The organism is Lacrimispora sp. 210928-DFI.3.58 (genome assembly GCF_020554865.1).
Classification (GTDB): Bacteria; Bacillota; Clostridia; order Lachnospirales; family Lachnospiraceae; genus Enterocloster.
In genome coordinates this window covers 1-41,647 of record NZ_JAJCIC010000037.1, presented here as the reverse complement: position 1 = coordinate 41,647, position 41,647 = coordinate 1, and the positions used below count along the sequence as shown (strand labels likewise).

General features: G+C 50.3%; 41 protein-coding genes, 1 tRNA gene and 1 pseudogene. 11 read left to right on the top strand and 32 right to left on the bottom strand.

Going from position 1 to position 41,647, the window contains the following annotated elements; all coding sequences use genetic code 11:
* Positions 1-271: 271 nt before the first annotated feature.
* The 7 genes from LIZ87_RS18335 to LIZ87_RS18305 form a co-directional block, all read right to left on the bottom strand.
* Complete coding sequence (locus LIZ87_RS18335) at positions 272-913, bottom strand: helix-turn-helix transcriptional regulator (RefSeq protein WP_227148741.1); 642 nt, start codon at positions 911-913, stop codon at positions 272-274.
* Positions 914-1,034: 121 nt separating this feature from the next.
* The gene (rpmF, locus tag LIZ87_RS18330) at positions 1,035-1,217 is read right to left on the bottom strand and encodes a 50S ribosomal protein L32 (RefSeq protein WP_002564324.1); all 183 of its coding nucleotides are present in this window, start codon (positions 1,215-1,217) and stop codon (positions 1,035-1,037) included.
* A 3-nt stretch (positions 1,218-1,220) separates the two neighbouring features.
* Complete coding sequence (locus LIZ87_RS18325) at positions 1,221-1,748, bottom strand: YceD family protein (RefSeq protein ID WP_178314799.1); 528 nt, start codon at positions 1,746-1,748, stop codon at positions 1,221-1,223.
* Between the two features lie 129 nt (positions 1,749-1,877).
* Positions 1,878-3,074: an acetate/propionate family kinase gene (locus LIZ87_RS18320; RefSeq protein WP_178314801.1), complete on the bottom strand. Its 1,197-nt coding sequence runs from the start codon at positions 3,072-3,074 to the stop codon at positions 1,878-1,880.
* 59 nt (positions 3,075-3,133) lie between these two features.
* Positions 3,134-4,129, bottom strand: a complete 996-nt coding sequence (gene pta, locus LIZ87_RS18315) for a phosphate acetyltransferase (protein ID WP_178314803.1) — start codon at positions 4,127-4,129, stop codon at positions 3,134-3,136.
* A 196-nt stretch (positions 4,130-4,325) separates the two neighbouring features.
* Positions 4,326-4,658 (bottom strand): cyclic-di-AMP receptor, encoded by a 333-nt coding sequence (locus LIZ87_RS18310; protein WP_178314805.1) that lies wholly within the window; start codon positions 4,656-4,658, stop codon positions 4,326-4,328.
* Between the two features lie 143 nt (positions 4,659-4,801).
* Complete coding sequence (locus tag LIZ87_RS18305; protein ID WP_227148740.1) at positions 4,802-6,274, bottom strand: S1C family serine protease; 1,473 nt, start codon at positions 6,272-6,274, stop codon at positions 4,802-4,804.
* Positions 6,275-6,749: 475 nt separating this feature from the next.
* Here LIZ87_RS18305 and LIZ87_RS18300 point away from each other — a divergent pair, with 475 nt between their 5' ends.
* Both LIZ87_RS18300 and LIZ87_RS18295 read left to right on the top strand, forming a co-directional pair.
* Positions 6,750-8,000: a tRNA(Met) cytidine acetate ligase gene (locus LIZ87_RS18300; RefSeq protein ID WP_178315521.1), complete on the top strand. Its 1,251-nt coding sequence runs from the start codon at positions 6,750-6,752 to the stop codon at positions 7,998-8,000.
* Positions 8,001-8,149: 149 nt separating this feature from the next.
* A complete protein-coding gene (locus LIZ87_RS18295; protein ID WP_227148739.1) occupies positions 8,150-8,743 on the top strand; it encodes a biotin transporter BioY in 594 nt (197 codons plus the stop codon).
* A 68-nt stretch (positions 8,744-8,811) separates the two neighbouring features.
* On the opposite strand, the gene LIZ87_RS18290 is transcribed toward LIZ87_RS18295, so the two are convergent.
* The 11 genes from LIZ87_RS18290 to cysK form a co-directional block, all read right to left on the bottom strand.
* On the bottom strand, positions 8,812-10,452 hold the full coding sequence (locus LIZ87_RS18290) for a glycoside hydrolase family 13 protein (RefSeq protein WP_178317203.1): 1,641 nt from the start codon (positions 10,450-10,452) through the stop codon (positions 8,812-8,814).
* Positions 10,449-11,372 (bottom strand): HAD family hydrolase, encoded by a 924-nt coding sequence (locus LIZ87_RS18285; protein ID WP_178317204.1) that lies wholly within the window; start codon positions 11,370-11,372, stop codon positions 10,449-10,451. Before LIZ87_RS18285 ends, LIZ87_RS18290 begins: the two co-directional genes overlap by 4 nt.
* 2 nt (positions 11,373-11,374) lie before the next feature.
* Positions 11,375-12,097, bottom strand: a complete 723-nt coding sequence (deoD, locus tag LIZ87_RS18280; RefSeq protein WP_178317205.1) for a purine-nucleoside phosphorylase — start codon at positions 12,095-12,097, stop codon at positions 11,375-11,377.
* 15 nt (positions 12,098-12,112) lie between these two features.
* A complete protein-coding gene (locus tag LIZ87_RS18275) occupies positions 12,113-12,427 on the bottom strand; it encodes a PTS lactose/cellobiose transporter subunit IIA (protein ID WP_178317206.1) in 315 nt (104 codons plus the stop codon).
* Between the two features lie 6 nt (positions 12,428-12,433).
* Positions 12,434-12,730, bottom strand: a complete 297-nt coding sequence (locus LIZ87_RS18270) for a PTS sugar transporter subunit IIB (protein WP_178317207.1) — start codon at positions 12,728-12,730, stop codon at positions 12,434-12,436.
* A 47-nt stretch (positions 12,731-12,777) separates the two neighbouring features.
* The gene (locus LIZ87_RS18265; protein WP_227148738.1) at positions 12,778-14,790 is read right to left on the bottom strand and encodes an HTH domain-containing protein; all 2,013 of its coding nucleotides are present in this window, start codon (positions 14,788-14,790) and stop codon (positions 12,778-12,780) included.
* A gap of 61 nt (positions 14,791-14,851) precedes the next feature.
* Positions 14,852-16,105 (bottom strand): PTS sugar transporter subunit IIC, encoded by a 1,254-nt coding sequence (locus LIZ87_RS18260; RefSeq protein WP_178317209.1) that lies wholly within the window; start codon positions 16,103-16,105, stop codon positions 14,852-14,854.
* Positions 16,106-16,283: 178 nt separating this feature from the next.
* Positions 16,284-17,468, bottom strand: coding sequence for a class I SAM-dependent methyltransferase (locus LIZ87_RS18255; RefSeq protein ID WP_227148737.1), 1,185 nt, complete (start codon positions 17,466-17,468; stop codon positions 16,284-16,286).
* A 72-nt stretch (positions 17,469-17,540) separates the two neighbouring features.
* Positions 17,541-18,455 carry an XdhC family protein gene (locus LIZ87_RS18250; RefSeq protein WP_227148736.1) on the bottom strand — a complete coding sequence of 305 codons (915 nt, stop codon included), beginning with the start codon at positions 18,453-18,455 and terminating at the stop codon, positions 17,541-17,543.
* A 4-nt stretch (positions 18,456-18,459) separates the two neighbouring features.
* Positions 18,460-19,167, bottom strand: a complete 708-nt coding sequence (locus tag LIZ87_RS18245; RefSeq protein ID WP_178314154.1) for a DUF1847 domain-containing protein — start codon at positions 19,165-19,167, stop codon at positions 18,460-18,462.
* A 107-nt stretch (positions 19,168-19,274) separates the two neighbouring features.
* A complete protein-coding gene (gene cysK, locus LIZ87_RS18240) occupies positions 19,275-20,207 on the bottom strand; it encodes a cysteine synthase A (protein WP_227148735.1) in 933 nt (310 codons plus the stop codon).
* Between the two features lie 264 nt (positions 20,208-20,471).
* Here cysK and LIZ87_RS18235 point away from each other — a divergent pair, with 264 nt between their 5' ends.
* Entirely contained in the window at positions 20,472-20,903 is a 432-nt protein-coding gene (locus tag LIZ87_RS18235) for an RrF2 family transcriptional regulator (protein WP_178314319.1), read from the top strand.
* 92 nt (positions 20,904-20,995) lie between these two features.
* On the opposite strand, the gene LIZ87_RS18230 is transcribed toward LIZ87_RS18235, so the two are convergent.
* The 5 genes from LIZ87_RS18230 to LIZ87_RS18210 are packed head-to-tail and all read right to left on the bottom strand — an operon-like array spanning position 20,996 to position 25,106.
* Positions 20,996-21,223 (bottom strand): RDAC family protein, encoded by a 228-nt coding sequence (locus LIZ87_RS18230; protein ID WP_178314317.1) that lies wholly within the window; start codon positions 21,221-21,223, stop codon positions 20,996-20,998.
* A 4-nt stretch (positions 21,224-21,227) separates the two neighbouring features.
* On the bottom strand, positions 21,228-22,385 hold the full coding sequence (locus LIZ87_RS18225) for an ATP-binding protein (RefSeq protein WP_227148734.1): 1,158 nt from the start codon (positions 22,383-22,385) through the stop codon (positions 21,228-21,230).
* Positions 22,386-22,418: 33 nt separating this feature from the next.
* On the bottom strand, positions 22,419-23,039 hold the full coding sequence (locus LIZ87_RS18220; protein ID WP_227148733.1) for a peptidase C39: 621 nt from the start codon (positions 23,037-23,039) through the stop codon (positions 22,419-22,421).
* 2 nt (positions 23,040-23,041) lie between these two features.
* Positions 23,042-23,884 (bottom strand): ATP-dependent sacrificial sulfur transferase LarE, encoded by an 843-nt coding sequence (larE, locus tag LIZ87_RS18215; RefSeq protein ID WP_178314311.1) that lies wholly within the window; start codon positions 23,882-23,884, stop codon positions 23,042-23,044.
* A 28-nt stretch (positions 23,885-23,912) separates the two neighbouring features.
* Complete coding sequence (locus LIZ87_RS18210) at positions 23,913-25,106, bottom strand: trans-sulfuration enzyme family protein (RefSeq protein ID WP_178314309.1); 1,194 nt, start codon at positions 25,104-25,106, stop codon at positions 23,913-23,915.
* 169 nt (positions 25,107-25,275) lie between these two features.
* Between LIZ87_RS18210 and LIZ87_RS18205 the strand changes: the two genes are divergently transcribed.
* The 6 genes and pseudogenes from LIZ87_RS18205 to hydE form a co-directional block, all read left to right on the top strand.
* Entirely contained in the window at positions 25,276-27,261 is a 1,986-nt protein-coding gene (locus LIZ87_RS18205; protein WP_227148732.1) for an urease accessory protein UreH domain-containing protein, read from the top strand.
* A gap of 181 nt (positions 27,262-27,442) precedes the next feature.
* Entirely contained in the window at positions 27,443-28,156 is a 714-nt protein-coding gene (locus LIZ87_RS18200) for a response regulator transcription factor (RefSeq protein ID WP_178315228.1), read from the top strand.
* Positions 28,153-29,565 carry a sensor histidine kinase gene (locus LIZ87_RS18195; RefSeq protein ID WP_227148731.1) on the top strand — a complete coding sequence of 471 codons (1,413 nt, stop codon included), beginning with the start codon at positions 28,153-28,155 and terminating at the stop codon, positions 29,563-29,565. The genes LIZ87_RS18200 and LIZ87_RS18195 overlap by 4 nt, the downstream gene beginning before the upstream one ends.
* Before the next feature lie 354 nt (positions 29,566-29,919).
* Entirely contained in the window at positions 29,920-30,861 is a 942-nt protein-coding gene (locus tag LIZ87_RS18190; RefSeq protein WP_178313586.1) for a serine O-acetyltransferase, read from the top strand.
* A gap of 20 nt (positions 30,862-30,881) precedes the next feature.
* Entirely contained in the window at positions 30,882-31,010 is a 129-nt protein-coding gene (locus tag LIZ87_RS22455) for a hypothetical protein (RefSeq protein WP_264468059.1), read from the top strand.
* Positions 30,995-31,516, top strand: a pseudogene (gene hydE, locus LIZ87_RS18185) ([FeFe] hydrogenase H-cluster radical SAM maturase HydE); the annotation flags it as partial. The gene LIZ87_RS22455 and the pseudogene hydE, both read left to right, overlap by 16 nt.
* On the opposite strand, the gene LIZ87_RS18180 reads toward hydE, so the two are convergent.
* From LIZ87_RS18180 to LIZ87_RS18140, 9 genes are all read right to left on the bottom strand, one after another.
* Positions 31,517-32,737 (bottom strand): dicarboxylate/amino acid:cation symporter, encoded by a 1,221-nt coding sequence (locus LIZ87_RS18180; RefSeq protein ID WP_227148729.1) that lies wholly within the window; start codon positions 32,735-32,737, stop codon positions 31,517-31,519.
* A gap of 267 nt (positions 32,738-33,004) precedes the next feature.
* Positions 33,005-33,643 (bottom strand): HAD family hydrolase, encoded by a 639-nt coding sequence (locus tag LIZ87_RS18175; protein ID WP_178316012.1) that lies wholly within the window; start codon positions 33,641-33,643, stop codon positions 33,005-33,007.
* 18 nt (positions 33,644-33,661) lie between these two features.
* Positions 33,662-34,303, bottom strand: a complete 642-nt coding sequence (locus LIZ87_RS18170) for a histidine phosphatase family protein (RefSeq protein WP_178316011.1) — start codon at positions 34,301-34,303, stop codon at positions 33,662-33,664.
* Positions 34,304-34,331: 28 nt separating this feature from the next.
* Positions 34,332-35,696 carry a PFL family protein gene (locus tag LIZ87_RS18165; RefSeq protein ID WP_178316010.1) on the bottom strand — a complete coding sequence of 455 codons (1,365 nt, stop codon included), beginning with the start codon at positions 35,694-35,696 and terminating at the stop codon, positions 34,332-34,334.
* 43 nt (positions 35,697-35,739) lie between these two features.
* Positions 35,740-36,012: an ACT domain-containing protein gene (locus LIZ87_RS18160; RefSeq protein ID WP_178316009.1), complete on the bottom strand. Its 273-nt coding sequence runs from the start codon at positions 36,010-36,012 to the stop codon at positions 35,740-35,742.
* A gap of 138 nt (positions 36,013-36,150) precedes the next feature.
* Positions 36,151-36,948, bottom strand: coding sequence for an MBL fold metallo-hydrolase (locus tag LIZ87_RS18155; protein ID WP_178316008.1), 798 nt, complete (start codon positions 36,946-36,948; stop codon positions 36,151-36,153).
* Between the two features lie 10 nt (positions 36,949-36,958).
* Complete coding sequence (coaE, locus tag LIZ87_RS18150) at positions 36,959-37,609, bottom strand: dephospho-CoA kinase (RefSeq protein WP_178316007.1); 651 nt, start codon at positions 37,607-37,609, stop codon at positions 36,959-36,961.
* 19 nt (positions 37,610-37,628) lie between these two features.
* Positions 37,629-40,364, bottom strand: coding sequence for a DNA polymerase I (gene polA, locus LIZ87_RS18145; RefSeq protein WP_227148728.1), 2,736 nt, complete (start codon positions 40,362-40,364; stop codon positions 37,629-37,631).
* Between the two features lie 163 nt (positions 40,365-40,527).
* Positions 40,528-40,872: an anti-sigma factor family protein gene (locus LIZ87_RS18140; protein WP_178316005.1), complete on the bottom strand. Its 345-nt coding sequence runs from the start codon at positions 40,870-40,872 to the stop codon at positions 40,528-40,530.
* Between the two features lie 132 nt (positions 40,873-41,004).
* Here LIZ87_RS18140 and LIZ87_RS18135 point away from each other — a divergent pair.
* Together LIZ87_RS18135 and LIZ87_RS18130 are read left to right on the top strand one after the other, a co-directional pair.
* Positions 41,005-41,087: transfer RNA gene (locus tag LIZ87_RS18135), tRNA-Leu, on the top strand.
* A gap of 228 nt (positions 41,088-41,315) precedes the next feature.
* Positions 41,316-41,647: hypothetical protein (locus LIZ87_RS18130; protein WP_227148727.1), on the top strand; the 332-nt coding region annotated here is incomplete at its 3' end.

The window sequence follows — 41,647 nt, the reverse complement described above, 5'->3', positions numbered from 1 at the left end:
CTGCCAGCTGCTGAACGGCAGGAATTAAATTTGCGAAAAACTATTGACACTATCTATATCTTATAGAAGTGATATGTCAATCAGTTTGTAAGCATAACTAATAGTTTGTTTTTATCGAATAAAAAAGCCGGCAAGGTTCAATCATAACCTTCACCGGCATTTTTTATTACGCTCGTTCCTCGCTTCATAAAAACTTACGGGAAACGCCAACTCCGCTTCGCTTCGTTTGCGTAGCAAATAGTTTCGCGCTCTAGCGCTCAACTATTTTTTATCAATTTCTGGATTCCTCTAAATAGCTGTAAAGTGTATATTTTGAAATATGAAAGGCCTCACAAAGAGAAACGCTGGCTTTTGCAATTTTGAAAACTCCCTTTTGATCCAAATACCGAAGAGCCTGCACCTTTTCCGCTTTGCTCATCAATCCCATAGGCTTACCGATCATTCGTTCTACTTCATTCATATAATACTGAAGCAATTCATCTACGTTACGGACAAGCACCTCCGAATTCTCAACGGCAGGAGCAGAAGGAGTATAATTAATAAACGCTTTCAAGGCATTTTCCGCCAAAAGGAGATCTGTAATATCCATATTCACACAAACAGAGCCAATAATGTGATTATCATTATCTTTAATATATGTGGTAGCTGATTTGATAATCTTCCCCTTTTCGCAATTCGTAAAATAAACCAGTTCATTATCTGCACCATCTAAATTGCTGGAAAGCTTTTCTACTACAGACTTACTGGGACATCCGCCAACACTGCGTCCAGTCACCTGGCCATTAACGATATCAATAATTGTATGATCCAGCCCATTTCTATAGTCATGAACAACGATTTCGCATTTGTCGCCGAAAAGCTCTCCTAAATTTCGGATAAGTCTCTGAAGAAAATCATAATTAATGTCAATCATTTCTGACCTTTCTGACCCTGCCCTCCTTTTTGCAGACAGGCATTCTCTTTTTTGGATGTTTTGCTTAAAAACAAAGGCTTCTGGAACCTTCCCCAGAAGCCTTGTTTCACTTCATTTTACATTAATCCTCTACAGAAACGATCTCACGCTTGTTGTAGCTTCCGCAAGCCTTGCACACTCTGTGAGGCATCATAAGAGCTCCGCACTTGCTGCACTTTACCAGGTTGGGAGCGCTCATCTTCCAGTTAGCCCTGCGGCTGTCTCTTCTAGCTTTAGAAGATTTATTCTTTGGACAGATAGACATGGTTTACACCTCCTTCAACTGTTTAAAAATATCCTGGATAACTGACATTCTTGGGTCCAGTGACCTGTTATCGCAGTCACAAGTCCCACGGTTGAGATTTGTGCCACATCTATTGCAAATTCCCTTACAGTCATCACTGCAGAGAACTCTCATAGGCAGGTTCAGGGTTAATTCATTACCAACCAGCTGGTCTACATCCAGATTATAACCATTAACGTAGAACTGCTCATCGAAATCTACTTCCCGCTCCTCAGCTGTCCGGTTCATATCCAATTCCTCGTCGATCTCCAGACGGAAAGGAACGATCACAGGCTCCAGGCATCTGGCACAAGGCATGGCAAGACTCAGCACTGCCGTTCCTGTCACAGACATCACCCGGTTTCCCTTGTTGGTGATCGTCAGGGAAACTGGCTCCTTTTCCACAATCTCGTAAACGCTTCCGCCCTCACGAAACTGCGTCAGCTCAATCGGAACAGTATAGACTTTTGATTTCCCCTCCACAGGGAACAGTTCTGATAGATTAATCAGCATATCCTACTCCTTGATACGCACCTATGCTATTATACATAGGTGCGCCGGGTTTGTCAATAAAAAGTTTCCAGATATACGCAAATTTTTGTCATTTTCGGACTTTTTATACCAGATGTATGGCAGCGCCTCTTATTCGGTCAGTCTCTTTGTCTCTCTTGCGATTGCCAGCTCCTCATTGGTGGGAAGCAGCATTACCTTTACTTTGGAATCAGCAGCGGAGATAACAGCGTTCTTGCCTCTCACATCATTTGCCTCATCATCGATCTTAACGCCCAGATAGCCCAGATATTCGCATACAGCCTTTCTGGTTGCCTTGTCGTTCTCGCCTACGCCAGCGGTGAATGCGATGGCGTCAACGCCGTTCATAGCTGCGGTGTAAGCGCCGATGTACTTTGCTACGCGGTAGATGAAGGCCTCAAGAGCTACCTCTGCTAAGTGGTTGCCCTCCTTCTTCGCTGCCTCGATATCACGGAAGTCGCTGGAGATGCCGCCGCTCATGCCCAGGATACCAGACTTCTTGTTCAGGATGTTCAGAACCTCGTTCACATCCTTGCCTTCCTTGTTGCAGATGAACTGTACAACAGCAGGATCAATGTCGCCGCTTCTGGTGCCCATGATCAGGCCCTCAAGAGGGGTAAGACCCATGCTGGTGTCCACGCACTTGCCGCCGATGGATGCGGAAATGCTTGCGCCGTTTCCTAAGTGGCATACGATCACCTTTGCCTTTTCCGGATCCAGACCGCCGAACTTGATAGCCTCGCCGGATACGAACATATGGCTGGTGCCGTGGAAGCCATAGCGGCGGATGCTGTATTTCTCATAATACTCATGAGGGATTGCGTACATATAAGCCTTCTCCGGCATAGCCATACCGAAGCCTGTATCCCATACAGCTACGTTTGGCTTGCCCGGCATAGCAGCCTCGCAGGCCTCGATGCCCATCAGGTTTGCAGGATTGTGCAGAGGTCCTAAGTCGAAGCACTCGCGGATCACGCGCTTTACATCCTCGTCCACTACGATGGACTCACTGTAAACCTTACCGCCGTGGAGTACGCGGTGGCCGATGGCAGAAATCTCGTCGGTGCTCTTTATCACGCCATGCTCCGGATCCTGGAGGGCATCCATTACCATCTTGATGGCAACGGTGTGGTCTGGCATTGGGTTCTCTACTACGAACTTGTCCTTGCCGGCTGGCTGATGGGTCAGCTTAGAGCCCTCAATGCCGATCCTCTCGCAAAGGCCCTTTGCAATAACGCTCTCGTCTGCCATATCGATTAACTGGTACTTAAGGGAAGAGCTTCCGCAGTTGACTACTAAAATTTTCATGTTCTGATATTCTCCTTACAAATTTTGATTCTTATGTGTGGCTGCGAAGTGCTTTCGCATCACTGGTTCTGGCACTGTACGGCTGTGATGGCAACTACGCCTACGATATCGTCAGCAGAGCAGCCTCTGGACAGGTCGTTCACCGGCTTTGCAATACCCTGGCACATTGGGCCGTAAGCTTCTGCCTTGCCCAGTCTCTGCACCAGCTTGTAGCCGATGTTGCCTGCATCCAGATCTGGGAATACCAGTACGTTGGCATGTCCTGCAACCTTGCTGTCAGGAGCCTTGGAGGCGCCGATCTCAGGAACGATCGCAGCGTCAAGCTGTAACTCTCCGTCCAGAGCCAGCTCAGGAGCCATCTCCTTTGCGATCTTAGTTGCCTCTACTACCTTGTCCACATCTGCATGGGATGCGCTTCCCTTGGAGGAATGGGACAGCATAGCCACTCTTGGCTCGTTGCCTGTCAGCATCTTGAAGCTCTCAGCGGAGGAAACGGCGATGGCTGCCAGCTCTTCCGGATTTGGATTCTGGTTCAGTCCGCAGTCAGCGAATACGAAGGTGCCATTATCACCGAACTGGCAGTCCGGCACTTCCATTAAGAAGAAAGCGGAAACCAGCTTTGTGCCCGGCTTTGTCTTGATCACCTGCAGGCAGGGTCTTAAGGTATTGGCTGTGGAGTGGCAGGCACCGGATACCATACCGTCTGCATCACCCTTCTTGATCATCAGGCAGCCATAGTAAGCATAGTCGCTTAAAATGGTCTCTCTTGCCTTCTCAGGCGTCATGCCCTTTGACTTTCTTAACTCTACAAATAAATCTATATACTCCTGTGTCTTTTCATAGGTCTGAGGATTGATGATGGTAGCGCCAGAAACATCCAGGCCCTGGCTGTGTTCACCGATGTCCTCCGGTGTGCCGATAATAACAAGATTTGCCAGATCCTCTTTTAAGATCTTCTCTGCAGCAACCCAGGTTCTGCGGTCCATAGACTCAGGAAGCACGATCGTCTTCTTATCTGCTCTCGCTTTTTCTTTAATTACATCAATAAATCCCATGGTTCTTACCCCTTTCGTTATTTTAAAGCATATAGCTTTATTATATACGGACTGGATATGGGAAACAAGTTGAATTTAGGAAAATTTTGCATTTTTTTTAATACGGAGCCATTTCTTTTGGCAAATTGCAGTAAACGCAAAGGAGCCGGCAGCGTGTCATCTTCCGTCTGCCGGCTCCTTTTATCTTGTTCTCCTGTTAAATTTTCTCGTAATGCTCCACATTGATCACAAAGATCGTTGCGCCGCCCACTTCTACGTTCATGGGCATGGTAGCGTAATTTACCATGCTGGTGCCGGAAATGTAAGGCATATTTACTGTGAGCTTCTGGTGCTGTCCGCACTCCTGCTTGATGAGGGAGATGACCTCATCCACCTTCTCATCTTCTGCGCCGATCATCAGTGTAGTATTGCCCTTCCGTAGAAAGCCTCCTGTGGTAGACAGTCTGGTCACGCTGTAGCGGTGCTGGGTCAACTGGCTTACGACATCATCCTCGTTGTCATTTCTCACAATTGCATACACTAATTTCATAAGCTGAGCCTCCTTGTCAGGTCCACAGGGCGGACATTGCTTTCCACCCATGTGTCCATATCATTTTCAAACAGTTTTAACCAGTATACCACATTTTCCGTAAAATAGGTGTGAATATTTCGTATATAGCAAATAAATTTTACTTACTGTTTGCTCTCAGCCGGTCTTGTACCCAGGGTGATCTCAACCTCATGCTCCACATAGGCACCATCCACAAGGGACTGCACCGTAAGGCTGACAGCAGAACCTCCCTCATAATAGGTGAGCATCTGCTTTAGCTCCTCCATGCTGGTAACAGACTGTCCGTCAAACTTCGTAATGATATCCTTTTCCTTCAGTCCGGAAGCGGCAGCTGCACCGCCGTCTAAGATCTTATATACATAGACACCAACAGGCATACCAAATTCTTTGGAGGCTGACGCGTCAATATTCGTTCCCTGGATGCCCAGATAGCCCTGGGCCTCTTCTGCCACTGCAATCCTGGTCTTCTTTGTCATCAGGGTGTTCAGGATCTCCTGGGCCTTGGAAATCGGAATTGCAAAGCCGATGCCCTCCACCTCTGTGGAAGCGGTCTTCGCTGCATTGATGCCGATCAGGTTTCCATTGATATCAAGAAGTGCGCCGCCGCTGTTGCCTGGGTTGATAGCTGCATCTGTCTGGATAAAGGTCCTTGCGACTCCGTCCTCATCCTTGATCTCACGGTCAAGGGCACTCACATAGCCTACTGTCAGTGACTGTCCATAGCCTAAGGCATTGCCGATAGCGATCACCTGCTGTCCTACCTTTAAGTCATCGGAATTTCCGATGGATGCCACTTTGATCTTGCTCATGGTATCTGCCGGGATATCGGAAAGCTGGACTGCAATAATAGCTAAGTCGGATGCAGAATCTGTTCCCTTTACAGCTGCCGCCACATCCTTGCCGTCATTAAATGTCACCTTCAGATCCTGAGCGCCCTGGACTACATGGTTGTTGGTGGCGATCAAAAGCTCGGTGTCATTCTGGCTGATGATAATGCCGGATCCGCTGCTCTGTGCCGTGTAGGTCTGGGGCATTCCAAAGAAGTCACGCTGCTGTACTGTCATGGTATCGTTAATGGCAACAATAGAGGGCATGGCTGCCTCTGCAATGGCTGATACATCGGTAACTGTTGATACAGGGGTCGTGGTCTGGCTGCCGGAATTTTGTGCATTCACAGCCGGGACAGCCTGTACTGACTGAGCCTGTGTCTGAGCCTCTGCAGCCTGGGTGGCTGCATTGTAGGTTCCTGTCAGTCTTGTGCCGATATAATTGACACCTGTCATGACACCGCCGGATACTGTTCCAAAGAGTACGGCTGCTGCGGTAATGCCTGCTGCTTTTCTTGCCAGACCGCCTCTTCTTTTTCTGTTTACAGGCTGTTCCGGTCCTCTCTGGTTCTGAGGTCCGTAACCCTGGTATGTCTGCTGCTCCCTGTAAGGTGCATTGCCTGGCTGGCTGCTGCTGTTCTGTGCAAAACGCCATCCTGTTTCCTGGTTGCCGCCCTGTCCTGCAGGTGTGGTCCAGTTCACGTTACTCTCCTGTGTTCCTTTTGCTTCCATATTTTCCCTGTTGTCTCTATTTTCGTTTTCGTACATAATAATGTCTCCTTTCATCCATGATTCTATATGAACTTTCTGTTTTCCTCTTGATAGCTCATACTATACTTTGGATTTATGGTGGATCTGTGACGCAAATGTGGAGAAATTGTGTCCTTCTTCTTATCAATTTATAAACAGGAGCTTGAGTTCCCGCATTTCGCGCTCCGGTTGCCAGGAGGGAGGCCGGAGCGACTTTGCAGGACATTAGAAGCACTTAGTCCGCTGGTTTTTCCGTTCAGAGAGGCATCAATGATTGTTTGAGCGCAGCGAGTTGCATTGATGCCTCTCTGGCTTTTAGGAAAAATCAGGGGGCTTAGTGCTTCTTATGTCCGAAACCGGAGCATCGGCCTCCCTCCTGGCAACCGGAGCGCAAAATGCGGGAACTCAAGAGACAGAATATCTGGACGCGGAACGTGTTTCCCGATATAATGGACATGATCCGTAAACAGAAGTCAGACAGGAGTGCAGAGAAATGAAGGTTGCCGGAATTGTAGCAGAATATAACCCGTTCCACAGCGGGCATCAGTATCATCTGGAGGAAACCAGGCGTATAACGGGAGCGGATTACTGTGTAGCAGTGATGAGCGGAGATTTTGTACAGCGGGGAGAGCCTGCATTTTTCAGCAAATATCTGCGCACCCGCATGGCTCTCTCCTGCGGCGCCGACCTGGTGCTTGAGATCCCTTCCATATTTGCAGTCAGCAGTGCGGAGGATTTCGCTGCATGCGCCGTGGCCCTCCTTGCAGGTCTGGGCGTTGTGGATGTGCTCTCCTTTGGAAGTGAAAACGGCGACATAAAGCCCATCAGGGCGGCTGCCTCTCTCCTTGCCCAGGAAGGGCCAAACCTTTCGGCTCTTTTACAGGCCGGACTCCGTGAGGGCCTTACCTGGCCCCAGGCGCGCAGCCAGGCACTTCTCTCCCTGGCAGAGTCCGAGGAGGACTTTCCGCTGGCAAAAAAAGAGCTTGACCAGATCCTGGCAAGTCCCAACAGCCTTTTGGGGATTGAATACTGCAAGGCCCTTAAGCGCCGTCACTGCAGCATACAGCCTGTCACTGTGCCCAGGAAGGGACAGGGCTATCACGATCTGGAGCTTGATGAAGGCCAGGCCTCCGCTTCCGCCCTCCGCAGGGCATTTGCAGATAAGACAATGGACAATGGGCACCTCTCCCATGTTCCGCCGGAAATCAGAGCTCTGTATATGGAAGGGAAGCCTCTTTTTGCCGGGGACTGCTCCGGCATACTCAATTACAGGCTGTTGGCCCTGTTTCAGGAGGGCTGTGCTTTTGACGATTATGCGGATGTCTCCGGGGATTTAGCCTCCCGTCTGAGACACCACCTGCTCCAGTTTGCGGACTGGGAAGGCCGTACACGGCAGCTTAAGACAAGGCAGTATACCTATACACGGATCAGCCGCGCCCTGACCCATCTGCTCCTCGGCATTACAAAGGAACAGACCGCCCAGGCCAGAGAGGCCGGATATGCCCCTTATGGGCGGGTGCTGGGCTTTCGCAGGGAGGCAGGACCTCTCATGGCTGCGATCAAGAAGCAGTCGTCGATCCCCCTGGTGGTAAAAACTGCCGCAGCGGACAGGATGTTAGAGGGAACAGCCCTTGCCATGTTCCGCCAGGATCTGCATGCAAGCCATGTGCGGCAGGTGCTGGAAAGGGAAAAATACGGATGCGTGGGAAAGAATGAATATAACCAGGAGATCTGCATCCTTTAGCTTATAAAAGAGGGTTCTGCCCGGAGGCTGCTGCCTTATCGGAGCGAATTGTTAACTTATTTTTTTATTTAAGTTGACAATTCGCTTTTTGCGTGGTATAGTCAACCTTGTTCTGTTACATATATCATAGCAAAGAAAGGATCATCCTTATGAACACTACTCCATCCTCTATCCATGCCTCTGCTGCAAAGAGGCGTATTTCCACCCAATCCATCGTCCTTGTAGGCATGTTTGCAGCTGTTCTGGCTGTCATCTCACAAATCTCTCTTCCCATGCCATCCGGCGTCCCCATCACCATACAGGTATTCGGGATCGCTCTGGTGGGGACGGTCCTGGGATGGAAAATGGGATTTTTTGCTACTGTCGTATATATTCTGCTGGGGGCTGTGGGCCTTCCGGTATTTGCCAACTTTAGGGGCGGCATCCAGGTCCTGGTTGGCATGAGCGGAGGTTATATCCTTGCCTGGCCGGTAATGGCAGTGCTCTCCGGGATACGTCCGAAGACAGAGAATAAGACCAGAAACCTGGCTGTTATGATCATCCTGTCCATCATCGGGCTTATGATCGTAGAGTTTGCCGGCGCCTTCCAGTGGTCCCGCCTCACCAGCGATATGAGTTTAAGCGCTATCATCGCCTACTCCTTTGTGGCCTTCATACCAAAGGATGTGATCATCACCGTGGTTGCCGTGGTGATCGGAAACCAGATGCGTAAACCCCTGATCCGGGGCGGATATCTGAAATAGGATCATTTCTGTATGGCAAAAAGCCGCATGTCCGGACAACATGCGGCTTTTTTTACTCCAAAACAGATTTATGAAAGCTTTACGATCACGGTCTCATAGGCGCGAAGAGGGATTTCTCCATCTCTCCCCTCCCGGCTGCTATAGTTGGACAGGATCACCTCGCTGTCCGCCCTCACTCCATCCCAGCAGAGCTTCTGCTCTTCTTCTGAAAAATTGTGGACAGCAAGCCAGGCAGTTCCCTCCAGGCTTCTGATGAAGGCGATCACCGGCCCCTCTGTCTCGGAAACCAGCTGGAAATCACCGTAGACCATGACCGGATTCTCCTTTCTCAGCCTTATAAGCTTCTGATAGAAATGGAAGATCGAATCCTCATCCTGCAGCTGCTGCTCCACATTGATCTCCCGGTAATTTGGATTCACCGGAAGCCAGGGCTCTGCCAGGGAAAAGCCTCCATGGACGGAGGAGTTCCACTGCATCGGCGTTCTGGCGTTGTCACGGCTGATGTTTTGGGATACCCTCAAGGCCTCCTCCTCAGAGGCACCCTCCTGAAGCATGGTCTTGTAGTAATTGCGTGTGTCAATATCATTATAGTCATCAATGGAAGGAAGCTTGATGTTCGTCATGCCGATCTCCTCTCCCTGGAATACAAAGGGAGAACCGGGAAGGGTGTGCAGGTAGGACGCCAGCATCTTAGCGGACTCCTTCCAATACGCTCCGTCATTGCCGTACAGTGACACCTGCCGCGGCTTGTCGTGATTGCTTAAGAATCTGGCCCACCATCCGTCCTTCTTCAACGTCTCGTAGGTCTCTGCAAGATTTTTTTTGAAATTCGTTGGAGACCAGGTCTCAATCTCCACAATGGGCGGAATAAAAGGGATCGCCATATTAAATTCCCCTCTGGATGCGCTGGTGTAATTCCATGCATCCTGGGGGGTATTCACGATGACCTCTCCCACTGTCATCAGATGGTCCGGCGCTATGGTCTTCGCCACCATTTCCTGGATGTACTGGTGGGTTCCCTCCAGATTTGCGCAGGAGGAGGTTCCAAATGCCTGGCTCATATCTGCCCTTCCGTCCAGCCCCTTGTCCAGATAGCTGATCGCATCGATCCGGTAGCCATCCACACCCTTTTTATTCCAGAACCGCACAATATCAAGGATCTTCTCCCTGGCCTCGTCATTGGCCCAGTTCAGATCCGGCTGCTGCCTGGCAAAAAAATGGAGGTAATACTGCCCCCTCTCCGGCACATATTCCCAGGCGCTTCCGCCGAATACGGACAGCCATCCGTTTGGCGCGCCCCCGTCCTCCGCCGGATCACGCCAGATATAATAATCACTGAATTTGTTGTCTCTGGACTTTTTGGACTCCTGGAACCAGGGGTGCAGGTCAGAGCTGTGGTTTAATACCAGGTCCATGATAATGGCGATGCCTCTCTCATGAGCGCCGTCCCGGAATGCCTCCCAGTCCTCCATTGTCCCAAATTCTTCCATAATGCGGTAATAATCGGAGATGTCGTATCCATTATCCACATTAGGAGAAGCATAGACAGGGGACATCCATACCGCGTTGATGCCCAGCTCCTTCAGATAATCCAGCCGTTCGGCCATGCCCTTTAAATCTCCGATCCCATCCCCATTTCCATCCTGGAAACTCCGTGGGTAAATCTGATAGATCACAAGCTCCTTAAACCAGTCTTTTTTATGCTTCATTGCTCTCTTCTCCTTCTGTTTGCCTCAAGCAGAGCATCTGCCGCCTCAGCAAAGCCATCCTCCTCATTGGACAGGGTGATCATATCTGCTGCTTTCTTTAAGCCTTCGCTGGCATTTCCCATGGCAACCGACCAGCCCAGAGGCAGAGAAAGCATCGTCCTGTCATTATCTCCATCGCCAAAGGCCATTACCTGATTCAGCGAACAGCCCAGAGACCGGATATAGTCCGTCAGTCCCTCTCCCTTACTGGCATATTTGTTGGTGATCTCCCAGTTCGTGGAAAAGGAGGCTGCGACACACACTTCTGGTATCTGCTTTAGCCTGCCCTCGATCTGGCGGATCAGGTCCACATCCTCGCTCAGCGTCACTGCTTTATAGCATTTCAGCTCCATACGGAAAAATGCTTCCGGCACGATCCGTCGGTAGGGCTTTAATATCAGGTCTTCTTCCTCCCTGGTACGGTCCTTTCCCGGAAACAGCCGTGTTAAAAAGAAATGGCGGAATACTTCCTCCTCCGCCACAATATACTCTCCCTGATCTGTCACCAGCTGGAGGATCAGCTCCTTCTGCCAATCCCTGACAGCCTGGAATACCGCGCGGACCTTGTCCATAGAAAGGAAATGCTCCCTTTTCAGCTTCCCGTCCTTTCCATAGATCGCTGCTCCATTCATGGCAATCATATCACAGGCAATGCCTGCCTCCTTCAAGGGAAGAGATGCCTCCCCAAAGGTCCTTCCCGTGCAGACGATAAAGCGGAGGCCTGCCTCCTGGAGCCGTTTTACCGCCTCCCTGTTGGCCTTGCTGACCTTGCCTGCTCCATTCAAAAAAGAACCATCCATATCACTGACTACCACACGGATCTTCTGGCTCCGCTCTGGATCTGAGGCGATCAGCGAAAGTGTGTGTTGGCTCTGTTCCATTCCTACTCTCCTGTCTCCTTTTTCGCCGCCATTAAGGCGATCTCTATCATATCCTCAAAGGTTCTCTGGCGTTCCTCTGCGGAAATCGCTTCGTGAGTAATGGAATGGTCGCTTACTGTCAGCAGGGCTGCCGCCTTTTTCCCTGCGGCCCTTGCCACATGAAACAGCGCAAAGCTTTCCATCTCCTCTGCCACACATCCGTACTTTTCACGGATCTTGAAATTCGCTTCCCGGTCCATCCGGTAAAAGCAGTCTGTCGAATGGATCTTTGCCAGCCTCACCTGCTTTCCCTGCTCCGCTGCCGCCCGCATGATGATTGCGTTCAATTCACCTGAAGGATACTCCCAGGAATCCTTATATCCGTCATATGTCTGGGCAAAGGTGGACTCGCTCCAGCTTTCCTCCACAAGAAGCACATCACCCATTGCTATCTGCTCCGAAAAAGCGCCGCAGGAGCCCACCCGTATAATGGTGTCCACATCATATTTGCGGTACAGCTCATGGGCATAGATCCCTGTAGAGGGGCCTCCCATACCGCCGCCCATCACGGATATCCTGGTTTTCTTGTACCATCCGGTATATCCCAGCATATTGCGGGTGCTGTTAAACTGGAATGCCTGCTCCAGATACTGCTCTGCGATCCCTTTTGCCCGCAAGGGATCCCCCGGCATTAAGACTACCGAAGCAATCTCATTCCGGGATGCCTGATTATGTATTGTTGCCATCGTCAACCATTCCTTTTATTGGTTTCCATAAATTTCCATCAGTTCTGTTACCAGCAGACGTATTGTCTCACATGACATCAGCTGATCCTCTCCATGGACGATCATCAGGCAGACCTGAGGCTCAAGGCTCTCTGCTTCCTTCTGGAGCAGCCCCATATGGCTCTCATGTGCCTGAGCCAGCATGGAATCGCCTTCCTTCAGAAGCTTTCCTGCCTCCTCTGTCTCATGCTTTTTGGCGCACTTTAACGCATTGATATAGCTGGATTTTGCCATCCCGGCATAGGTGACGATCCCCATGGCCTGCATCGTTAATGCTTCAATATCAACCATAGCCTCTTATTCTCCTAACAGTGCTTTTGCCTGAGCTAATGCGGCTTTTCCGTCTGCCATTGCATAGGTTCGCATCTCAACGGCTGCAGTGGGCACCTCCACAGCCTCCTGTATCTCATCTACTGCATGCATAAGCTGTGGGCCTACCAGACACACATCCCACTCGCCTGCCTCATCCTCTGCAGCTGCGCTGCTGACTGCCTTGATCTCCAGCGCTTCTCCCTGGGAAGCTGCGTACTCCTTCATCTTCTTTACCAGAATCGAACTGGACATACCTGCATTGCAAACAACCAAAACTCTCATCCCTGATTACCTCCTGAATATTCTTTCTCTTATATATTACCATGTTATCACTTTTGATCTTGGATCGCTTTCTCGATCAGGCCAAACACCTGCTCCTCATTGCCCGCCTTCCAAATTTTCTCTGCCTGCTCCTCTGACTGGAGCAGCCTCCAGAGCGCTTCGCAGACACCATCTCTGCCGATGTCCGATCCGGCTTCGTTTTCAGAAACCGTCCATGGCCGGAACGCGGCCATTGCCGCAACCCTCACAGGACCGTCTGATCCGTTTATCACACAAATGCTGATACCGTCAGAACAGGCTGTACGCTCTACAGGAAGAAAGAACCAGTATCCCTCTGTCCTCCGTCCAAAGCCTTCCTCTGCTGCCTGTAAAAGCCTTCTGCACTCCTCATCTTCCAAACCTTCTCCGGGAAAACATCCCATTTCTACAAGGGACTGCGAGCAGGAAACAGCAGCCTCTTTTAATGACAGCTCCTCCTCAAAAAAACGGATCTGAACACGTGAAAGGAGAAAATCTCTGGAATCCATAAGCTGCTTTTTCATCAGAAGCTCATCTAAAAAGCTCTTCATTCTGCGCTGCTCCGCCTCTGAAGGGGAACCTGAAAGCGTCAGCTGTGGGAGCTCCATCCTGACCTCCATAGGCTGGGCAGAGATCAATAAGTCCGGCTGTCTTTCACGGCAGGCCGTTTCAAGAAGATACTGAGGACATACCCCGCATATAAGCACCTTCTGCTGAAACTGCTCCGTGATCCAACGGCACACCTGATAATACCAGGCGGAAGCCGCTCCATACACAACCAGTGCCCGGACCGCCTTCCCCTTTCTGCTCTCACAGACCTGGAGATATTCTGTGATCTGCCAAAGCTCCCCAGCCCTTAAGTAAACTCCATACTGCTTATGGATCAGAATATTTAACAGCATTGCACCCCGGTATGCGGCTCCCGGCTGATCCATGGAATCCTTGGAAGATATTCCGCCGATCTGAATCTTCAGTTTCAGCCTGCGGATCAGGCAGACCAGATTCTGATAAAAACATTCACTGATCTGTGTTTTATCTAAAAAGGAAATACCATACTGATAGAATAGTTTTTCCTGAAAAATTTGAAATAATTCCTTTGCCTCTGCGGCATCCCTGTCATCCTGCAAGGACGTCCGTCCCTTCGGATATCCCAAACGCTCAAAGTTCCACGCTGACTGCGAACCATCTTCCGGAAAACCTGCAGCCTGAAGGAAGCGGTACATAAATTCCAGATCACATTCTTCCAGTTCCAGAAAGAAGGATCGGTTCATTTCCTTCAATAGATCTGCCAACTCATCATCATGCCGGAAATCCTCCTGGATCTCCAGAAAAAAGGTCTCCTCCCTTCTGACATTGGTATAAAATACCACCCAGGCGGCAATATAAAGAAGCTGATCTGATACAATGATCCCCTTCCTCCTGCAATACGCCTCCACATACTGGTAAAAGGTGTGGATCTCACGCAGATTGACGATCCCCCGCATCAGATTATACAGGCAGCTATCCATCAGCTGTCCGCTTTCCAAAATACAGTTCATGACCAGGCAGAGCACCATTCTGCGGATCTCGCTTTCCGGCGCATACATAGCGACCCTGCCGCCCTGCACCCAGAGACCATGGAAATCATACTCCTTTTTTAGTATCCTCTCCAGATAGGCAATGTCCTTGTAAAGGGTCTGCTCAGAAACGCACATACGTTCTGCCATTTGATAAATATTGATCCCCGGACGCCCCAGTACCCGGTCCATCACAGCAAAACGGCGCTCCCTGGGTGTCTGTGCCTCCTTACTCTGCTCTGGCTGATTTAAGCTTTCCAGGATCAAATTGACTTTATTTTTGTTTTCCTCTTCAATAAAATATCCGTTCTTCTGGGAAGCACTGATGCAACAGCCCAGCTCTTTCAGCCAGCGGTTAACAGCAGCCACATCATTGCGTATCGTTTTCCCACTGACCCGGAGCTGCTCAGACAGCTGCTTTCCCGAAATTCCTTCTGGATGCCCCACGATCGATTGAAGCATATTTTTCTGACGTATTGACAGCAAAAGCAACTCCTCCTTTTGCTGTCAAGTATAGCACAAGGCCTGTCCGAATTCCAGTAACTACTCAGCCATTTTCCTTCTTCAGTTCATCTGCCTCCATCATCTTAAAGAACGGATAGTACATGATGCCCATAAGGACCACATTCAGAACAGCCATCACTGCAGCCTTCCAATCCAGTGTCAGAAGGAAGGCCTGGAAGCCGGGAGGCAGGAAGCCAGGAGCCTCCCAAAGGGGAAGGCCTACAAAGCCCGAAGCCATAGCCAGGTAATCCAATGCGGCCACGATCACAGGTCCAATTACAAAGGGAAGCATTAAAAATGGATTCATGATAATGGGAACACCGAAAATGATTGGCTCGTTCACACCAAACAGAGAAGGGATAATACCCACCTTGCCAATGGTCCGTAAGGACTTTGCCTTAGAGAACATCATAAGTAATACCAGGCCCAGAGTCATACCGGAGCCGCTTACCTGTAAAAATCCATAATAGAAGCCGAATGTAAATACATGGGCAGGAGCCTGCCCTGCTGCAACAGCTGCTGCGTTTGCTGTTGCATTGGCGATTGCAAAAGGTGCCCACACACTGGAGGTGATAGCTGCACCGTGCAGGCCGAACACCCACAGAAGCTGTGTCAGGGAAACAACGATCATAACTGCCGGAAGAGAATCCATGGATGTGATCGCCGGAGCCAGGATATTCATAATCACCTGTGGGAATACGGTTCCTCCCACGCTCTGGCACAGAACGGAAACAGCCGTTGCTGCAACCACATCGATCACCAGAGGGATCAGAATGGAAAAGCTGTCAGCAACCATTGGAGGTACGCTGTCAGGCATTTTGATTGTCAGATGGTATTTGCTGCAGAGACGCATGACCTCAACCGCAAAGATTGCTGAAATGATGGCAGTAAAAAGTCCTTCTGCTGCCAGATAGGTCACTACCCAGCCGCCGTCCTCTCCTATGGTAACAGACAGGATCAAATGCACCAGGATCGCAGATGCACCTACCAGCACATTCTTGATCTTGTAGCGCTTTGCCAATGAATTGGCTATGTACAGCGCCGCATACAGGGACATGATGTTTGTGGTAAAATAGGTTGGCAGTGTAATGATACTGTTGTGGGCATTCACCCATTCTGACACTCCGCCGCCGATCAGGTTGCCGATACCCGTAGGTACAAGGCAGAAGGAACCAATGATGATGATCGGCACAATGCCTACAATGCCGTCCTTAATGGACTGGAGATGCTTCTGCTTTTCCAATACCTTTGCGATCGGCATCATCCACTTTTCAAGCCATTTCTGAAGCTTATTCATACTTTATGAGCCCTCCTTATGTGGAAATTGATATTGTTCTTATTATAAAATAGGAAATCCAACAGCTCAAATAATTAAATTCCTCATAGGTACGGTAATTTTTGATAAACTGTTCAAAAGTGCCTGCCAAACTTTTATGATGCGGCGGTGCGTCCGCTGCTGGGCGCATTCAGGTTTCCTAAGGAAGCATCTCAGGCGCCAGCAGCCTTACGATTGCGGGCTCTGCCTGGAGAAAGGCCAGAAGGTCTCTTATCTGCTCCTTATTGTCCTTTTCCTTTCCCTGATATACAGCGCGGATAAGGATATTCTTCGGCGTGTGCTCCATGTCGATAAATTCCAGTATCTGGGTACGGTAGCCTCTGTATTCCAGGACCTGGGCTCTGATCCCGTCTGTGTAGAGGGCGGCCATACGCTCCTTTAGAAGGCCGTACTGGAGCATCGGCTTCTGGAGATCACAGCTCATCTGACGGTTCAGCTCATGCTGGCAGCAGGGTACAGACAGGATGACCTTCGCTCCCCACTGCACTGCCTTTTCCAGGGCGTAATCCGTGGCTGTATCGCAGGCATGCAGGGTGACTACCATGTCCACATGGCTGACGCCCTCATAGGAAGCAATATCTCCATGGCAGAAGCTTAAGCTCTCATAGCCGTAAGCTCTGGCAAGACGGCTGCAGTTGTCGATGACATCCTGCTTTAGGTCCAGCCCGATGATGCGTACCGGATACCCCTTCAGTTCCTTTAAATAATGGTACATGGCAAAGGTGAGGTAGGATTTCCCGCATCCAAAGTCAATAATGGTGGTCTCCTCCTCCTGATTTAAATTGGGAAGGATATCCTCTATAAATTCCAGAAAGCGGTTGATCTGGCGGTACTTGTCATAGTGGCTGTTTACCACCTTTCCGTCCTTTGTCATCACGCCCAAGTCCACCAGGAAGGGCACCGGGCGTCCCTCCTCCAGGATGTAGCGCTTCCTGCGGTTGTGCTCCATCAGCTTTGAGGGGGCTATCATGGGACGGGGCGGGGTCTGCTCCATCTTTTTCTTCACGGTGACCTTTCCCTTTTTGCTCACAAGCACCTGGCCGCTCCCCAGCTCTGACTGTATCTCTGCCTGACGGAAGGCGTGTTCCAGTAAGTCTGTGACATAAGCCTTTGTCTCTGCCATATCCATATTCCGGTGGAAGGCCTGTTTTCCCACCTGTTCCTCCGCCTGGAACATGAGGCTGCCCTTTATGAGCAGGGGACGTAGCCTGGATTTGGAGAGCTTATCCGCTTCGCAGGGATTACTCAGTATAATGCGTGTCAAAGAAGGATTTAAAAAGGTATCCAGCAATGCTTCGATCTGTATGCGTTCTTCCTGGTTCATGTTTTTTCTCCTGCAGATTCCTGATTCACAGAGGTCCTTTCACGCACCTCTGCCAGACCAGTATAGCACAACCTATGCCATATCTGCAATCCAGACCTTCATCTGGCCGCCGCAGACCATTCCTTCCTCCCCCGCCACATCATTGCTCATATCGATGGTGACTGTACGGCTTTCTCCTGTGCCGATGAGCTTCCTGGCCTCATGGAGGACAGCGCTCTCACTGCAGCCGCCTCCTATAGAGCCCTTTGTCTGCATTTCTTCTGTGACCGCCATGTAGGCTCCTGATTTTACAGGTGTGGAGCCTCCTGTCTCATACACGATCAATACTGCCTTTGGCCTGGTATCCTCTGCCAGGAACCGGAGCAGCTCCAGATCGATCTCCTCGTTGGTGAGTATCCGGCTCTTTGACCGGCGGCTGGTCTCCCGCCTGCGGCACTGGATCAGCTCCGCCACAATGGAGATGGCGATCTCCTGTATGGTAAGCGCATTGATGGGAATGCCGATGGGCGTATGTATCCTATTCAGGAGTTCTTTTTCAAAGCCCTCTTCCCCCAGGAGCTTCAGCAGCTCTATGCCTCTCCGGCGCGAGCCGATCATCCCCAGGTACAGAGGCTCTGTCCCTCCCAGCACTGCCCGGAGGCAGTCTGCATCATACCGGTGGCCTCTTGTGATCACTGCCACATAATCGTTCTTCCGGATGTCCAGCGCCTTTATTGCATGTTGAAATTCATCACATACAACGGCTTTCGCCTCCGGGAAGCGGGGCGAGTTGGCAAAAGAGGGGCGGTCATCCACCACTGTGACCTCAAAGCCCAGGGCAGAAGCAAAGGCACATAAGGGCTGTGATATATGCCCTCCTCCCAACAATATAAGACGCTCTTTTGGACGGAAATTGCGCGTATAGAGGATACCCTCTGCCTCAAATTCCAGTGCTCCCGGCCTTCCCTCGCAGACCGCCTCAAACACACGCTGAAAACGTTCCTTCATACAGCTATTCCTCCCATATTTCCTTTTCCAGCAGACGCTTGTAATATGCCCTTGACTGGTAAAGCGCCCCTGCCGGGTTGTGTGCCAATACACGGTCCTTTGTGATCAGCGTGGTACACAGCGCCTTCGAATATTTGTAGAACAGGCTGTCATGTCCAACGCACAGGCCCACCACCACATTAAAATCCGTTTTTGCCTTGTTTAAAAGCTTTGCCTGTAAAATGGGATTGCACATGACAGGTCCTGTACGGCAGGTGTATTTCTCCTCTATACCGATAGTAACCTTATCTACAGAGCCTACTTTGCAGGCAGCGCCGTAGACATCAAATCCATTCAGCTTCAATATCCTGGCAAAAATGCGGCTTTCCTCGATCAGGCCTGCACAGGTGGCGATCCCGATCTTTTTCGCTCCGATCCTCCTTGCCACTGCCATGATCTCTTCTACACGTGTGTATTTTCCATAAAACTCCCCTTCCACCTCGGCTGACGCAATGGCGATCTTCCTGTTCTCTTTTTCATCCGTGTATAATTTCACCACCTTTGCGATCTCTTCCTCGCTCAGCTTGGCGGTCAGGCAAAAGTCCGGATATTTACTGTTCCTTTTGCCGCAATTGACTACTCCGCAGTCCGTACAGCTGTGGGGATAGGATGCAGCCGGCTGTTTCTCCTTTTTCTCTTTTTTCTTGCCTTTCTTTTCTTCCTTTTTTCCCATGATGTAATAACTCCTCCCTGTGATTTTCCATTTTGTTCCACAATTATATCAAAAAAACAGGCTGCCGTTAATCCCTCTTTGGATAAAAGCAGCCTGTTTTTTATGTGCTAATCTTCAAACAGCGGTGTGGAAAGATAACGGTCTCCGGTATCCGGCAGCAGTGCAACGATGGTCTTTCCCTTATTCTCAGGACGCTTTGCCAGCTCAATGGCAGCCCATACAGCGGCTCCTGAGGAAATACCTACCAGTACGCCCTCTGCCCGGCCGATCTTTTTGCCCGTATCAAAGGCATCCTTATTTTCCACGGCAATGACCTCATCGTAAACTCCGGTATTGAGCACATCCGGTACAAAGCCTGCGCCGATTCCCTGGATCTTATGGGAGCCGGAAACGCCTTTGCTCAGCACCGGGGAGCTGGCAGGCTCAACCGCCACTACCCTCACCTCCGGATTCCGGCTCTTTAAGTATTCTCCTACGCCTGTGACGGTTCCTCCGGTACCAACACCTGCCACAAAAATGTCCACCTTGCCGTCTGTATCCTCCCAGATCTCCGGGCCCGTGGTATTTCTGTGGACTTCAGGATTGGCCGGATTTACAAACTGGCCTGGGATGAAGCTGTCCGGGATCTCCTTTGCCAGCTCATCTGCCTTTGCGATCGCACCCTTCATGCCCTTTGCTCCTTCTGTCAGCACAAGCTCGGCCCCATAGGCTTTCATGAGCTGGCGGCGCTCCACACTCATGGTCTCCGGCATGACGATGATGATACGATAGCCCCTGGCAGCTGCCACCGATGCCAGCCCGATGCCCGTATTTCCTGAGGTTGGCTCAATAATGACGGATCCCGGCTTTAACTGTCCCTTTGCCTCCGCATCATCGATCATGGCCTTGGCAATACGGTCCTTTACGGAGCCAGCGGGATTAAAATATTCCAGCTTTCCCAAAAGGCGGGCCTCCAGTCCCTCTTCCTTTTCTATGTGTGTAAGCTCCAACAATGGGGTCTTCCCGATCAGCTGGTCAGCAGAAGTATAGATCTTGCTCATAATATTATCCTCCATTATCCATATTTTTATTATTATAATAACATTGTCATTGTGTTCCTCTGTTTTCCATCCAGGGCCAACATCGGAAACCTTTTCTATATCTCCTCATTTTATTACCTACCTTTTAAGTATGTTTATAGGGATTATATGCCTTTTTAAAAGAATTGTCAATGGTCTTTTATAAAATTTACATATTATTTTAAGTTGATTTCCCTATTTCTATTATTGTATAATAGGTTTAATAAGACAACAGGAGGAAAAAGCATGCTGGTTTCAACAAAGGGGCGCTATGCCCTGCGTATTATGATAGATCTGGCAGAACACCAATCGGAGGGCTATGTTCCCTTAAAGGAAACAGCCGCGCGCCAGGAAATATCCGAAAAGTACCTGGAGGGGATCCTAAAAATGCTTGTGCGCAGCAGGCTGCTCACCGGCCTGCGGGGCAAGGGAGGCGGCTACAAGCTGACAAAGGCTCCCGAGCAGTATACAGTGGGAAGCATCCTGCGGGTGACTGAGCTCTCTCTGGCCCCGGTATCCTGTCTTGATAATGGTCAAAAGCCCTGTCCCAGAATGTCCGGCTGCAGGACACTGCCCATGTGGCAGGGACTGGACAAGCTCATTAATGACTATCTGGACAGCATTACACTGGCAGACCTGATGCACACAGAGCGGCCAGGTGATGACTATGTTATTTGAGAAGTGGCTTTAAAAACTGGCAGGACAGCCTGATACACAGACTGCCCTGCCAGTTTTTTCTTGTAACACGGCTTATGGCCGCATAAGAAGCATCATCTGTCCTTTACCAGATAGAATCCGCAGCGGTCCTCCGTAAATACTGCCCGCAGCCGCTTTTCCTCTGCATAATCCGCGATCCACTGCCTAAGGCTCTCCTCTGCCGGTTCATCCAGCGAAAAATACTGGCCTCCGCAGCTGTCATGAAAATGCAGCTGTACGGAGAAGTTGTCTTTCAAAACCGCTTTCAGCTTTGCCGCCTCTGTCAGGCTGATAACTGTCATTTTTCTACCTCCTCTCTTCGTATTGTTCCAAAAAATGATAGCGCTTTCCCTGCTTCTTATATTCAATAACGGTATCTAGGTTCACATTTTCCACGCTTTTAAAAATATTCCCCTCCACAAAGGGATTGACCTTCTTCATCTCAGCGATCAGCTGCTTGACTTCCATCCGCTTTGAAATTCCGCTTCCATCAGGACGGCAGGTGGTACAGGTATCGGTAAAACGGCATGCACATTGGATAAACGTAAGCTCATTGTAGTCCCGCCATTTTTTGATATCCTCCTCCCGTATCAGGTACATAGGGCGGATCAGCTCCATCCCTTCAAAGTTGGTGCTGTGAAGCTTTGGCATCATGGTCTGTATCTGACCGCCGTACAGCATTCCCATAAGAATCGTCTCGATCACGTCATCATAGTGGTGTCCCAGGGCGATCTTATTGCACCCCAGCTCCTTCGCCTTGCTGTAGAGATGTCCCCTCCTCATGCGGGCGCACAGGTAACAGGGAGACTTCTCCACATCATAGACCGCCTCGAAGATATCTGATTCAAATATTGTAACAGGGATATTTAGCAGCCTGGCATTGTTCTCAATTACCAGACGGTTGGCCTCGCTGTACCCCGGATCCATCACAAGAAAGACCAGCTCAAAAGGTATTTTATCATGGCTCTTCAGCTCCTCAAACAGCTTTGCCATCAGCATGGAGTCCTTGCCGCCGGAGATACAGACTGCGATCCTGTCTCCTGCCCGGATCAGCTCATACTCCCTGACGGCTCGGGCAAATTTGGAAAGCAGTTCCCTGCGGAAACGCTTCTGTATACTCTTTTGAGCCTTCTCTGCCCTGGTCTGCCCATCTTCTGTTTTCTTCATACCAGCCAAAAGCCAGCCATTATAGCCTCCCTCCAGACTGTATGCGTCATAGCCCATGTCACGCAGCTCTTCTGCCGCATCACGGCTGAACATTCCCCGGGTACAGTAGAGAATAAGCTTCTTATCCTCCGGCAGCTCCTGAACGCGCTCCGAAAGCTCCTCCTGGGGAATGTTCACAGCCTCTGGGATCACGCCATAAGCCGCTGAAAACGCGCCTCGGATATCCACCAGCTGATAATCTCCCTCCTGAAGCTCCTCAAGATCCTGCCATGTGATCTCCAAACAGCCTTCATTCATAAAACAACTGATCCTTTCCTCTTTTTCTGTGAATTAAATAAAATATTCGATGGTCCTTTCCGGGGTCATCTTCGTCTTCTCATTAAAGAGCAGCACTGCCTCACGCCCCTCATATGGCCCCAGGGAATAGGTTTCCTTGGACTCCCGGTTAAAATAAGACGCAGGTACGATCCTGTTATAGGAACAGGGATGATCCTTTACAATGCGGATATCTGCCTCCTCATAAGACTCCTCCCAGTAATAGGGATCGAACATCAGTAGGACTCCATCCTGCTCTCCTGTCAGAAGCACATAATGCTCCACCTCGTAATACAGACGCACCACAGCCACTCCACGGCGCCTCAGGGCGTCATTGATCCTGCTTTCCTGTCCGAGAAATACGCTTTTTCCAGACAGGTACTGGCTGGAAATGTTCAGCCTTCCGATCTTTCCAAAACCGCACAGCCAGTTGCTGAGGAACATCATGGCTGCCATGGAGGTCCCGCATTTGCCCGGCACTCCCTCCGCATTATAGCAGTCCAGGCAGTACAGCATAATATTGCGGATCACCTCCGGAGGGATCTCTTCTCTCTCAAAGAGGTAGCTGATCCCGTTCAGCATGGAGGTGGGTCCGCAGTCATATTCTGACATCTGATAGCGAAGCGGATTCTTCATACCTATTTTCCCCCTGTTGGTTCCTGTTTTTTGGTAATATCTAATGTCTCATTCATGCTGCCTGTACGGTAGCCGCCCAGATCCAGCGTCACATAGGCAAAGCCCAGCTCCTTCAGCACCTGGTATATTTTCCCTCGGTTTTCTTCCTTCACCAATTCCTCAATATCTTCCGGCCTGACCTCAATGCGGGCCAGCTTATCATGGATGCGCACCCGGATCTGATGAAAGCCCATGTCCAAAAGCAGCTGCTCTGCCTTATCTACCATGCCCAGCTTCTCTTCACTTATGGTCTCCCCATAGACAAAACGGGAGGAAAGGCAGGCAAAGGACTGCTTATTCCATGTGGGAAGGCCCAGTTCCTTTGACAGCAGGCGGATTTCCTCCTTGTTAAGGCCTGCTTCCCTCAGGGGGCTTTTCACTCCCAGCTCCTTCACCGCTATAAGACCCGGACGGTAGTCTCCGTTGTCATCCAGATTGGAGCCCTCTGCCACTGCCCGGATGCCTCTCTCCCTGGCGATCTCCCATATTTTCTCAAAGAGCTCATGCTTGCAGAGATAGCAGCGGTTTACGGGGTTCTGGCGAAAGCCCTCTATATCCAGCTCCTCCGACCTGCAGACGATATGCGTGATTCCATTCTGCTCGCAAAAGGTCCTTGCCTCTTTTAATTCCCTCTCCGGGAAGGAGCAGGAGCTGGCTGTCACTGCGATGACCTTCTCCCCCAATGCTTCCGATGCAGCCTTCAAAAGAAAGGTGGAATCCACGCCTCCAGAAAAGGCTACAGCCACGCTTTGAAGGCCGGATAGATATTCCTTCAATGTCTGATACTTTTCCCTGATTGTCTTCATATGCTTTACCATCCCTTTCGCTCACAGGCTATAAAAGCCCGGTTTTCTCCATCGCCTGGCGCAGATCTCCAATAATGTCCTCGATATCCTCAATTCCTACGGAAAAGCGGAAAAAACCGTTGTGGAACTTCTCCGGGTACAGGTACTGCCTTTCATCCTCCTCTCCCAGAAATACGATCAGGCTCTCATCATGGCCAAGGGACACTGCAGAGGTGATGACCTTAAGCTGGCTGACAAAGCGGTTATGAGTATCATGGTCTGCCTTCAATCCAAAGGAGAGCACTCCTCCGAAGCCAGGAGCCATCTGGCTCAAGGCTGTCTCGTACCCATCGCTTCCGGGAAGCCCCGGATAGGCCACAAAGCTGACGCAGGGCTGGGCCTCAAGCCATTTTGCTGCTGCCAGGGCATTTTCATTGTGCTGGCGCATACGCAGTGGCAGGGTCACGCTTCCCCTCATGATCAGCCATGCATTAAAGGGACTGATGGTGCCGCCCAGATTGATCTGGGACTGTGCCCGTATAATGTCGAGATATTCCTTTTTTCCTGTAATAGAGCCTCCCATGGCATCACCATGGCCGTTAATGTACTTTGTCAGGCTTTCAATGGAAAAGTCCGCTCCAAGCTCAATAGGTCTCTGGTTAAAAGGGGAGGCAAAGGTATTGTCCACTGACAGCAGCACTCCATTTTCATGGGCAATCTCTGCAATGGCGCGGATGTCCGAAACCGTCAGCGTAGGATTTCCTGGCGTTTCTATGTGGATCAGCTTCGTGTTCGGACGCACAGCCTTTCTCACTGCCTCCAGATCAGAGGTATCTACAATCGTGGTCTCTACATGGAATTTATTGTTAAGCAGTTCATGAAGCAGCCGGTAAACGGCAATGTATGTCACGCTGGAAAAGATTACATGATCCCCGCTTTCTAAAAGGGCAAAAAACAGGCCTGAAAGAGCTGCCACCCCGCTTGAAAGCACGATGCAGTCCTCTCCGCCCTCTAAGGATGCAATCTTTTCCTGCAAATACTTCTGGTTAGAGCCTCCGTTGCGGGTATAGAGATTCCCGGCTGCACTTGACCAGTTCATGGCAGTGGGATCATAGGGCAGCTCATAGCTGTTTGCCATCGTGATGGGCCTCTTGATCGCACCGGTCTCCCCGTCCACATCATTTCCCGTATGTACTGCCCTTGTCTGAAAGCCGTATTCATTTCCGTAAGTCCGTTTTGTCATATCGTCTACCCTCATTTCTCTTTTTCAAATCTTTCCCTATACTCTACCGCCTTAAACCTATTTTGTCAATGTGGTTAATATGTTTAATTTTTGTAAAATGAGTATTCCACATAAAATCCACAAATTTTTCTGGTATCCTGTCCGGAAAAAGAACAAGGAGTGATTCATAATGGAATTGATCAAAAAGCAGCTCTCCATTGGTGGAATGACCTGTATCAACTGCCAAACGAAAATACAGAAGGCCTTGACTCATACTGCCGGTATTCATAAGGTGCAAGTGAGCTATAATAAAGGCACCGCAGATATCATCTATGATCCGGCATCTATTACCCTGGATGAGATCATCGCTGTCATTGAAGGACTGGATTATAAAATTTTAAAGGGACGATCTTCTTTTGCAGATATCCGCCGCACCCTGCGTTTCTCCGTTATGATCCTGTTTCTCTATGCCCTGCTTGAGGAATCCGGTGTGCTGAACCGCCTTGCCCCCGGCCAGCTGGCAGACAGCCGGATGGGCTATGGAATGCTTTTTCTCATCGGACTCATTACTTCCGTCCACTGCATCGCCATGTGCGGAGGCATCAATCTTTCCCAATGTATTCCACACGCCAACACAAGCAGCCAGGAAAGCTCGCTTTCTTCCCTCTGTCCGGCCTTTCTCTATAACCTGGGCCGTGTGATTTCTTACACCCTGATCGGCTTTCTCCTGGGAGCTGCAGGGATGACGATCAGAGGGGGCTTAGGAAACGGCCTTCCCATTCTGTTCCAGGGCATCTTAAAATTCATCGCAGGCATTTTCATGGTCATTATGGGCCTTACCATGCTGAACCTGTTTCCCTGGCTCCGACGGTTCAGCCTGAGAATACCCGGGCCTCTCGCCGCTGTGATCGGAACAAAGAAGCTGAAGGAAAAACGGCCCTTCATTATCGGCATATTAAACGGCCTCATGCCCTGCGGTCCCCTGCAGTCCATGCAGATCCTGGCACTGGCCTCCGGCAGCCCTCTTACAGGTGCCCTTTCCATGCTCATGTTCAGCCTTGGAACCGTACCTCTTATGCTGGGACTTGGGTCCATTGTATCACTTTTGGGCAGAAAATACACCAGACAGCTGATGGACATCGGAGCGCTTTTTGTGATCGTCCTTGGTCTTTCCATGCTCTCCCAGGGTGCCAGCCTTTCAGGCCTTTTCTCTCCCAAGCTTTTGCTGGTATTGATTGCCATGCTTACCATCCTTGGCGTGATCGCAAGCCTTCCCTTTGAGAGCTCCCTGCGCAGAGAGATCACTCTGGCTGCCCTTCTGCTCCTTGTGGGTTCGGGCTGCCTGATTTCCAGATATGTTTCCCCGGCAGCAGGCTCAGGGGCAGCCTCGCTGGAAGCGGAGGATCCGGAACTTGTGGACGGTACTCAGATCATAACCAGTACCCTTACCCCCGGCAGATACCCAGATATCACCGTGCAGGCGGGGATTCCTGTAAAATGGGTGATCAACGCCCCCGCCAAAAGCATTAACGGCTGCAACTACAAGATGATCCTCCCCTCCTACGGCATTACCCACGAATTTATAGAAGGGGAAAATGTGATCACCTTCACTCCAACACAGACAGGCACCCAGCAATACTCCTGCTGGATGGGAATGATACGGGGCAGCATCTTTGTGGTAGACGGAGATGCTGCCCCGTCAGAGGCTCCCAATGATCAGACTGCCGATATTCCTGTTCCGTCCGGTTACCAGATACCCTCTGATCAGTTTGCTGTTGCAGAGGCTTCTGTGGATGAAAATGGAGAAGACATCCAGACAGTCCGCATAGAACTGACAGAAGACGGCTTCAGTCCGGCAGTCATTGTGGCTCAAGCAGGCCTGCCCCTGATATGGGAGATTGATTTCTCCTCTGATGCGACGGCCTCCTCTGTGCTCCTGGCTCCGGCCTACTCCTCCAGGCTGAATCTCTCTCCTGGTGAAAATTTCCTCTCTCTCTATCCACAGGACAGCTTTGATGTCTCCACGGGAGACCACCGCTTTTATGCTTATGTCAAGGTGGTAGATGACATCAATGATTGGGATGAGGCCGCTGTCAGACAGGAGGTCAGCGGGTATGAGACCATGATCTATCCTGAGTCCGTTTTTGAAGTCCCAAAGAGAAGCTGCTGCTCCTAACGTATGTTTGAAAATCATTCCTGACATACGTTCAGGCAGTCCGTGAAGCGGTCCTGGGCTTTCTCTCTGGATGCGGTGCAAAATACGGGAACTTCTGAAGGCGGCTGGTTGACAATCCTTCCTTCTGCGTTTATCATAGTAACATCCGTAGAAATACCCACATCAAAGGTAGGTTTTATATATGATAAACTTGGACCAAAATACCACGATCCTGGTTGTTGATGATGAGGAGATGCTGCGTGAGGTCGTCTCCTCCTATCTCGAAAAAAAAGGTTTTCACGTCCTGACTGCCGCAACAGGAAAGGAAGCCCTGGAGCTGTTTGACCGAGCGCAGGTCAGCTTCCTGATTCTGGATCTGATGCTGCCTGATCTCTCAGGTGAAGAGCTCTGCTCTCTTATCCGCCAGAAATCCAGAGTACCTGTTATTATGCTCACAGCCAAAACCATGGAGGAGGATATGCTGAACGGCCTTCATATAGGCGCTGACGACTATATGACAAAGCCTTTCAGCTTAAAGGAGCTGTACGCCCGGATGGAAGCCATCTCCCGAAGGTCTGCCGGGGACTTGAAGCCTCTGGCCGAGAGGTTTCAGTGGAACGGCGGCGATCTCACAGCGGATCTGGAGCATAGGACCGTAAAAAAGCGCGGAACTGCCGTGTCTCTTACCCCCATTGAATGGAATATCCTCTCCTGCTTTCTGAAATATCCAAAAAAGATCTTTACCAGGGAGGAATTCATCCGTGATGCCTTTCACGAAGATTTCGACGGCTATGACAGGGTCATCGACACCCATATCAAGAACCTCCGCAAGAAGATCGAGGATGACCCCAAAAGGCCTGTCTATATCCAGACAGTCCACGGAGTCGGTTATAAATTTGGAGGCGAACCATCTTGAAACATACCCTTAGGACACAGCTCTCATTAGGCTTTTCGCTGATCGTCTTTGTTACCATCGGCCTCATCAGCCTGACTGCCAACCTTATGATCAACCGCCGTTTTGAAAAATATGTGGAGGCGCAGCAAAAGGCCTTTTCCGACAATCTTGCAGCAGGATTAGGCGACCAGTATAATACCTATACGGGAGAGTGGAACCTGGACTACATCCACGGCTTTGGAATGTATGCCTTAGAGGACGGCTATATCCTTACACTCTATGATAAGGAGGAACAGGTGATCTGGGATGCACAGAATCATGATATGACCCTCTGCCATCAGATCATGAACAGGATCTCCCTGCGGATGGAGGAGGAAAAGCCGGAAACGAAGGGAAACTTTGTGACCTTCCGCTATGAACTTAAGAAAATGGGAACCCTGATCGGCTATGCGGATATAAGCTATTACAGCCCTTATTATTTCAATGAAAATGATTTTCTGTTTATAGACTCCTTAAATCAGATTCTGCTCATCACCGGCATTCTCTCCCTTGCAGGCGCTGTTGCGGCCGGAACTCTTTTTGCCAAACGAATCACACGCCCGATTGCAAAGGCAACGGAGCTTGCCAGGAAGATATCGGAGGGAAATTACGGCATGGGCTTTGAATGCCGCGCCGGTTCAAGAGAGCTGCAGGAGCTGATACAGTCCTTAAGCCAGATGGAGACCTCACTGGAAAACCAGGAAAGGCTCCGCAGGCGGCTTACCACAGATATGGCCCATGAGCTCAGGACGCCCCTGGCAAACGTATCCTCCCATCTGGAGGCGATCCTGGAGGGTGTCTGGGAACCAACAGAGAAACGCCTCCAGGGCTGCTATGATGAACTCATGCGCATATCCGGAATCGTCACAGATCTGGAAAAGATGAGACAGATAGAGGGGGAAAATCTGATCTTTGACAAGGAGCCTGTGGACCTTTTCAAGCTGGTCCGGGCCGTACGGGGGGCCTTTGAGCCGGAGCTTCTGAAAAAGCGCCTGACCTGCAGCATATGCTGTACATCCGGCGATGTCCCTGTGCCTGTTCCGGGAAATGAAAAGCGGCTCCACCAGGTCGTCTTTAATCTCCTCTCCAATGCTGTTAAATATTCCAATGAAGACGGACATATCTTTATAAAGCTGGAGACCTCCCACAGCCATGTGCTTCTCACAGTGGAGGACCAGGGCACCGGCATTTCCAAAGAGGAACTGCCCTTTGTCTTTGAGCGCTTTTACCGGACAGACTCCTCCCGCACGAGAAAAACCGGCGGAGCCGGTATCGGGCTGGCAATAGCAAAATCCATCGTCCTTGCCCACGGAGGAAAAATATGGGCTGAGAGCGAGGAGGGAAAGGGAAGCAGGTTTTTCCTTTCTCTTCCGAGGGAGATCAATAAATAAACCTATTGACAAATTGTGTTTTCCATAGTATTATCCTATTAATTTTATAGGAATGATGGAGGAAAGAAAGCTGTTGACTGAAGTTCGCTATTCTGCAGAACAGAACTGCTGTTGTTGTACGGGCATGTGTAGACATATGTCCCTTTTCTGTTGTGCAAAATTTCAAACGACCGCTTTCCCAAAAGGCTCTTTTATTCCATAGCACTATAATGGCAGTCCGGCTTCAGGAGAACTGCATACAATAGGTGAGATATACGGAAAGCATTGTGCTTTCCGTCTTTTTATTTTGAAAACAAAAATCAAACAGGCTGTCCCGCTGCCCTGGAGAAGCAGCAGCCGGAAATGAGGGAGCAAATGGAAAAAGCGTTGAAATTGGAAGTACAGGAATTAGTGTCAGACATTCTGAAGGATTATACCAAAAATCGTGATATTGACAAGATGAACGACTTTTTTAATCAGCCAGACAAGGAGGTCATCATCGGCATTATCAACAAACTGATCCGCATCATGTTCCCCGGCTACTACCGCGACAAATCCTACCGCATTTACAATGCCACCAGCCAGCTGTCCATGCTGATCGAAGATGTGACCTACCATTTAAACAAGGAGATCGCCAAGGTGCTGAAATACAGCCCCAGGCACAAGGCCAGCGACGATGCTGCGATCCAGACGGAAGCAGAGAATATCACCATTGCATTTTTAAGGAAGATACCATCCATACGCGAATATTTAGAAACCGACCTCCAGGCGGCCTTTGACGGGGACCCGGCTGCGGACAGCAAAGAGGAGATCATACTCTCCTATCCCGGAATGTTCGCCATCACCATATACAGGATGGCCCATGAACTGTTTTTGCTCTCTGTCCCTCTGATCCCCAGAGCTATGACAGAGCATGCCCACAGCCTCACAGGGATCGACATCCATCCCGGCGCCTCCATTGGAAAATACTTCTTCATTGACCATGGAACGGGAATCGTAGTGGGCGAGACCACCATGATCGGCGAGCACGTCAAGGTCTACCAGGGTGTCACTTTGGGCGCACTGTCCACAAACGGCGGACAGAAGCTCAAAAGCGTCAAACGCCATCCCACTATAGAGGACAATGTCACCATTTATTCCGGCGCATCCATCCTGGGAGGACAAACTGTGATCGGGCGCAATACAGTGATCGGAGGCAACACCTTTATCACCTCCTCCATCTCCGCCAATACACGTGTAAGTGTCAAAAACCAGGAGCTGCAGCTAAAAAAGGGAAGCTCACATTTACAGGATGAATGCTGGTGCTATGAAATATAACAAAAAATGTGGAGGAATGGATGAACATTATGGAACGCTTCCTGCAGAGCCAGGAGCTGTCAAAAGAGGAATGGATCGAATTATTGGAGCAGCAGCGGGATTCCGCTGCTGTCTGTCAGCTGTCCCACGAGGCCATGAATATCCGATGAGCCTCTCTGCGCGCAAGCAGTGCCTGTATGATCTGAAAGAGCTGGGATATCAGGTGGGAGCCGGATTCATGGTAGGCTCTCCGGGACAGACCACCAGGGAGCTGGCCGAGGACATGCTTTTTTTACAGGAGCTTAAGCCACAGATGGTGGGGATCGGCCCCTTTATCCCCCACCACGATACCCCCTTTGCCGCAGAGCAGCCTGGCAGCGTAGAGCAGACCTTGTACCTCTTGTCCATCATACGGATCCTGCTTCCCAAGGTACTTCTCCCTGCTACAACAGCACTGGGAACGCTGGACCCGATCGGACGTGAAAAGGGCCTTATGGCCGGGGCCAATGTCGTAATGCCCAATCTGTCTCCTGCGAAGAATAGGAAGCAGTATGAACTGTACGACAACAAGATCTGTACTGGTGATGAAGCCGCTCAATGCATCGGCTGTATGGGAAGAAGAGTGGCTTCAGTCGGCTGCAGGCTGGCAGTGGAACGGGGCGATGCCCTGCAGTAGCTATCTGCTGCTGTGTTTTATGGTTCTCTTCATGGCAACGGAGCAGGCCAGATCCCCCAGGACATTGCAGCAGGTCGCTCCCATATCACAGAGGGTATTAATACTGATATATACGCCCATGATCCCCATCGGAAGGCCTGCTATGGATGCCAGTGCTGCAAAGGAAGCAATGGCTCCTCCCGGCACTCCGGGAGTCCCTATGCTTAAGAGCGTATTACTAAGCAACACGATGGCTAACAGCCCAAAGCTGATCTCTGAGCCGCAGGCATTGGCAAAGAACACGATCATGAATGACATGACAATGGAGACAGCATCCATGTTGATGGTGGCTCCCAGAGGCAGGGCAAAAGCTGAGATTTCGTTGGGCACCCCCAGCTTGTCTGCACATTGTTTGCTGATGGGCAGAGTCGCAGAGCTGGAGCAGGTACCAAAGGCGTTAAGGGCAGCCGGCATTACCTCGGCGAAAAATGTTCCCACACTACATTTTCCGATCACCTTCACAATGCCACCATAGATAAGCAGGATATACAGGAACATTGTTACATACAGGGCAGCAAGCACTGCCCCCAGTGCAGCCACTGTCTCGATCCCATTGGCATAGATTACCGCCGCAATGGAGCAGAATACGCCAATAGGGGTAAAATACATGACTACGGATACAATACGGATGGAAATATCATTTACCGCTTCCGCAAGCCTTACAAAGGGCTCCGCCTTCTTTCCCAAGGACAGGCATGCCGTACCCATTATGATCGCAAAGACCAGCACCTGGAGCATATTACCCTCCGCAAAGGCTGCTGCCGGATTGGCCGGGATCAGGTCCCTTACCGTGTCAAAAAGGCTGGTAAATGGCGTGGCTTCCACAGCAACCTCTGACATCTCGATCACTACTCCCCTGCCAAGGCCCAGCATTTTTGGCAGAAACAGCCCCAGCAGACTGGCAAACAGCGTAGTAGCTGTAAAATACAGAAGGGACTGGCCTCCTATCCTTCCTGTAGCCGACACGCTGCCGATCCCCTGGATACCTACTACCAATGAGCAGAATACCAACGGGAAGATCATCATTCGAAGAGCATTCATATAAATCCCCCCTGCCAGTTCGATCCACGGCAGTGCCCACTCATACCGACCAGGCATGAACAGCCCAAACAGGATTCCCAGAATCAGGCCTGCCAAAATCACTAGTGTAATCGGAAACGGTTTTTTCTTTGTCTTTTTCATACAGCATATCCCTCCTTTGTTATTCTGTTGTTTCACGGAAAACTATAGAAAAGTTTCCTGATGAAGCAACAAAACCCGCCTTCTATGTCAGAAGACGGGCTCTTTCCCATGATACTGCTCTTCCTGTGGCACAGGCACACAGCCTTAACTCACATTCCGGCATATCTTGCCTTTTCATGTGTAATTATACTCATATGATTCCCAATTGTCAATCACTTTCCTACTATGATAATATGTTTTGCAACTAATATTCCCGGCTCCGCTGATCTATCCCAAAAGCTTCTTTGCCAGACTCAGCAGATCTGCAAAGGAATTGATCGTCCCCACGGCCTCGTCCGCCCTCCCAAATCCATAGGAGGCAAAGACAAAGGGAATCCCTGCAAAGGCAGCCGCCTGACCGTCCATGGCCGTATCTCCCACGTAAAAGCACTCATCCAAATGGTTGCGGTCGATCACCATGCGGATATTGTCCCCTTTGGACAGGCCGGTGTTGCCGAAGCATTCGATATCGCGGATATATTCCTGAATGCCGCAGGCTCTCATCAGCATCTCGATATAGCCTCTCTGACAGTTGCTGACAATAAACAGATCATACTGCCAGTTCAGCTGGCGCAGGACCTCTCTCACCTCCGGATACAGAAGCCCCGGATGGTCCTCCAAATACCGGTTTTCGTAATCCATGCAGTCATCCAGCACCTTTCCCCGCAGATCCGGTGGCAGGAAAGGAAACAGCGTATCTCCAAATTCCTTCATGGTCTTACCCATATTGGCGTAGATCTCCTTGGATGAAATGATCTTATCCACCTGAGGATATTTCTCCCTGAGCACAAAGTTCCAGGCTTCTGCCACCTGAACTCCTGCATCCCACAATGTCCCGTCTACATCAAATATAATACCTTTTCTCATTCCCTAAACTCCCTGCTCCTAATTGGAAGCGTTTGTCCAGCTCCTTCTAAGCAGCTCAGGATATGGCTCCAGATGGGCGTAATCATTGAAACGCTCCACTGTAAAACGCTTCTGCTTTTCATTCCATAATAACTCTGTAATACTGCAGTTCTCCAGGTCCTTTCCCAAAAGCCGCCACTTTGCCGGAGGAATCCCCAGATAATGGGCTGTCATGGCACGGATGACGCCTCCATGAGTAACAACGGCAACACGCTCAAAGCCGCTAGCTGCCATCTCCATAAACACAGGCTCTGCACGCCTTATCACATCCCCGGCGCACTCTCCGCCTGGATAGGGGATGTCCTCTTCCATCCGGCTCTGCTCTGCCTTAAAGTCTGCGAAACGCCTGGCGATCTCCTCATCCGTCAGGCCCTCCATGTCCCCAAAGGAGATCTCCCGCAGCTCAGGGCGCACCATATGCTCCACATTCCAGTAAAGATTGGCAGCCTGGGCCGTCTCCACTGCCCGCAGAAGGTCGCTGGAATACACCGCCTGTATATTCTGACGGAAAAGCCTTTCCCCCACCAGAGCTGCCTGGCGGTAACCCTCCTCGCTCAGATCCACATTTACATTGCACAGGCGGCTGCATTGCCGCCCGTGGCGTATCAGATATAGCCTCATATGTCTCTCCCGCCTTTTGCCCTGCAGCTTAATTCTTAAAGCTGTGGATCGGTGCAGGGATCCTGCCGCCTCTTGTGACAAACTTCTCACAGGAAAAGGTATTCACCGGGATAATGGGCGCATAGCCTAAAAGGCCTCCAAATTCTGCGGTATCTCCCACACCTTTTCCGATCACAGGGATCAGACGCACTGCCGTGGTCTTCTGGTTCACCATTCCAATGGCTGCCTCGTCTGCAATGATGCCGGCGATGGTACTGGAAGGCGTATCTCCGGGAATGGCGATCATATCAAGTCCCACAGAGCAGACACAGGTCATAGCCTCCAGCTTTTCAATGGTAAGGGCTCCCAGGCTCACAGCGTCGATCATGCCCTGATCCTCGCTGACAGGGATGAATGCGCCGCTAAGGCCGCCCACATAGGAGGATGCCATCACTCCGCCCTTTTTTACCTGGTCATTTAACATGGCAAGGGCTGCCGTTGTGCCTGGTGCGCCTACGCGCTCTAAGCCGATCTCCTCCAGGATCTCCGCCACGCTGTCACCTACTGCAGGGGTGGGAGCCAGAGAGAGGTCAATAATGCCAAAGGGAATGCCCAAACGCTTGGAGGCCTCCTGAGCCACCAGCTGTCCCACACGGGTGATCTTAAAGGCTGTCTTCTTGATGGTCTCACAGAGGACCTCAAAATTCGCCTCTCTTGCCTTCTCCAGAGCAACTTTTACTACGCCGGGGCCGCTGACGCCCACATTGATGATCGCGTCTGCCTCCGTCACGCCGTGGAAGGCGCCTGCCATAAAGGGATTATCATCCGGCGCATTGCAGAATACCACCAGCTTTGCGCAGCCCAGGGAATCTCTGTCCTTTGTAGACTCTGCCGTGGCTGTCACAATACGGCCCATCAGCTCTACTGCGTCCATATTGAGGCCTGTTTTGGTGGAGCCCACATTGACGGAGCTGCACACGCAGTCCGTCTCTGCCAGGGCCTGGGGAATGGACAGGATCAGGTTCTTATCTGCTGTGGTCATTCCCTTGCTCACCAGGGCAGAATAGCCGCCGATAAAGTTGACTCCTACCTCCTTACCCGCCCGGTCCAGGGTCTTTGCAATGGTCACAAAGTCCTCCGGCGTCCTGCAGGCAGCTCCGCCTACCAGAGCGATCGGAGTAACGGAAATGCGCTTATTGACAATGGGGATCCCAAAGTCTCTCTCAATGTCTTTTCCTGTGGCAACCAGATCCTTTGCAAGAGTCGTGATCTTCTTGTATATTTTTTCATTGAGGGCATCCAGATCGCTGTCTGCGCAGTCCAGCAGGCTGATACCCATGGTGATGGTGCGCACGTCCAGCTTCTCATGCTCGATCATGTTGTTTGTCTCATTTACTTCATATATATTAATCATGCTGCTCAAGTCCCTTCCTTCGTCATCCGCTGTCGCGCTTTCATCAGATACGGTGCATTTTTGTAAAAATTTCTTCTCTCTGGATCTTTACCTTTACGCCAATGCCTTCTCCCACCTGTTCCAGGTCGTCTGATACCTGTCCAAAGGGCTTATCTGTGCCGCTGATATCCACGATCATCATCATGTTAAAATAATCCTGGACAATGGTCTGGGAGATATCCAGAATATTGATGTGGTTCTCTGCCAGATAGGTACAAACCTTTGCAATAATTCCCACTGTGTCTTTTCCTACTACCGTAATAATTGCCTTGCTCATACGTTTCATTCTCCTCTTCCAGTTCTTAGTATAAAAGTTCCGCCGCCAAGTAGCGGCATGTATTCATGTATGACCAATGCGCCCGCCAGACTTTTTGGTGCGGTGGCGCGTCCGCCAGTCGGGCGCATAAAGGTTTTCCTACACGTAAACGATCTCGCTCATCCTGTCCCTTCCTGCCACGGAAATGGAAAAATCGGACGCTCCGTAGGGGCTGTCCCCCTCATCGATCTCCAGTCTGACAGTCTCGTATGCAAGCTCCTCGTAATTATTTTCCTTGCTCAGATGGCCTAAAAATATCTTTTTCAGTTTGTCATGAAGAATGCAGTTTAACAGGCGGCCCGCTGTTTCATTGGACAGATGACCGTGATCTCCCAGGATCCTGCGTTTTAAATAGTACGGATACGGCCCTGTTTCCAGCATTCTCACATCGTGGTTGGATTCCAGCAGCACAGCATCCAGTCCCTGGAGATGTTCGATGATATACTGGTCAAAATGCCCCATGTCCGTTGCCACTGCCACCGACTTTTCTCCCCTCTGCACACGGTAGGCTACCGGATTTACAGCGTCATGGTCAATGCGGAAGGGTTTTACTCTTAAGTCACCCACAAAAAAGTCCACGTCCGGCCTCACCGGTGTGAGAAGCCCTGTATCAAATTTTCCCAGACTGCCTGTGCCTGCGATCTCCTCTAATGTTTCCTGGGTGCCGTAAATGGGAATATGATGCTTTCTGGCCAGAACCCCCAAGCCCTTGATGTGGTCTGAGTGCTCATGGGTGATCAAGATGCCGCTTAACTCACTTCCCTTTAAGCCGATCTCATTTAATCCCTGTTCGATCCGTTTGTTGCTGATACCGGCATCCACCAGGATATGGGTATCATCGGAGCCTATGTAAATGCAGTTTCCGCTGCTCCCGCTTGCAATGCTAACCATTCTCATGATATATGTGTCAATCCTTTGTCTTGTTTTTATCAGCGGATGTATCTGGCCGCCTGCCATTTGTCTGTAATAGATCTGTCTGTAAAAGAAGTGTGATCTGGGCCTTTGTCTCCTGGGCTGTCCCATTATTGTCGATCACTGCGTCCGAAAATCTTCGGAAGGTGTCCTCATCTGCTTGGCTTTCCATGATATTTCTGATCTTTTCATCAGAATATCCCCGGCTGGCCTTAAGCCTTTTCGCACGGTTCTCCCTCGATGTATAAAGATACCACATTTCGTCACACTTGTCACGAAATTCTTTTGAAGGAATGGCTGCTTCGATCACTACGGGCTGATCCCTGTGGGCATGTGCATCCTCCATCACCCGCTTCCAGGTCAGAGGATGGGTCAGACGGTCCACTTCCTCCCGCTTCTGCCTGTCTCCGAATATGATCTCCGCCATAAGGGGACGGTTGATCCTTCCGTCCCCATCTAATATATCAGGACCCAGATACCGGCATACTGCCTCATATCCTGCCATTCCGGGCTCCATAAGCTCCTTTGCGGTCTGGTCTGCCTGGATCACATAAAAGCCGAAATCCTCCTTCAGGATATCCAGCACAGTGCTCTTTCCGGCTCCCACGCCGCCTGTAAGGCCCAGGATAAAAGGAATCTGTTCCATCTTGTTTCTCCTCTTTTCTCTATTTGGCATCAAACCAAGAATTTCCCACCTGGGCATCCACCTCCAGGGAGACCTTTAAATCGGCGGCATGCTTCATCTTGTCCGTGAGAAGGGCCTTTACCTCCTCCACCTCATCCGCTGCTGTCTCGATCAGCAGCTCATCGTGTATCTGGAGCACGATCCTGGATTTTAAATTCCGCCTTTTCAGCTCCCTGTCCACTGCGATCATGGCGATCTTCATGATATCCGCCGCTGTTCCCTGGATCGGCGAATTCATCGCCACCCGCTCTCCGAACTGGCGCTGCATGAAATTAGAGGATTTAAACTCCGGGATGGGCCTGCGCCTGCCGTACAGAGTGGATACATAGCCCATTTCCTTGCCCTGACTTACCAGACTGTCCAGGAATTCCTTTACCTTTGGATAGGTCTCAAAATACCGATTGATATATTCCAAGGCTTCCTTCCTGGAAATACTTAAGTCCTCACTGAGGCCGAAGGCGCTGATACCGTACACAATGCCAAAGTTCACCGCCTTTGCATTCCGCCTCTGAAGGGGCGTTACCTCCTCTAAGGGCACATGGAACACCTGGGACGCCGTTGTAGCGTGAACATCCTGGGAGGAACGGTAGGCCTCGATCAGCCGTTCATCTCCCGACATATGGGCCAGGATGCGCAGCTCGATCTGGGAGTAGTCCGCATCCACAAACACGCAGCCCTCCTTTGGCACAAAAACCTTTCTTATCTCCCTTCCCAGCTCCATCCTCACCGGAATATTCTGAAGGTTGGGCTCTGTGCTGCTGATGCGCCCTGTGGCCGTTATGGTCTGGTTGAATTTGCCGTGTATCCTTCCATCCTCGCCGATAAAGGCCGCCAGGCCCTCTGCATAGGTGGAATTCAGCTTTGTGAGCTGTCTGTAATCCAGGATCTTCTGTACCACCGGATGCTCCGGAGCCAGCTTCTCCAGCACGTCCGCAGCAGTGGAATACCCTGTTTTTGTCTTCTTCCCGCCAGGCAGCTTCATCTCTCCAAAGAGGATCTCTCCCAGCTGCTTCGGGGAATTGATGTTAAATTCCTTTCCTGTTTCCTGGTAGATCTCCTTTTCAAGGGCATCAATTCCCACCTTCAGCCTGTTGCCATAGGCCACAAGCTCTCCACGCTCTACCTTAACGCCTTCCTTTTCCATATGATGGAGGCTGTAGATCAGCGGCATTTCAATCTCCTCATAAAGGCGTTCCATCTCCGTAGCCTGAAGCTGCTTTTTTAGGATCTCCGATGTCTTCCATGCAGTATAGGCCATATAGCAGGCGCAGGCAGAGGCCTTCTCCTCCCCCCGCAGAAGGGCGTCTCCCAGCTGTTCCTTTCCCAGCAGCTCTGTCTGGGAGGGGAAGGCCAGTCCCAGGTAATCTCTGGCAAGCTCGTCATAACTGTAGGAATCCTTTAAGGGATTTAACAGATAGGCTGCCACGCCGCCATCATATATATTGGCATCATCTCCGGTCTCCAGGAATGAAAGCAGAGATTTTAGATCAAGCACCCATACTTCCTTTGCCTCCGGCTGTCCTTTTTTCACACTGCAAAGCTTCCTTGCCTCTGCAAGCAGGCTTTCCCCCGGTATCTCCTTTCCTGCCCGGATACAGTAGATGTCCTCCTCCCCAAAAGCCACTGCAAGGCCTGCGATCGGGTCTAAGGAGATTTTCTCCTCCGCTTCTTCAAAATGGAAGGAAAGCTGTTCTGGTTCCTCACAGAGGCCCTTTTCCGTTCCCGTGATCAGGGACAGTCCCAAAATTCCGGCAGCCTCCGCCCTCTTCCACAGCTTTGAGACCTCCCTTTTCTCTGTAATGACGCGGAAATGCTCCTCCACCTTTTCTTCCTTCTCATTGTCCATGGCAGAAGCGTCAAACCTGCTCAAAATAGACTTAAAGCCCAAACGCTTCATATACTGGAAGGCTGTCGGCGTGTACAGATTTCCGATCTTTGCATCCTCATAGGCGAATTCCACAGGACAGTCAATACAGATGGTCGCCAGCTCCTTGCTCATTTGGGCCATGTCATAATGCTCTGCCAATGCCTTCTGCGCCCTGGGAGGCTTGATCTCGCTTACATGGGCGTATGCATTTTCAATACTGCCATAGGACACGATGATATTGGTTGCCGTCTTTTCTCCAATGGAGGGCACTCCTGGGATATTGTCCGAGGAATCTCCCATGAGAGCCTTTACATCAATAAATTCTGTTGGGGTTACCTGATACTCCTTTTTTACATCATCCGGGTAATAATCATAGATCTCTGTTGTGCCTCTGCTTGTCTTAGGGATCCTGATCTTGATATGCATGTCTGCCAGCTGGAGCAGATCCCTGTCTCCGGATACAATGGAAACCTCTGTGCCGGCTGCCTGGCACCGCTTTGCCACGGTTCCCAGGATATCATCCGCCTCATATCCCTCCAGCGTAAGGATAGGCACCTCCATCGCCTGAAGCACCTCCATCATGAGCGGAACCTGCTCATGGAGCTCCTGGGGCATGGGCTTGCGCGTGCCCTTGTAGGCATCGTATTTTATGTGGCGGAAGGTGGGCTTGGGCAGATCAAAAGCCACTGCCAGATGGTCTGCCTTTTCCTCCTCCAGTATCTTGAACATGATATTCAAAAAACCGTACACTGCGTTGGTGTGCAGGCCCTCGGAATTTGTCAGGTCCGGCACTCCGTAAAATGCACGGTTTAATATGCTGTGTCCATCGATCAAAACTAATTTGTCCATTCTGTCTGCCTTTCTTACTATGAAAATCCTGCCGCCGGATAGGCGGCATGTATTCAGGTATGCCAAATGCGCCCGCCGGGATTTCATGGTATGGTGGCGCGTCCGCTGCCGGGCGCATGTAGGCTTCCTTCTGAACGAGTCTGAAAATCACTGTAAAACCCTGCTAAAACCCGTTCTGCCCCCACATTCTGAACTGGATGATAAGAATCATGAGCACAGACCAAAAGCACAAGGTATTCACCGCATAGCGCGCTGTCTGGAGCAGATGCAGGGTATGTATCCTCTGACGTGACAGCGCAAGAGCCGTCTCCAGAGCTCCTTTGATATTATAGGTACCGGTGCCCTGATCCAGCTGCCGGATGCCTACATCCACCGTAAAATAGATTTCCAGCTCCTCCCTGCAATTCTCACAGGTCTCAATATGCTCCAAAAAGCCCTCCAGCTCCTCATCTGTAATGCTCCCATTGATATAAGGCATCACCAGACGCTCCGCCTCCCTGCAGGTCACAGCCAGCACCTCCTGTCTATCATTTTAATCAAATCTCCTACCATCATACAATAAAAGCGCCTCTTTTTCAATGTAAAAAAATACTTGCCAAAGTCACTATCCTATGATAAAATAATCATCGTTGTAACAAACGCCGGCGTGTCGGAATGGCAGACGATGCAGACTCAAAATCTGTTGCGGGTAACCGCGTGCGGGTTCAAGTCCCGCTGCCGGCATTACACCCTTGGCAGGGAAGGATCCTGGAAATAGCATATTTGTTGCTGTATTTCCAGGATTTTTCTTTATAATTCTATATTTTTCATCTGCGTTTTCTTTCCCTTAAGTTCCCTGCTCCCATAAATGAAACCCAGACATCCTACCTTGACAATTTCATAGACTTTACATTTTTGATGTGGTAAAATGTATTTAATTTACTGTCAAGCCATAAGAAAGGATGTGATATTATGGCATTAACAAGAGATGATCTGCAGGCCATTGCCGAACTGATTGATTCCAAATTGTCCGTTGCGATGGATTCCAAGCTTACTTCCGCTATGGACTCTATGAAAACAGAACTTACCTCTGTTATGGATTCCAGACTTGCTTCCGCTATGGACTCTATGAAAACAGAACTTACCTCTGTTATGGATTCCAAGCTTGCTTCCGCTATGGACTCTATGGAGGCCAAACTTACCTCTGTTATGGATTCCAAGCTTGCTTCCGCTATGGACTCTATGGAGACCAAACTTACCTCTGTTATGGATTCCAAGCTTGCTTCCGCTATGGACTCTATGGA

Excerpts from the sequence above, each read along its gene's own strand:
- LIZ87_RS18335 (WP_227148741.1), bottom strand. The coding sequence starts at position 913 with ATGATTGACATTAATTATGATTTTCTTCAGAGACTTATCCGAAATTTA.
- rpmF (WP_002564324.1), bottom strand. The coding sequence starts at position 1,217 with ATGTCTATCTGTCCAAAGAATAAATCTTCTAAAGCTAGAAGAGACAGC.
- LIZ87_RS18325 (WP_178314799.1), bottom strand. The coding sequence starts at position 1,748 with ATGCTGATTAATCTATCAGAACTGTTCCCTGTGGAGGGGAAATCAAAA.
- LIZ87_RS18320 (WP_178314801.1), bottom strand. The coding sequence starts at position 3,074 with ATGAAAATTTTAGTAGTCAACTGCGGAAGCTCTTCCCTTAAGTACCAG.
- pta (WP_178314803.1), bottom strand. The coding sequence starts at position 4,129 with ATGGGATTTATTGATGTAATTAAAGAAAAAGCGAGAGCAGATAAGAAG.
- LIZ87_RS18310 (WP_178314805.1), bottom strand. The coding sequence starts at position 4,658 with ATGAAATTAGTGTATGCAATTGTGAGAAATGACAACGAGGATGATGTC.
- LIZ87_RS18305 (WP_227148740.1), bottom strand. The coding sequence starts at position 6,274 with ATGTACGAAAACGAAAATAGAGACAACAGGGAAAATATGGAAGCAAAA.
- LIZ87_RS18300 (WP_178315521.1), top strand. The coding sequence starts at position 6,750 with ATGAAGGTTGCCGGAATTGTAGCAGAATATAACCCGTTCCACAGCGGG.
- LIZ87_RS18295 (WP_227148739.1), top strand. The coding sequence starts at position 8,150 with ATGAACACTACTCCATCCTCTATCCATGCCTCTGCTGCAAAGAGGCGT.
- LIZ87_RS18290 (WP_178317203.1), bottom strand. The coding sequence starts at position 10,452 with ATGAAGCATAAAAAAGACTGGTTTAAGGAGCTTGTGATCTATCAGATT.
- LIZ87_RS18285 (WP_178317204.1), bottom strand. The coding sequence starts at position 11,372 with ATGGAACAGAGCCAACACACACTTTCGCTGATCGCCTCAGATCCAGAG.
- deoD (WP_178317205.1), bottom strand. The coding sequence starts at position 12,097 with ATGGCAACAATACATAATCAGGCATCCCGGAATGAGATTGCTTCGGTA.
- LIZ87_RS18275 (WP_178317206.1), bottom strand. The coding sequence starts at position 12,427 with ATGGTTGATATTGAAGCATTAACGATGCAGGCCATGGGGATCGTCACC.
- LIZ87_RS18270 (WP_178317207.1), bottom strand. The coding sequence starts at position 12,730 with ATGAGAGTTTTGGTTGTTTGCAATGCAGGTATGTCCAGTTCGATTCTG.
- LIZ87_RS18260 (WP_178317209.1), bottom strand. The coding sequence starts at position 16,105 with ATGAATAAGCTTCAGAAATGGCTTGAAAAGTGGATGATGCCGATCGCA.
- LIZ87_RS18255 (WP_227148737.1), bottom strand. The coding sequence starts at position 17,468 with ATGAACCAGGAAGAACGCATACAGATCGAAGCATTGCTGGATACCTTT.
- LIZ87_RS18250 (WP_227148736.1), bottom strand. The coding sequence starts at position 18,455 with ATGAAGGAACGTTTTCAGCGTGTGTTTGAGGCGGTCTGCGAGGGAAGG.
- LIZ87_RS18245 (WP_178314154.1), bottom strand. The coding sequence starts at position 19,167 with ATGGGAAAAAAGGAAGAAAAGAAAGGCAAGAAAAAAGAGAAAAAGGAG.
- cysK (WP_227148735.1), bottom strand. The coding sequence starts at position 20,207 with ATGAGCAAGATCTATACTTCTGCTGACCAGCTGATCGGGAAGACCCCA.
- LIZ87_RS18235 (WP_178314319.1), top strand. The coding sequence starts at position 20,472 with ATGCTGGTTTCAACAAAGGGGCGCTATGCCCTGCGTATTATGATAGAT.
- LIZ87_RS18230 (WP_178314317.1), bottom strand. The coding sequence starts at position 21,223 with ATGACAGTTATCAGCCTGACAGAGGCGGCAAAGCTGAAAGCGGTTTTG.
- LIZ87_RS18225 (WP_227148734.1), bottom strand. The coding sequence starts at position 22,385 with ATGAATGAAGGCTGTTTGGAGATCACATGGCAGGATCTTGAGGAGCTT.
- LIZ87_RS18220 (WP_227148733.1), bottom strand. The coding sequence starts at position 23,039 with ATGAAGAATCCGCTTCGCTATCAGATGTCAGAATATGACTGCGGACCC.
- larE (WP_178314311.1), bottom strand. The coding sequence starts at position 23,884 with ATGAAGACAATCAGGGAAAAGTATCAGACATTGAAGGAATATCTATCC.
- LIZ87_RS18210 (WP_178314309.1), bottom strand. The coding sequence starts at position 25,106 with ATGACAAAACGGACTTACGGAAATGAATACGGCTTTCAGACAAGGGCA.
- LIZ87_RS18205 (WP_227148732.1), top strand. The coding sequence starts at position 25,276 with ATGGAATTGATCAAAAAGCAGCTCTCCATTGGTGGAATGACCTGTATC.
- LIZ87_RS18200 (WP_178315228.1), top strand. The coding sequence starts at position 27,443 with ATGATAAACTTGGACCAAAATACCACGATCCTGGTTGTTGATGATGAG.
- LIZ87_RS18190 (WP_178313586.1), top strand. The coding sequence starts at position 29,920 with ATGGAAAAAGCGTTGAAATTGGAAGTACAGGAATTAGTGTCAGACATT.
- LIZ87_RS22455 (WP_264468059.1), top strand. The coding sequence starts at position 30,882 with ATGAACATTATGGAACGCTTCCTGCAGAGCCAGGAGCTGTCAAAAGAG.
- LIZ87_RS18180 (WP_227148729.1), bottom strand. The coding sequence starts at position 32,737 with ATGAAAAAGACAAAGAAAAAACCGTTTCCGATTACACTAGTGATTTTG.
- LIZ87_RS18175 (WP_178316012.1), bottom strand. The coding sequence starts at position 33,643 with ATGAGAAAAGGTATTATATTTGATGTAGACGGGACATTGTGGGATGCA.
- LIZ87_RS18170 (WP_178316011.1), bottom strand. The coding sequence starts at position 34,303 with ATGAGGCTATATCTGATACGCCACGGGCGGCAATGCAGCCGCCTGTGC.
- LIZ87_RS18165 (WP_178316010.1), bottom strand. The coding sequence starts at position 35,696 with ATGATTAATATATATGAAGTAAATGAGACAAACAACATGATCGAGCAT.
- LIZ87_RS18160 (WP_178316009.1), bottom strand. The coding sequence starts at position 36,012 with ATGAGCAAGGCAATTATTACGGTAGTAGGAAAAGACACAGTGGGAATT.
- LIZ87_RS18155 (WP_178316008.1), bottom strand. The coding sequence starts at position 36,948 with ATGAGAATGGTTAGCATTGCAAGCGGGAGCAGCGGAAACTGCATTTAC.
- coaE (WP_178316007.1), bottom strand. The coding sequence starts at position 37,609 with ATGGAACAGATTCCTTTTATCCTGGGCCTTACAGGCGGCGTGGGAGCC.
- polA (WP_227148728.1), bottom strand. The coding sequence starts at position 40,364 with ATGGACAAATTAGTTTTGATCGATGGACACAGCATATTAAACCGTGCA.